Here is a 56,444-nt window from a genome sequence, read left to right on the forward strand (position 1 = left end):
CCTTTCAGCTCGGCGTGCCGGTGGAATTCATGCCGCACGTAGCGCCGCATTTCCGCGGCCTCACCGTCACCAGCAACCTGTACCTCAGCCGTCAGCTGAAGCGCGAGGAAGTGCTGCAGCGCTTTCATGCTGCCTACGCGGGCGAGAGGCTGGTCACCGTCCTGGATGATGCGCCGTGGGTCAGCCGCATCGCCCACCAGCACCACGCCGAGATCGGCGGCTTCGCGATGTCTACCGACGGCAAGCGGGTAGTCGTGGTGGCCACGCTGGACAACCTGCTGAAAGGCGCCGCCACGCAAGCCATGCAGAACATCAACCGCGCGATCGGCGTGGATGAATACACCGCCATCCCGCTGCTACAGGACACTTCACGATGACTCAGCCGTTGTGGCAAAAATCCGGCGTCCGGATCGACGCGAAGATCATGAAGTTCCTCGCCGGCGACGACGTGTTGCTCGATCGCGAGTTCTTCCCGCACGACATCACCGCCAGCAAGGCGCACGTGGAAGGCTTGGCCAATATCGGCGTGGTCAGCGCCGACGAGGCCGCGGCCTTGAGGCGCGAGCTGGATGCGCTGGCGGTGGATTTCGCCAGTGGCGCGTTCGTGCTGGACGAGCGTTTCGAGGACGGCCACTCGGCGATCGAGGCACGCCTCACCGAGCGCCTGGGCGACGCCGGTCGCCGCGTGCATACCGGCCGCAGCCGCAACGACCAGATCCTGGTCGCCACGCGGCTGTGGCTGAAGGACAAGCTGGCCGCGCTGGAAGCGCATTGCCGCGCGATCGCCGAAGTCTGCCTCGATCGTGCCGCGCAGCCGGCCGTGCCGCTGCCGGGTTACACCCACCTGCAGCGCGCGGTGGTGTCCTCCACGGCGATGTGGTTTGCTGGCTTCGCCGAAGGCTTCATCGACAATGCCCTGCGTGCGCGGCAGACGCTGGGGCTGATCGACGCCAACCCGCTCGGCACTGCAGCCGGTTACGGCGTGAACCTGAGGCTCGACCGCGAGCACACCACGCAGGCGCTGGGATTCGCCCGCATGCAGGTCAGCCCGATCTACGCCCAGCTGTCGCGGGGCAAGTTCGAGATGGCGGTGCTGGAGGCGATCGGCGGCGCGCTGCTCGACCTGCGCCGGCTGGCCTGGGACCTGTCGCTGTTCACCACCGCCGAGTTTGACTTCGTCAAGCTGCCGTCCGAGTACACCACCGGCAGCTCGATCATGCCGAACAAGCGCAACCCCGACGTGATCGAGCTGCTGCGCGCCAGCTACGCCAGCGTGGCCGCCGCGCGCACCGAGATCGAGCAACTGCTGTCGCTGCCCTCCGGCTACCAGCGCGACCTGCAGTTCTCCAAGGGTTCGATCTTCCACGGCGTGCGCCACGGCCTGATGGCGCTGGAACTGGTGCCTGACTTGCTGGCGCGATTCGCCTGGAACGAAGCGGCCATGCGCGCGGCGATCGAACCGGCGATGTACGCCACCGACGTGGCGATCGAGCAGGCCGCCGCCGGCGTGCCGTTCCGCGACGCGTATCGCGCCGCGGCGGAGTCGGCTGTATCAGCCGGCGAAGGACGTACACCGGAAAGCAGCCTGGCGCAGCGCGTGTCACCTGGTGCGGCCGCCGATCTTCGGCTGGACGAACTGGCCGCGCGACTCGCCGCGATTGCGCGCGTGGCAGACTGAGGCGACACTCGATCCATGTCACGTCAGCACCCATCCAACAACTTCGACGCGGTGCGGTTGGTGGCTGCATCCACGGTGCTCTGTGCGCATCAGGCCGCATTGAGCGGGCGTCCGGAACCTCAGCCGTTTGGACTGCTGACGCTGGGCACCATGGGCGTCCTCGTGTTTTTCGCGGTCAGTGGCTACCTGGTGGCGCAAAGCTGGGACCGGGACCCGCATGTCCTGCGTTTCGCCGCCAAGCGTTTCCTGAGGGTATGGCCGGGGTTGGCCGTGGTCACGGTCGTCGCGGCACTGGTGCTGGGACCTTTGGTCACGCAGACCCCTCTGGGTGACTATTTTCGCTCACCGGTCACCTGGGACTATTTTTCCCAGCTGTATTTTGGCATTCGCCTGTTCTTGCCTGGAGTATTCGAGCACGCATTGTTTCCGGGGGTGAATGGCTCGCTGTGGACCATTCCGATCGAAGTGCGCTGGTACGGCATTCTCATGCTGGCCGGACTGTGCGGTCTGCTGCGCCCCCGTTTTCGCTACCTGCTGCTGTTGCTGATCATCGGATATGCGGCTTACATCTTCTTGGTCTTCGACGTCCAGCACAATCCCCAGGCACGGTTCCTTCGGCCGGATTTTGGCTGCGAGTACGGCAGTTACTTCTGCTACGGCGTGCTGCTCTACCACTTCCGCGACATTTGGCGCAAACGCGGCCTGTGGATGACTGGCGCGCTCGTGGTGGCTGCCGCCGGAGCGGTGGCGCTGGACCACGGCTATACCGCGCTGTTCCTGCTTTTGCCCTGGCTGGTCATCCGCCTTGGCACATTTTCCACCCCGGTGATACGCCGTTTCGGCCGTTTTGGAGACTTCTCCTACGGCATCTACATCTACGCGTACATGCTGCAGCAGCTGACCTTGTCGCTGATGGGCATCCATCACCCGTACTGGTTGGGTCTGCTGGTGTCGGCCGTCTGTGTCATGGTTTGCGCGGTGCTTTCATGGCACTTCGTCGAACGGCCGGCACTGGATCTCAAGCGCTATCTGCCCGGTGCGCTGCGCCCGGCAGGTGAAGAGACCAAGCCGGATGCAACGCTATCGTTGCAGGGCATCCCGGGTACAGGTGCTTCGGTTATTGCATTGCCTGCCTCCGGCGATCGCGCGCCATGAAGACGTCGGGGGAAATCACCAGTCAGTCTCTGCCGCCATGGCGCCGCGCCGTGCTGAAGGTGGGCAGCAACCTGCTTGCCGCCGATGGTGGCGGCCTCACGCCGCGCTACGCCGAAGCGCTGGCGGGTTTCATCGCGGCCAGCCATGCCGATGGCCGTGAAGTGGTGCTGGTGTCTTCCGGTGCGGTGGCGGCGGGACGGGCGTTGTTGCGGCAGCATGCGAGCGACAGTGGCGGGTTGGTCGCGCGGCAGGCGCTGGCGGCGCTGGGGCAGGCGCCGATGATCGCGCTGTGGCAGTCGTTGTCCGCGCGGCCGGTGGCGCAGGTGCTGCTGACCCACGACGACCTGCGCAACCGCCGTCGTTACCTCAACGCACGCGCCACGCTGCGCGAGCTGCTGCAGCTTGGCGTGCTGCCAGTGATCAACGAGAACGATACCGTGTCGGTGGACGAGCTGAAGCTTGGCGACAACGACAACCTCGCCGCGATCGTGGCGGCGCTGGTCGACGCCGACCTGTTGCTGATCGCCTCCGACGTCGATGCGCTGTACAGCGCCGACCCGCGCCGCGACCCGGCCGCCACGCCGATCACGCATGTGGCCGCGCTGACGCCGCAGATCCTGGCGATGGCCGGCGACAGCGGCAGCGTGGCCGGCACCGGCGGCATGCGCACGAAACTGGAAGCCGCGACCAAGGCTGCGGCCGCTGGCATTGCCACCGTGCTGTTCAGCGGTCGCGAGGCGGCCACCGTGCAGGCGCTGCGCGACGGCCAGTTGCGCGGCACCCTGATCGCCGCGTCGTCGAGCCGGATGCAGGCACGCAAATACTGGTTGCGCCATGCCCCGGCGGCCAGCGGACGGGTTCGCGTCGACGCGGGCGCGGCGCGCGCACTGGCCGGCGGTCGCGTCTCGCTGTTGCCCGGCGGCGTGCTGGACGCGCAGGGCGAGTTCCATCGCGGCGACCTGGTCGAGATCGCCGATGCCGACGGCCGCGCGATCGCACGCGGCATCAGCCAGTACGGCGCCGCCGAGGTGCGTCGACTGGCCGGCCGGCACAGCCGCGAGATCGACGGGGTGCTCGGCTACAGCTACGGCGACGAAGTGGTGCATCGCGACGACCTCATCACCATGGACAGCCCGGTCGCGCCGGGCCAGGAGATCAGCGCATGAGCACGATCAGGGAGCAGGCGCTGGCCTGTCGCGATGCCGCCCAGGTCGTCGCCGCGCTGGACAGCGACGCGAAGCGGGCCCTGCTGCGCGACATGGCAGGCGCACTGGAAGCACGTTCGGCCGACGTGCTGCGGGCCAATGCGCGCGACATGCAGGCGGCCGCCGACAAGGGCGTGCAGGGTGCGATGCTCGACCGCCTGCGGCTGGACGAGGCGCGGGTGGCCGGCATCGCCAACGCATTGCGCGAGGTGGCCGAGCTGCCCGATCCGGTCGGCGTGACGACCCGCCGCGAGACGCGGCCGAACGGCCTGTCGATCGAGCGCGTGCGCATCCCCCTCGGCGTGATCGCGATGATCTACGAGGCGCGCCCCAACGTCACCGCCGACGCCGCTGCGCTGTGCCTGATGGCGGGCAACGCGGTGATCCTGCGCGGTGGTTCCGAGGCGATCCATTCCAACACCGCGATCGCCGCCGCGTTGAAGTCCGCCCTGGAAGCGCACGGCGTGCCTGCTGCCGCGCTGACCCTGGTCGAGGACCTGCGCCGCGAGACGATGGTGGAATTGCTGCAGCTGGTCGACGTCGTCGACCTCGCGATCCCGCGCGGCGGCGAAGGCCTGATCCGCTTCGTGGCCGAGCACGCGCGCGTGCCGGTGATCAAGCACTACAAGGGCGTCTGCCATCTGTACGTGGATCGCGCCGCCGATCCCGAGCTCGCCTTGAACCTGCTGATCGACGGCAAGACCTCACGTCCCGGCGTGTGCAATGCGCTGGAAACCCTGCTGGTTCATCGTGCTGTCGCCGCCAGCCTCCTGCCGCGCGCGGCGCAGGCCTTGCGCCAACGTGGCGTCGAACTGCGCGGCGACGAAGCCAGTCGCGCCCTGGTACCCGACATCCAGCCCGCGACCGACGACGACTACGCCGCCGAATTCCTGGACCTGATCCTGGCGGTGCGCGTGGTCGACGATCTCGATGCAGCGATCGCCCACATCCGCCGTTACGGTTCGGACCACACCGAAGTCATCGCCACCGCCGACGAAGCGGCTGCTTTACGTTTCGTGCAGGCGATTCGTTCCGCCGTGGTGATGGTCAACGCCTCCTCGCGTTTCAGCGATGGTGGCGAGCTGGGCCTCGGCGCCGAGATCGGCATTTCCACCACTCGCCTGCACGCCTATGGCCCGATGGGCGCCGAGGCGCTCACGGTGGAGCGCTTCGTGGTGCGCGGGGAAGGGCAGGTGAGGCATCCGCAGAGCCGGATCTGAACGGGGGCGCTCAGCCTTCCAGATGTCCCTGCTTGCCCAGATCGCCGGGTTCGTCGTCGAGCATGCCGCGCGCGAGGTCGAAGGCCCGTGCGATGAAATTGCCTTCCGCTTCCCAGTAGTTCGCATCGCGCACCCGCACGCGCAGGACCATCAGGTTCGGATCGTCTCTCCCTTCCGGGAAGAAGACCTTCTGCACCGGTGACCACAATTCGCCGATGGTGTCCTCGTCGCGATCCATGCGCGCCCGCCCCCGCACCGAAACGTAGCGCGCTTCGCCCGGATGCGCATACGCGAGGTTCACTTCCGCGTCGTCGGTAAGTTCCTCGACCTTGTGGCTGTTGGCGGCGGTGAAGAAGATGATCTCGCCGTTGGCATCGATCTTCAGCGTCTGCAGCGGACGGCTGACCAGCGAGCCGTCCGCTGCATGCGTGGTCATCATCGCCACCTCGATGTCATCGATCATCTCGCCCAGCTTGTACAGGTCGCTGTCACGCGGTGCTTCGTTCTTCATGAGGTTTCCTGCCGGTTGAAAACCGCATCATCAACGGGCAGGGCTCAATATCCGATGAAATCGACGTGCAGCCGGTGGCAACTGGGTGATGCGCCGCGAGTCGGAGTCAGCCGGTTCGATGCCACTGGCCGACCGCCTCCGCAAACGCCAGGCAATCCGCGAACCGGTTGTACAGCGGCGCGGGAGAGATGCGGATGACGTCGGGTTCGCGCCAGTCGCCGATGATGCCGTTGGCCATCAGGTGTTCGAACAGGGCGCGGCCCTGTTCGCGGCCGGCGATGACGCGGATGGAGAGCTGGGCGCCGCGGCGGTCGGGTTCGGCGGGAGTCACCACTTGCAGCACGTCGGCGAGCCGGGTCTGTACCAGCCACTCGAGGTAGCCGGTGAGCTGCAGGGATTTTTCGCGCAGTGCCGCGATGCCGGCGCGGCGGAAAATTTCCAGCGATACGCGCAGCGGGGCCAACGCGAGGATCGGCGGGTTGGAGAGCTGCCAGCCGTCGGCGCCGATGGTGGGCTGGAACTCGGGGCCCATCTGGAAACGGGTGGTCTTGTCGTGGCCCCACCAGCCGGCGAAGCGCGGCAGCACGGCGGTGGCGTGGCGTTCGTGCACGAAGGCGCCGCCGACGGCGCCGGGGCCGCTGTTGAGGTATTTGTAGCTGCACCAGATCGCGAAGTCGGCGCCGCTGTCGTGCAATTGCAGCGGCAGATTGCCGACGGCGTGGGCGAGGTCGAAGCCGACGGTGCAGCCGTGGCGGTGGCCGAGTTCAGTGATGGCCTTGAGGTCGAACGCCTGGCCGGTGCGGTACTGCACGCCGGGCAGCATCACCAGCGCGATGCGCGAGCCGTGTTCGGCCAGTGCGCGTTCGATCGCGGCGAGCGAGGTGGTGCCGTTGGCTTCGTCCGGCTGCAGCTCGATCAGCGCGGTGGCCGGATCGAAGCCGTGGAAACGGATCTGCGACTCCACCGCGTAACGGTCGGTGGGAAACGCGCCGCCCTCGATCAGGATCGCCGGACGCTCGGCAGTGGGGCGGTAGAAGCTGACCATCATCAGGTGCAGGTTCACGCCCAGGGTGTTCATCGCCACCACTTCGACGGGTAGCGCGCCGACCACGGCGGCGAGGTCGTCGCGCACGAACTCGTGGTAGTCCATCCACGGCAGGCGGCCCTTGAAGTGGCCTTCGACGCCCAGCTCGCCCCAGTAGTCCAGTTCCGCGTTGACTGCTTCGCGCACCGCGCGTGGCTGCAGGCCCAGCGAGTTGCCGCAGAAGTACACGCTGTCTGACGGCCGGCTGTCGCGACCTTCGTGCGGCGGGATCAGGAATTCGTCGCGGAACGCGCGCAACGGATCGGCGGCGTCGCGGGCATTGGCCCAGTCGTGGGTGGCTTCGAACGTGACGGACATCGGGATTTCTCTTGGAGTCGGAGCCTCCGGCTGCTTTCAGGGGAGGTCGGGTGAGGCGAGGAGCCAGAGCGACCCCACCCCAACCCTCCCCTGCGTTGCAGGGGAGGGAGCGGTACGAGTTACTTCAATTGCGCGGCGAGCGCGGCGCAGCCCTTGTCGAACTCGGCTTTCCAGGCGGCACCGGCCTGGGTTTCGCTGGGGCGCATGCAGCGCAGCTGGATGGCGTGGCCGTTCTTGAACCAGTAGTGCTCGGTGTAGCTGAAGGCGGTGCCGTTTTCCTGCGCGGTGTAGATGTTGCTGTTGGGGCCGGGCGGCGTGTCGGCGACCTTGTAGCCGGGCAGCGCCATCGCCTTGGCGGTGGCTTCGCTGCGGTACTGGTTGAAGCTGTTGACGTCGGCGACCTGCTTCACCGTGACGGTGACGCGGGCGAGGCTGTTCCTGCCGGTGGGCGAGGGGTCGGGCACCTGGAACACGTGGGCTTCGGGGTCGCCCTGGGTTTCCATGATGCCCAGCCAGCTGTCGGGCGTGCTGAAGGTGACGGTGCCGTCGGCCATGCTGACGTCGGTGGCGTGCACGCCCGTGGCGAGCAGGGTGGCTGCGAACGCGATGGCGAGGGTGGTGCTGCGCAAGAGGTTCATGCGGATGCCTTCGAAAGGGAATCGGGAGCGAAGCGATGGAGAGGCAGGCCCAGCCATTCCAGCGCGGTGCCGTGGAACAGCCGCGCGCGGTCGGTGTCGTCCAGGCCCAGCGCCTCGATGCCGCTGCCGGGTTCCTGCTCCCCCAGCGGGAAAGGATAGTCGGTGCCCAGCATTACCTGGTGGACACCGGTCACATCCAGCAGGTAGCGCAGCGCCTGGTCGTCATGCACGCAGGAGTCGAAATAGAAGCGCTTGAGGTATTCGCGGGGGTTGCGCGGGTTGTCGGTGGCGACCAGGTCCGGGCGCATCTTGAAGCCGTGCTCGATGCGGCCGATGGTCGAGGGGAAACTGCCGCCGCCGTGGGCCAGCATCACGCGCAGTTTGGGCAGGCGTTCCAGCACGCCGCCGAAGGCCAGGCAGCAGGCGGCGCGCGATTGCTCGGCCGGCATGCCGACCAGCCACGGCATCCAGTATTTCGGCATGCTGGCCATGCCCATCATGTCCCACGGGTGCACCAGGATCGCCGCGCCGAGGTCGGCGGCGGCCTCGAAGAAGGGAAACAGCTCGGGCGCGTCCAGGTTCCAGTCGCCACAGTGCGAGCCGATCTGCACGCCCTGCAGGCCCAGCTCGTCGATGCAGCGCTCCAGCTCGCGGATGGCCAGGTCCGGCGCCTGCAGCGGCACCGTGCCGATGCCGGCGTAATGGCGCGGGTAGTCGCGGCACAACCCGGCCATGTGGTTGTTCAGATGGCGATGCAGTTCCAGTGCCTGGTGGCCCGGTGCCCAGTACGAAAACAGCACCGGCACGGTGGAGATCACCTGCACGTCGACGCCGAAGCGGGCGTAGTCGTCGATGCGCGTCTGCGGATCGAACGCCGAATCCCACACTTCGCGGAAGAAGCGGCTGTCCTTGTAGATGCGGTGTCGCCCGTCGGTATGGGTCATCACCGGAAAGCGGTCGTCGCCGTACTTGGCGGCCAGGTTCGGCCAGTCGCGGGGCAGGATGTGCGCGTGGGTATCGATCTTGAGCATCCGCGCAGTGTAAAACCTCCGCGCCGCGGCGTCGCGCCGCAGTGCGGAGGCGTGCGGCGGGATGGTTTACGGGGCCGGCGCGCCGTCGGAGCGGCTGCGGTTCATCACGTGGGCCAGGGTGTTGATGTTGTCCACCAGACGGTCGCTGATCCGCGCCAGCAGGTCGGCGGCGACGCGGTCGTCGCTTTCCCGCACCGAGGCGACCAGGGCGCGCTGCATGGCGCGCAGGTCGGGCAGGGCGTCGGCCATGCGCTGTTCGCGCAGCGCGCTGGCCAGGGCTTGCAGATTGGCGGCCGCCTGTTCGACGAAGCGGCCCAGGGCAGTCTGGTCGGGCAGCGCGGAGAGATCGTCGAGGGTGGCCTCCAGCGTCATCGCGGTGCGCGCCAGCCGGTTGCCGTTGGCGAACAGGGCGCGTGCCAGCGCCAGCAGTTCCGGCGGCGTGGCCGGTTCAGTGCGCATGCGGTCGATCGAGGCCTGCGCGTTGGTGCGGGCGGTGCGCGCCGCGGTGCGCGTGTCGCGATGGGCGGCGCTCTGCGCGGGTTGCGCCAGCGCGTGCAGGTAGCTGGCGTAGGCATCCAGCATCACCGCCAGCGCAGCACGGGCGCGACCGCGCTCCCAGGTCGGCCACGCCACGTAGGCGAGCAAGGCCATGCCGCAACCCAGGGCGGTGTTGATCACCCGGTCCGACACCGCCAGTCCGGGATTGACGCCCTCGAACGACAGCAGGATCACCACGGTGCCGGTCAGCGTCGCCACCGCGATGCCGTAGTGGGCGCCGGCGAGATAGCGGAAGGCCATGCACAGCACCGCCATCAGGGCCAGGTGCGCCCAGGGTTCGTCGGGCGTGATGTGCAGCAGTACCGTGGTCAGCACCAGGCCCAGCACGGTGCCGAGCACGCGCAGCAGGCCGAAATTGAAGGTGGCGGCGAAGTCGGGCCGCAGCACGATCGCCGCGGTCATCGGCAGCCAGTAGCCGTGCGGCAACTGCAGCAGACGCGAGACCCACAAGGCGACGCTGAGGCAGACCGCCATCCGCACGGCATGCCGGAACGCCACCGAGCGCGGGGTGAGGCTGGCGCGCAAGGTGGCCAGGGCCGAGCTGCTGCGCAAGGCCTTCGGCAGGCGGGTTTCCGCCGCGCTGGCACGCAGCTCGCCGCGGCTGCCGGCCCAGTCGGCGTTGCGCACGGCGGCGGCCAGCTGGCCGGCCAGCGCGTGGATGTGCGCGGCCAGTCCGTGCAGCGTGCCACCGCCATCGAGCAGCGCCTGCTCGCTGGCGCGCAAGGTCTGCAGTGCACGACCGGCCTGCTCGGGCGACTCGCCCTGTTCCAGCGCGGTGGCAATGGCCGCCAGCACCCGCGCGGCGTCGTCGCGGAACAGGCCGTGGATTGCCGGGTCCGCGTGCAGCTCGCTCATCGCGGTGAGTTCCAGCCGGATCCGCTCGGCCAGTTCCAGCAACACGCCGAAGGCCTCCATCGCGCGGCCATGGGCGCGGTGGCGACCCAGCAGGGTCTGCTGCAGCGTGGTCATCGCCTCGGTCAGCGCCGGCACCTCGGCGTCGTCGTGGTTCTGTTGCCGGGCCAGCGCGGCCAGACCGCTGTAGACATTGGCCAGTGCCAGACGCTCCGGCCAGTAGCGCTGCAGCGGCCACGCGGCCAGCGAAAACGAGGTCAGCAGCAGGCCACCGGCGAAGATCAGCGCGGCGCCGCCAAAGGCGTGTCCCAGCGAGCTCGGCGTGGAGGCGGTGATCACCAGCAGGATCATGCTGGTCATGCCGACCCGCGCGGTGTCGGTGCCGAACACCACCAGCAGCCCGCCAAAGAAACCGCAGGCGGCCGTGGCGATCAGCATGGGCAGCAGCTGCCCGCCGATCAGGAAGCCGACCAGCGCGGCGAGCCCGGCTGCCAGCGACGCCAGCAGCAGCTGGCGCATGCGCTGGCGATATGGCCCCGGCTGGTCGGAGAACATCGTGTCCAGCGCACCGGCGGCCACGCCCAGGCCGATCTGCGGATAGCCGGTGGCCATGCCCACGGCCAGTGGCAGCACCACCGCCGCGGTATTGCGCACCACCACCCGCCACGGCACGTCCGGCCGCTTGATGACGGTGAGGCTTTCGATCGCGTGGGCGCGTAGCGAATAACCGCTGGGGGGCATGGATATCGGGTCGCGGTGACGTGGGAACGTTGATTCTGCACTACGCGGGCGCAGGTCGTGGCGCGCAGCCGCTCAGGGCCTGTGAAGAAAACCACGTCCTGTGGTTTTCTTCTATCGCGCGTCCGGTACATGCCCGGACGTGCTCACGCGGATCAGTCACTGGCGTGCCCGATCCGCGGTCGGCCGTGCCTGGCCGACCTGAGAGGTTGAAAAACTCACAACCTCTCAGTCGTCCGCCCCGGCGTCCGCCGGCATGCCGTCTTCGTCGAAAGCGCCCAGCCGCTCGCTGATGCGTGGATCGTTGCGGTAGCGTTTGCGCAGTGTCTTGAGGTCGCGCGGCAATGCGTTGCAGCGCAACTCGTCCATCCGGCGATTGACCGCGACATCGCGCGCGGAGCCGTCACCGCCGAATTCGCCTGCGAAATGCAGGCAGTTTTCGCTGCGTGCGATGAACTTCGTCACCGGTCGGGGCCAGTCCGCGTCGCCCGCCCGGGCGGGCAACGCGGAAGCCGCCTGGATGACCAGCGCGGCGAACAGCAGGGCCAACCTGCTGCCTCGCCCGCGCCGGTTCGCCTGCATCAGCGGCCTCAGGCGCGCCCGGCGAACTCGCCGGTGAGCGTGTTCACCCATACCTTCTCGTCGTTGCTGATGTACTCGGGCACCTGCACCTCGATGCCGGTGTTGAGCTTCGCCGGCTTGTTGCGCTTGGTGGCGCTGGAGCCCTTCATTTCCGGAGCCGTGTCGACCACGGTCAGCACGATGCTGGTGGGCACCTGCAGGCCGACCGGCGCGTCGTCGATCAGCTGCACGTAATAGCCTTCGGTGTCCTCGACGACGTAGCCGGCGTTGTCGCCGACCAGTTCGGGCGAGAGCAGGTACTGGGTGTAATCCTCCGCGTCCATGAAGACGAACGCGTCGCCATCCATGTAGGAGAAGTTCGCCGCGCGGCGAACCAGGTCCATCTCGCGCAACTCGTCATCGGCGCGCAGGCTGAGGTCGAACTTGCGTGCGCCGGGGATCGAATACAGGGTGAAGCGGAAGGTGACGTTGCCGCCACGCGCGCTGGGCGAGCTGCGCTCGATGTCACGCACCTGGTAGACGGTGCCGTCATGCTCGACCACGTTGCCTTTCTTGACGTCGGAAGCTTTCATAAATTCACAAGGGCGTTGAAGTGAGGTCAGGGAGGGAGACAGGGCGAAAGGAGGGTCGCGCTGACAATGATGTTTCAGATGGACTGGGCAATTTGCCCAGAGCTCGTGAAGATGATCCCTCCTGTTTTCTTCACGACTATTCGTTTTCAACCTAGAATAAGTTGGTACTCTTCCTTTGCAGCAATCTTGAGTGACTGCAAGATCCCTTGCAAATCCTGGATTTTCTCGTCGTATTTCAACTGTTGATCTTCGTCAGTGGACATGGCCGAGAGCTTCTCGAGTCGACTTTCGTAGTGCTTGAGCGCTTCCCAGAGCAAATGATATTCGCTGACGATGGGATGGAATCCTTTAGCCGACATTCGAAATACTCCCGGAGGCGAGCAACTGAACGCGAGTTCTGTCCAGTCCAAGCTCTTCGAGTGCCCCCAGATACTTTTTCAGCGGCATATTATTTGCGGGGGCGATCATGTAATGGCCTTCATGGCCGGGGCGTTTATCTTTGACCAACTTGAGCTCGGAAGGAATTTGTGCTCCTTTCTTGATGCGCCATATCTTCTTGCCAGGCTTCCTCATGATCGGCGTCAAATGATCAAATGCTGAAAAACCATTGCCATTGGCTTGAACGGTCTCGATGCCATCCTGTTTGATGATAACTATATCGGTGCGTGCCCGATCTTCCGTAAACGCCGGCCATGTACCGTTTCCCATTCGGTAAAGGTCTTTTGTGAATTCGGCTACATCCAAAATGTAGATGTCTTCTGGACTGATCATTTCGCTTCTCCTTGTCGCAGTGACTTGCTGCCTGACCGGGTCGATATCTTACTTCGCTGCCAAGCGCACTGCGCCGTCCAGCCGGATCGTCTCGCCGTTGATGTAGCGATTGCCCAGGATGAAGGCGACGGTGCTGGCGTATTCGTTGGGCTGGCCCAGGCGCGGGGGGAACGGGATCGAGGCGGACAGCGACTGCTGCACGGACTCGGGCATGCCGTCGACCATCGGCGTCCAGAAGATGCCCGGGGCGATCGTCGCCACGCGGATGCCGAAGCGGGCCAGTTCGCGCGCCATCGGCAGGGTCATGCCGACCACGCCGCCTTTCGATGCCGAGTAGGCGGCCTGGCCGATCTGGCCTTCGTAGGCGGCGACGGAAGCGGTGTTGATGATCACGCCGCGCTCGCCGTCTTCGCCCGCTTCGTTGTTCTGCATCAGCGCGGCGCCGGCCTTGGCCACGTTGAAGCTGCCGACCAGGTTCACCATCACCGTGCCGGAGAAGGTGGCCAGCGGCATCGCGCCTTCCTTGCCCAGCACGCGGCCGGCGCCCAGGATGCCGGCGCAGTTGATCACCACGTTGAGGCCGCCCATCGCGTGATGCGCGGCGGCCACGTTGGTGGCCACGCCGTCCTCGGAGGTGACGTCGGTGCGGAAGAAGCGGGCGGTGGCTCCCAGTTCCTTCGCCGCGGCGTGGCCCTTGTCCTCGTTGACGTCGAACAGCGCCACCTGGCCGCCATGGGCCACCAAATGCTGCGCTACCGCGTTGCCGAGGCCGGAAGCCCCGCCGGTGATGATTGCCTTGACCTGATCGAGCTGCATGGGAAATCCTTGCTACCGGTGCCGAAAAACCACCATGGTAGCCGACCGGCGCCTGCGACTGCAGGCTGAACATCAAAGCCTGTCGCGACAGGGGATTCACGCGGCGTTGGGGTGATTCCGGCCATGTTGGCGTCGAACCGCCAGGCAGGTCTTTCCGTAGTCGTCACGACGGTTCCTTCCAACCAACGCAAGGGCGCAACCATGAACATGAAAAAGCTGCTGAGTCTTTCTGTGGCATGTGGCGTGGGGCTGATGCTGGCCAGCGGCTCCGTGCTGGCACAGGATCACGGCCGGGGTCACGGCCATGGCCACGATCGCGACCGACATGGCTACAACGACCATCGCGGCCATGATCACGGTCATTACTCGAACTGGCGCGACCGCGGCCGCCACGAAGGCTGGTACCGACGCGGTGGCTACCTGCCGGTGGAATACCGCACCCGTTACGTGGTGACCGACTGGCGTCACGACCGTCTGCGTCCGCCGCCCCGCGGCTACCACTGGGTGCGCAGCGACAACGGTGACTTCCTGCTGGTGGCGATCGCCACCGGAGCGATCGTCGACCTGCTGCTCAACCAGTAAGCGCCGGTCCGGCGATGACGGATGAAGGCGTGCCCGCCACGGCGGGCACGCCTTTTTCATCGCGTTGGCCGTAGGGCGGGCACCGCCCGCCGCTCTTCCTCACGACGTCGACGTGCCAGAGCCGGCGGGCAGTGCCCGCCCTACGCGCTTTGGCCCCGGTCTTCCAGCAGCGAATGCAATGGCGCCGGCGGAAGCCGGGGAAACGGCGTGACGGCGATGGGCGGATTCGCCGCAGGCTGCAGTTCCTTCTGCCACACGCCCACGTCCCACCATTGCCCCAGCTTGTAACCGCACTGGCGCCACACGCCGGCGGCAGTGAAACCCATCGCCTCGTGCATCGCCACGCTGACCGTGCCGGGCAGGGTGATCACGCCCACGGCCTGGGTGATGCCCTGCAGGCGCATCACGTCCAGCAGCACGCCGTAGAGCTTGCGGGCGATGCCGCGGCGATGCGCGTCGGCGCGCACGTAGATCGAGGTTTCGGCCATCCAGTCGTAGGCGGCGCGTTCGCGGAAGCGCCCGGCATAGGCATAGGCCAGGACCTCGCCGGCCTCCTCCCACACCAGCCACGGGTAGTGCTGCAGGCGCGTGCGCAGGCGTTCGCGCATCGCGTCCACGCCGGGCAGTGCGGTCTCGAAGGTGGCCACGCCGTCGCTGACCGACGGCGCGTAGATGGCATGGATGGCGGCGGCGTCGTCGTCGCGGGCGGTGCGGATCATCGGGCGGCCTTCAGCATTTCTCGTACTTCCAGTTGCGCTTCCTGCCTTCGGCCAGCCACTCCAGGGTGGTGGCGAGGCGTTTCTGGCGGGTGGCTTCGGTCTTCGCCTCGGTGATCCAGTCGACGTACTCGCGCTGCGCGCCGGGGCCGAAGCCTTCCCAGGTCTTGCGCGCGGCGGCGTGCTGCTTCCGGGCGAGCGCCGCGGCCAGTTCGTCCGGCGGGGTCGGTGCGGGTTTCGCAGCGGCCTTCGGACGGGCCTTCTTCACGCCCGCTTCGTTCAAGGCCATCGCCTTTTTCAGGTACGTGGCCAGTTGCTTGTCTGCCGGCAGATCCTTCGGCGTCGCGAGCTTGCCGAACTGCCCCATGCCGTCCTCGTCGCTGCCACCGGTCACTTCCTTCGACAGCCAGAAACCGAAGCTGCAGTGCTGCTTGAACGCGGCCATCATGCACATCGGCGCGGCCTTGTAGCTGAAGAACGGCATGCTCCACTTGATGCCTTCCTCCACCTCGGGGCAGGCGGCGTGCACGCGTTTGCGCAGGTGCTCGAGAATCGGTCGGGCGAACTCGGCGGATTTCGCGATATAGGCATCGATGCGCGGATCGTGGTTCGACATGGCCCACCTCACAGGTCGCGGATGAAGAAGCGGTCGCAACTGAAATGCCCGGTGCCGCCCATCGGCGCGCACAGCGCGGTGAAGCCGCTGCGCTTGTACAGAGCCTGCGCCGCGTCCATCCCGGTCAGCGTCTCCAGGTAGCAGCGGCGAAAGCCGTGCGTGCGGGCCGCGTCGAGGCAGCGCTCCATCATCGCCGTGCCGGCGCCGATGCCGCGCGCGGCGGGCAGGAAGTACATCTTGCGCAGTTCGCACACATCCGGCTCGGCGTTCTGCAGGGGCGCCACGCCGCCACCGCCGATCACCGTGCCGTCGCGCTCGACCACGAAGTAGCTGCTGCGCGGTTGGGCGTAGGACTCGTGCATCGTGTCGACTTCGGCGTCGTGGATCGCGAAGCCGGGGCCGTCGGCGCCGAACTCGGGCATCACGGCGCGGATGATCGCGGCCATCGCCGCGTTGTCGGTTGGTGCGATGGGGCGGATCAGGAATGCGTCAGTCATGGGGTCGCTGCGGGAGTCAGATAGGGGAGGCCGGCCTTCATCACGAAGACCGGGTGTTGCAGCGCATCGATCTGCGTGCTCGGATCACCGCTGAACGCCGCGAGATCGGCAGCCAGGCCGGGCGCGATGCGACCGAAACGCTGCGACTGGCGCAGGATCTTCGCCGCCACGTCGGTGGCCGCGTGCAATGCCTGCGCGGGGGTCATGCCGTCGGCCACCATCGCCGCCGGTTCGCGCCAGTTCTCGCCGTGGCGGAACACGCCCACGTCGCTGCCGTTGCCGATCGTGACGCCCAGCTTCAGGGCGCTGCGGAAGGCTTGTTCGGCTTCGCGCATGCGCTCGGTCGGCTCACTCTTGCCCGGCACGTAGTTCTGGAAATATTCGGCGGTGGACTCGACCGCGGTGAGCGTGGGCTCGTAGGCGGTGCCATGTTGCTTCATCAGCTTGAAGGTGGCCTCGCTGGCGCCGTAGCCGTGTTCCACGCTGTCCACGCCGGCCTCCACCGCCATCCGTACGCCGGCATCGCTGGCGGCGTGCACGGCCACCGGGCGGCCGATCTGGTGCGCGGTATCGATCAGCGCCCTCAACTCGGCCGGGGTGAAGGTGGGTGCGGTGGCACCATCGGGGCCGACGCGGTAGTCGCCGTAGATCTTGATCCAGTCGGCGCCGCGCGCGGCCTGTTCGCGCACCGCCGCCATCGCCTGGTCGACGCCGCTGATTTCCTGCGCGCCGCCGACCAGGGTGAGGTCGGGACGGAAACCCCGCGGGCCCGGGCCGTAGCTGGCGGTGGCGACGATCGCGCGGGTGGCCACGAACAATCGCGGGCCGGGGATCAGGCCTTCCTCGATCGCGCGCTTCACCGAGACATCGGCAAAGCCGGCTCCTTCGGTGCCCAGGTCGCGCAGCGTGGTGAAGCCGGCGAGCAAGGTGTCGCGCGCGTGTTTTGCCGCCAGCAGCGTGCGGTAGTCCTGCGGCTCGGTCAGCACCTGGTCGTTCCACAGCGTCTCGTTGTACGGATGCAGGAACAGGTGCGAGTGCAGGTCGATCAGGCCCGGTGTGAGCGTGGCGCCGGGCAGCTCGACGCGGCGTGCATCGGCGGGCGCGTGGAGGGAGGCGGCCGGACCGACTGCGGCGATCGTGCCGTCGTGCACCAGCACGGCCCAGCCTGCGTGCACGACATCGCCGTCGGCGGTCCAGACACGTTCGGGCAGCAGCAACCAGTCGCCCTTAGGCGTGGCGGCACCGGCGGACAGGCTGCAGGACAGGATCAGCACTGCCGCCGCCGTCCGCCACCAGGTCATCAGGCTTGTGCGCATCGCTTCATCTCGTCGACCGAAAGCCGATGATAGTGATCGCGATCGGGATTTCGCGAGTGGCTCAGGCCACGGCCGTCCGCGCGCGGGTGACCCGGCTGGCGGTGTCCTTGTGCAGTTGCGCGGCGAGCCAGGCGCCGGTGGCGACCAGCAGGTCGAGGTCGATGCCGGTCTCGATGCCCATGCCGTGCAGCATGTAGACCACGTCCTCGCTGGCCACGTTGCCGGTGGCGCCCTTCGCGTACGGACAGCCGCCGGTGCCGGAAACGGCGCTGTCGACCACTCGCACGCCTTCTTCCAGGCAGGCCAGGATGTTCGCCAGCGCCTGGCCGTAGGTGTCGTGGAAATGCACGGCCAGCGCCGCCATCGGCACCTCCTGCGCCACCGCGTGCAGCATCGCGCGTGCCTTGGCCGGCGTGCCCACGCCGATGGTGTCGCCCAGCGAGATTTCATGGCAGCCCAGCTCGTGCAGGCGCCGCGCCACGCGCACCACGTCGCTGAGCGGCACCTCGCCCTGGTACGGACAGCCGAGCACGGTGGAGACGTAGCCGCGTACCTGCACGCCGTCGGCCCGGGCCTGTTCCATCACCGGGATGAAGCGTTCGATGGATTCGTCGATCGAGGCGTTGATGTTCTTGCGGTTGAACGCTTCCGATGCGGCGGTGAACACGGCGATCTCGGTGGCGCCGACTTCGCGCGCCCGCGCGTAGCCCTGCAGGTTCGGCACCAGCACCGGGTAGCTCACGCCTGGCAGCTTGCGGATGCGGGTGAACACCTCGGCGGCGTCGGCCAGTTGCGGCACCCATTTCGGGCTGACGAAACTGGTCGCCTCGATGGACTTGAGGCCAGTGGCGGAGAGCCGGTCGATCAGCGCGACCTTCACCTCGGCCGGCAGCAGGGTCTTCTCGTTCTGCAGGCCGTCGCGGGCGCCGACTTCGACGATGCGGACGTGGTTGGAGGTGTTCATGAAAAAGCTCCGGAGGACATCATTTCCCTTCTCCCCTCGGCGACTATAAGGAGTCCCCTTGTGGGTGAGAAGGTGCCCCCGAAGGGGCGGATGAGGGTGCGAGGCCGGTGCGGGCATTTCGCTCCGGCCGAACCCTCACCCCAACCCCTCTCCCGAGGGGAGAGGGGCTTTAAAGCTCAGTCGGCAAAGCGGACCAGCACGGCGTCGGCTTCGACAAACTCGCCCTGCGTGGCGTTGATGCTTTCGATGGTGCCGGCGCGCGGTGCCTTCAAGGCCAGTTCCATCTTCATCGCTTCCATCACCAGCAGTTCCTGGCCCTGCTCGACCGTGTCGCCGGCGTTGGCTTTCACCAGCACGATGCGGCCCGGCATCGGGGCGATGATCTGGTTGCCGCCGGCGGCGTCGGTCGCTTCCCAGGCGAAGGCGGCGGCCCGGCTGAAGCGGTAGCGCTGGCCGTGGGCGTCATGCAGCAGCACGTGGGCGGCATCGACACGCAGAGGCACACGCTGTGACTCGCCGGCGAAGCGGGCGCTGAGACCATCGTCGAGCAGACGCGCGCCACGCACTTCGCAGGCGGCTGCGCCGCGGCGCAGCTGGTAGTTGCCGGCGTGGCCGTGGGCGTCGATGTCGTAGCGCTGTTCGCGCCAGGTCAGCGCCACGATGCGCTTGCCGGCGTGGCCGATGCGCCAGGCGTCGGCACGGGCCCAGGGCGAATGCGGGTCGGTCGCGTTGCCCCTGATGCTGGCTTCGTCGTGGAGCAGGACAGCGGTGGCGGCGGCGAACAGCACGGTGTCGCCCGGCACCACGTCGCCGACCAGGAACTCTTCAAGGTGGCGATCGAGATATCCGGTATCGATGTTGCCTTCGACCACGACGGGATGGCGCACCAGCCGCTCGAGGAAGCCGATGTTGGATTTCGGGCCGATGATCTCGCTGGCGGCCAGCGCTTCGCGCATGCGCTGCAGGGCCTTCGGGCGGTCCTCATCCCACACGATCAGCTTGGCGATCATCGGGTCGTAGAAGATCGTCACCGTGTCGCCCTCGATCACGCCGCCGTCGAGGCGCACGTGCTGCGAAGGACTCGGCAGGCGCAGCGTCTGCAACTTGCCGGAGCCGGGCAGGAAATTCTGGTCAGGGTCTTCGGCGTACAGGCGTACTTCGATCGCGTGGCCCCGCGAAACCACGTCTTGCTGGGCCAGCGGCAGCGGTTCGCCATCGGCGATGCGCAACTGCCACTCGACCAGGTCCACGCTGTGGGTCAGCTCGGTGACCGGGTGCTCGACCTGCAGCCGCGTGTTCATTTCCATGAAGTGGAAATCGCCCGCGGGGCCGACGATGAATTCCACCGTGCCGGCGCCCACGTAGTTAACCGCGCGGGCGGCGGCCACCGCGGCGGCGCCCATGTCGGCGCGCTTTTCCGGGGTGAGGAAGGGCGAGGGCGTTTCCTCCAGCACCTTCTGGTAGCGGCGTTGCGCGGAACATTCGCGCTCACCGAGGTGGATGATGTTGCCGTGGCGGTCGCCGAAGATCTGGAACTCGATGTGGCGCGGGTGTTCCACATAACGCTCCAGCAGCATCGAGGCGTCGCCGAAGGCGGCCTGCGCCACGCGTTGGGCGGTGGCCAGCGCCTCGGGGAATTCGGCGTCCGAGCGCACGATCTGCATGCCCTTGCCGCCGCCGCCTGCCGAGGGCTTGATGATCAGCGGATAGCCGACCTGGTGCGCCTGTTCGGCGAGGAAGACGTTGTCCTGCTGGTCGCCGCTGTAGCCGGGTACCAGCGGCACGTCGTGCCTCGCCATCAGCTGCTTGGCGGCGGCTTTCGACCCCATCGCCTCGATGCTTTCGGGGTCCGGACCGATGAACACGATGCCGGCGTCCCTGCAGGCGCGCGAGAAGGCGGTGTTCTCCGACAGGAAGCCGTAGCCGGGATGGATCGCCTGGGCGCCGCTGTTCTTCGCCGCATCGAGAATGGCGTCGATGCGCAGGTAGGAATCGGCCGGCAGCGGACCGCCGATCGGCCACGCCTCGTCGGCCAGCCGCACATGCTGCGCGTCCTGGTCCGCCTCCGAATACACCGCGATGGTGTGGATGCCGAGGCGGCGGCAGGTGCGGATCACGCGGCAGGCGATCTCACCGCGGTTGGCTATCAGTACACGTTCGAACATGCGAGTCCCTGGAAGCGTTCGTGTCGATGCAAAGCGTCTAAAACTAGCAGATCGCGGCGCGCTTACGGTTGCGCCACCCATGCCGGCGCGCGCTTGTCGAGGAAGGCGCCCAGCCCGTGCTGGCCTTCGGGAGAGACGCGCAGGCGGGCGATCAGTGCGGCGTTTTCGGTATCGATGCGTTCGGCTTCGGCCGGATCGGCGCCGCCGATGCGCAAGGCCAGCTGCTTGGCCTCGCGCTGGGCCAGCGGACCGGCCTTGGCCAGGAAATGCAGCTGGCGCTCGATCGCCTCGTCCAGTTCGCTGCCGGTCGACACCGCATGCAGCAGGCCGATCCGGTGCGCCTCGGCGGCGTCGAAGACCTCGCCGCTGACGAACAGCCGGCGTGCCTCGCGCAGGCCGATCGCGGCGATCACGTAGGGCGAGATCACTGCCGGCACCAGGCCCAGCTTCACTTCGGACAGCGCGAACTTGGCGGTGTCCACGCCGATCGCGATGTCGCAGCAGGCGACCAGGCCCACGCCACCGCCATACGCGGCGCCGTTGACCCGCGCGATGGTCGGCTTGGACAGGAACTGCAGGTTGCGCATCAGCCGCGCCAGGCGCAGCGAATCCTCGCGGTTTTCCTGTTCGCTGGCGCCGGCCATGCCGCGCATCCAGTTCAGGTCGGCGCCGGCGGAGAAACAGCTGCCGCTGCCGGTGAGCACCACCGCGCGCACGGCCGGATCGGCGTCGGCCCGGGCCAGCGCCTCGGTCAGCGCGGCGATCAGCGCGTCGTCGAACGCGTTGTGGATCTGCGGGCGGTTCAGCGTGAGCCAGGCGACCGCGCCGCGGCGTTCGCTGAGGATGGAATCGGTCATCAGGTCGTCCCCGCAAATAACGCGATGATAAACGTTGTCGCAGGGGTGGCCCGGGGTGCTGCAGCCGTATCGACAAAAGGACTACAATGCGAATTGTTCTTATTTGAGATTTTCGCCCGTGCGTCTGTCCGAATTGCCCAAGGGTGCCCCCGCCGTGGTCGACCGCGTGCACGATGCGCATGCGGCCGATCCGATCGCGCAGCGCTTGCGCGACCTGGGCTTTGTCGATGGCGAGCCGGTGCGCGTGGTGGCGGTGGGGCCGATGGGTGGCGATCCGGTGCTGATCCAGATCGGCTTCACCCGCTTCGCGCTGCGCAAGGCCGAGGCCAGCCGGGTCAGCGTGCGCAGCGAGGCGGCGGCATGAGCGCGTCGACCCTGCGCATTGCCCTGGTCGGCAATCCCAACTGCGGCAAGACGGCCCTGTTCAACCTGCTCACCGGCGGCCGGCAGAAGGTGGCGAACTATGCCGGCGTCACCGTGGAGCGCAAGGAAGGCCGCTTTACCGCGCCGTCCGGCCGGGTGCTGCAGATCCTGGATCTGCCGGGCACCTACAGCCTGGACGCGAACAGCCCGGACGAGATGATCACCCGCGACGTCTGCGCGGGCAATTATCCGGGCGAGGCGGTGCCGGACCTGATCGTCTGCGTGGCCGACGCCACCAACCTGCGCCTGCACCTGCGCTTCGTGCTGGAGGTGAAGCGCCTCGGCCGCCCGGTGGTGCTGGCGCTGAACATGATGGACACCGCACGCCAGCGCGGCATCGTGATCGACGTGCCCGAATTGCAGCGTCGGCTCGGCCTGCCCGTGGTCGAAACGGTCGCGGTGAAGCGCGGCGGCGCGCAGGCGCTGATCGAGCGGGTCGATGGCGAGGTTCCCGCGGCCGCGCCGGTGCAGCCCGATGACGCGGCCAGCCGCGCCGACCTGCACGCGCAGGTGCGCGAGCTGCTGGCGGCCACGCTGACGATGCCGCGCGCCACTGCCGCGATCGACGACACGCTGGACCGCTGGGCGCTGCATCCGGTGTTCGGCCTGGCGATTCTTGCGGTGGTGATGTTCCTGGTGTTCCAGGCGGTGTACTCGATCGGCAAGCCGATGACCGACGCGATCGCCGACGGCTTCGACTGGATGGGCGGACACGCCGCCACGCTGATGCCGGCGGGGCCGCTGCAGAGTCTGGTCACCGATGGCCTGTTCGGCGGCCTGGGCACGGTGCTGGGTTTCCTGCCGGAAATCCTGGTGCTGTTCCTGTTCATCATCGTGCTGGAGGAGTCGGGCTACCTGCCGCGCGCCGCGTTCCTGCTGGATCGGCTGATGCTGTCGGTGGGGCTGACCGGACGCTCGTTCATCCCGCTGCTGTCCAGCTTCGCCTGCGCGATCCCCGGCATCATGGGTACGCGCAGCATCACCGATCCGCGCGACCGGCTCACCACCATCCTGATCGCGCCGCTGATGACCTGTTCGGCGCGGCTGCCGGTGTATGCGCTGCTGATCGGCGCGTTCATCCCGATCCGCTACGTGTTCGGCGTGTTCAACCTGCAAGGCGTGGTGCTGTTCACCTTGTATCTGGCGGGCATTCTCGGCGCGATGCTGGTGGGCTGGGTGATGAAGCACATCCGCCGCGACAAGAGCGAGCACGCGCTGATGATGGAGCTGCCCTCGTACCGCGTGCCGAAGCTGCGCGACGTGGCGATCGGCCTGTACGAGCGCGGCATGATCTTCCTGAAGCGGCTGACCGGCGTGATCCTGGGCCTGACCGTGCTGATGTGGTTCCTGTCGACCTTCCCCGGTGCGCCGGAAGGCGCGACCCGGCCGGCTATCGAATACAGCTTCGCGGGTTACATCGGGCGCGGCCTGCAGTACATCTTTGCGCCGATCGGCTTCAACTGGCAGATCAGCCTGGCGCTGATCCCGGCGTTCGCTGCCCGCGAGACGGCGGTGGCCGCGCTGGCCACGGTCTACCTGGTCGGCGGCGAAGCGGCCGGCGGGCTGGGTCATGCGCTGGCCGGGCAGATCTCGCTGGCCAGCGCGCTGTCGCTGCTGGTGTGGTTCGCGTATGCGCCGCAGTGCATGTCCACGCTGGCGATCATCAAGCGCGAAACCGATTCCTGGCGCAACGTGGCGATCTCGTTCGGCTACATGTTCGTGATGGCCTATACCGCGTCGTTCATCGTCTACCAGGTGGCGAGGGCGCTCGCATGAGGACGCGTCCATGAGTGCCGGTCTGCTGCTGCAGTACGTGGTGATCGGCCTGGCCGTGCTGGCCAGTGTGTGGATCGTGCTGCGCAAGCTGGCCCGGAAAACCACCAATCGCTGGATGGCTGCCGCGTCGATCCACCTCAGCCAGCCCGGTCGTGGCGCCCTGGTGCGGGCGTTCGGCCGCCGCCTGCAGCCGAAGGAAGCCACCGGCGACTGCAGCGATGGTTGCAGCACCTGCGGCGCCTGCGGGCCGAAGCCGCCGGCTGCGGCGCGTCCCGGCGAGCCGATGCCGCTGGAGTTTCGTCCGCGGCGCTGATTTGGCGGGCATTGCCAGCCGGTTCTTGCTGGTGAATGTTTCCGTGTGGAGAAGATCAAGAGCGACCCCACCCCAACCCTCCCCTGCAAGCAGGGGAGGGGGGGCAAAATCGGAGCATGAAAAAAGCCGGCTTGCGCCGGCTTCTCGTACAACTCGAATCGCGCCCCGGCTTACGCCAGTTCGCGGATCTTCGCGTTGAGGCGGCTCTTGTGGCGGGCGGCCTTGTTCTTGTGGATCAGGCCGCGGGCGGCGTAGCGATCCATCACCGGCTGGGCGGCGGTGAAGGCGGCAACGGCGGCTGCCTTGTCCTTGGCCTCGATGGCCTTGACGACCTTCTTCAGGGCGGTGCGGACCATGGAACGTGCGCTGATGTTGCGCAGGCGGCGCTGTTCGGACTGGCGCGCGCGCTTCTTCGCGGACTTGATGTTGGCCAAGGTAGAACTCCGGAATGCAGGGTTGAGGTTGGAAAAAGACGCCAATTATGCGGGCGATTCGCCGATGCGTCAATCATTTACGCCGCCGGAATGGGCCGGCGGGGGCGTGTCGCCATCGAGGTGTCGCCATTCTGCCATATCCGGGCTGTCATCCGGCCCGCACGGGCTGTCAGACTGTGCGCCCTGCGCGATCGGCGCCCCAGGCAGAAACCAGGCACTCATGAAGTCACCCAGCATGCTCCGCGGACTGCTCTCGTTCAGCAGCATGACGATGATTTCGCGGGTATTGGGCCTGGTGCGCGACATCTCGATGAGCCACGTGTTCGGCGCCACGGTCGCCACCGATGCGTTCGTGGTGGCGTTCCGCATCCCCAACTTCATGCGCCGGCTGTTCGCCGAAGGGTCGTTCTCCACCGCCTTCGTGCCGGTCTTCACCGAGGTGAAGGAAACCGGCAGTCACGATGACCTGAAGCGACTGATGGCGACCGTGGCCGGCACCCTGGGCGGCGTGCTGCTGATGGTGACGGCGCTGGGGCTGATCTTCGCGCCGCAGCTGGCCACCGCCTTCATCCCCGGCGCGCTGGACCAGCCGCACAAGTTCGACCTGACCACCGAACTGGTGCGCTGGATGTTCCCGTTCCTGCTGTTCGTGTCGCTGACCGCGCTGGCCGGCGGTGCGCTGAACAGCTTCCATCGCTTCGCGATGCCGGCGCTGGCGCCGGTCATCCTCAATGTCTGCATGATCGTGGCGGCGCTGTGGATCGCGCCGCACCTGCATGTGCCGATCCTGGCGATGGGCTGGGCGGTGCTGCTGGCCGGCGTGCTGCAGTTGCTGTTCCTGCTGCCGGCCCTGCGCAAGCTGGACCTGCTGGTGCTGCCTCGCTGGGGCTGGCGCCATCCGCAGGTCAGGAAAATCATGCGGCTGATGGTGCCCACGCTGTTCGGCTCGTCGGTGGCCCAGATCAACCTGCTGCTGGACACCATCGTGGTGTCGCTGCTGGTGACCGGATCGCAGACCTGGCTGTGGCAGTCGACACGCTTCCTCGAACTGCCGCTGGGCGTGTTCGGCGTGGCGCTGGGCACGGTGATCCTGCCGTCGCTGTCGCGTCACCACGTGGGCACCGATCGGGCCGGATTTTCGAAGGCGCTGGACTGGGGGCTGCGCATCACGCTGCTGATCGCGGTGCCGGCGGCGATCGCGCTGGCGCTGCTGGCCGAACCGCTGGTGGCCACGCTGTTCCAGAACGGCCAGTACACCGCCTTCGACACCCGCATGACCGCCGCCGCCGTGCTGGCGCTCAGCTGCGGTCTGCCGGCCTATGCGCTGGTCAAGGTGGTGCTGCCGGCGTTCTATGCGCGCCAGGACACCCGCACGCCGGTGAAGGCGGGCGTGGCCTCGCTGGTGATCAACATGATCTTCAACGGCTTGCTGATCGCGTTGTTCTTCGAGCTGTGGGCGCCGGCATCGGTGAAGCAGGGCAGCTGGCTGGACGGCATCGCCCAGGTGCCCGGCCTGCACGTGGGCCTGGCGCTGGCCAGTGCGCTGGCCAGCTACGTGAACTTCATGCTGCTGTGGCGCTGGCTCAAGCGCGCCGGCGTGTACCAGCGACAGCCCGGCTGGGCGCGGCACTGGCTGCGGCTGGGCTCGTCCTGTCTGGCGATGGCCGCGGTGCTGCTGCTGGGACGCTGGCTGTGGCCGGAATGGGTTAACGGCGTCGCGGTGGCCACCCGGCTGTGGCGCCTGGCCGTGCTGGTGGTCGCGGGGGCGGGCACTTATGTCGCGGTGCTGTTTGCCGGCGGCTTCCGCCTGCGCGATCTGCGCGGGGCGTGAACCGCGCCCGCGCGATTATCGGCAGGCGTCCGGCCGTTATACTCGGGCGATGACGAAACTTTCCAGGGATGTCGCGGGCCCTTGCCTGACGCCGCGCGGCAGCGTGATGGCGGTCGGTGCATTCGATGGCCTGCACCGTGGCCACCAGGCCTTGCTGGCGCAGGTGCGCGAACGTGCGCAGGCGCTTGGCTGCAACCCCGTGGTGGTCAGCTTCGAGCCGCTGCCCCGGGCGTTCTTCTCGCCCGAACCGGTGCCGCGACTGTCCAGCGTGCGCGAAAAACTTCGCGGCTTTGCCGCCGCTGGCATGGAGCAGGCCCTGCTGCTGCGCTTCAACCGGGCGCTGACCGCGATGTCGGCCGAGGATTTCGTGCGGCGGGTGCTGGTCGAGCGCCTGGCTGCGCGCGAGGTCTGGGTGGGTGGCGACTTCCGCTTTGGCCACAAGCGCGGCGGCGACGTGGCCTTGCTGGAGCGCATGGGCGCCGAACTGGGCTTCAGCGCCTGCACCATGCCGGTGATCCAGCTGGAGGGCGAACGGGTTTCCGCCAGCCGCGTGCGCGCCCTGCTGGCCGCGGGCGATTTCGCCGGCGCCGAGCCACTGCTGGGTCGTCCGTTCGTGATCGACGGCAAGGTCGAATACGGCAACCAGCTCGGCCGCACGCTGGGCTATCCCACCGCCAACATCCACCTGCAACAGCGGGTCAGCCCGATCCAGGGCATCTTCGCGGTGCGCGTGGGCCTGGGCGAGAGCGAGTGCAGCTGGCCCGGTGTGGCCAGCCTCGGCGTGCGCCCCACGGTGAACCAGGTCAGCCAGCCGCTGCTGGAAGTGCATCTGTTCGATTTCGACGGCGACCTGTACGGCCAGCGCATGGCGGTGGAGTTCGTCGCCAAGCTGCGCGACGAGCAGAAGTTCGACGGGCTGGAGACGCTGAAGGCACAGATGGCGCTGGACTCGCGCCAAGCGCGCGAGCTGCTGGGCATGAACCCGCGCCTGGTCGGTCCGTGAGGCGGCTTCCGGCAGGCGCCGGTATCGTTTAACTTTGAACTCTTTGTCCGCGCTGGCGGACGGCAACGCTTCCATTACGGCACCCAGGCAATGACCCACGACTACAAGAGCACCATCAACCTGCCGCAGACGGACTTTCCGATGCGCGGCGATTTGCCGAAGCGCGAGCCGGGCTGGCTGGCCGAGTGGGAGCGGGTGGGGCGCTACGCGCAGATCCAGCAGAAGACCGCGCACCGCGACAGCGTGTTCGTGCTGCATGACGGCCCGCCGTACGCGAACGGCCCGATCCACATCGGCCATGCGGTGAACAAGATCCTCAAGGACATCGTGGTCAAGTCCAAGCTGCTGGCCGGTCAGCGCGCACCCTACGTGCCGGGCTGGGACTGCCACGGCCTGCCGATCGAGATCGCCGTGGAGAAGAAGTTCGGCAAGCCGGGCGACAAGCTCGACGCGGCGGCGTTCCGGCAGAAGTGCCGCGAGTACGCCGCCGAGCAGGTCGACACCCAGCGCAACGACTTCAAGCGCCTGGGCGTGCTGGGCGACTGGGATCACCCGTACCGCTCGATGGATTTTCGTTTCGAGGCCGACATGCTGCGTGCGCTGGCGCGGATCGTTTCCAACGGCCACGTGCTGCGCGGCGCCAAGCCGGTGTACTGGTGCTTCGACTGCGCCTCGGCGCTGGCCGAGGCGGAGATCGAATACGCCGACAAGGTCTCGCCCGCTGTCGACGTGGCCTATGACGCGCTGGACGCGAAGGCGCTGGCGAAGAAGTTCGGCGTGGAGGCCGGCGACGCCATCGTGGCCATCCCGATCTGGACCACCACACCGTGGACGCTGCCGGAAAGCCAGGCGGTGTCGCTGGGTGCAGATCTCGAATACGCGCTGATCGAAGGCCCTGCGCGCGACGGCAAACGCGTACTGCTGGTCGTCGCCAGTGCCTTGGTCGACAAGGTGGCCGCCCGCTATTCCCTTCTCCCTCCGGGAGAAGGTGTCCGCGGGACGGATGAGGGTGCTCAGGTCCTCGGCCATGCCACAGGTTCTGCCCTGGAAGGCCTGAAACTCCGCCACCCGTTCTATCCGCGCGAAGTGCCTGTGATCCTCGGTGAACACGTGTCGGCGGACGACGGCACCGGCGCGGTGCACACTTCGCCCGACCACGGCGTGGAGGATTTCGTGGTGGCCCGCGAGTACGGCATCGGCCTGCTCAACTACATCGAGCCGCGCGGCACCTATCGCGCCGACACGCCGCAAGCGGACAGCCTCGCGCTGGGCGGCATGCACATCTGGAAGGCCAACGAGGCGCTGGTCGAGCTGCTGCGCCAGCGCGGCGTGCTGCTGGCGTTCTCGAAGATCGAGCACAGTTACCCGCACTGCTGGCGGCACAAGACGCCGGTGATCTACCGCACCACGCCGCAGTGGTTCATCTCGATGGAGCAGCAGGACCTGCGCGAGACGGCGCTCACCGCGATCAAGAACGTGCGCTGGGTGCCGGGCTGGGGCGAGGAACGCATCGCCGGCATGGTCGCCGGGCGGCCGGACTGGTGCATCTCGCGCCAGCGCACCTGGGGCGTGCCGATCGCGCTGTTCGTGCACAAGGCCACGCAGGAGCCGCATCCGCATTCGGTCGAACTGCTGGAGCAGGTCGCGCAGAAGGTGGAGCAGGGCGGCATCGATGCCTGGTTCACGCTGGATGCGGCCGAGCTGCTTGGCGATGACGCGAAGGATTACGAGAAAGTCACCGACGTGCTCGATGTCTGGTTCGACTCCGGCGTCACCCACTACACCGTGATCGACCAGCGCCCCGAACTGCAGCAGGGCGCCGCCACGCATTACAAGGTGATGTACCTGGAAGGCTCCGACCAGCATCGCGGCTGGTTCCAGTCGTCGCTGCTGACCTCGGCGGCGATCCACGGCCGCGCGCCGTACAACGAGGTGCTCACCCACGGCTTCGCGGTGGACGCCAACGGTCGCAAGATGTCCAAGTCGCTGGGCAACGTGGTGGCACCGCAGAAGGTGATGGACACGCTGGGCGCCGACGTGTTGCGCCTGTGGGTGGCCTCGGCCGACTACCGCAACGAGATGACCGTCTCCGACGAGATCCTGAAGCGCGTCTCCGACAGCTACCGGCGCATTCGCAACACCGCGCGTTTCCTGCTCGGCAACCTCGACGGTTTCGATCCGGCCGTCCATTTGCTGCCGGTGGAAGACAGCGTCCTGCTCGACCAGTGGGCCGTGCAGCAGGCGTACGACGTGCAGCAGGCGGTGATCGCTGCCTACGAGCGCAACGATTATCCCGATGTGATCGCGCGCATCCAGAACTTCTGCACCAACGAACTGGGCGCGCTGTACCTGGACATCACCAAGGACCGGCTCTACACGATGCCGGCCGACAGCCGCGGCCGCCGCAGCGCGCAAAGCGCGATGTACCGCATCGCCGAGGCGCTGGTGCGCTGGCTGGCACCGGTGCTGAGCTTCACCGCCGAGGAAATCTGGCAGCAGCTGCCCGGTGAGCGCAGCGACAGCGTGCTGTTCGAGACCTGGTACGACGGCCTCAGTGCGGCGCAGAGTTCACCAGAACAGCGGCGCTGGTGGGCCGACCTGCTGGCCATTCGCGACTCCGCCTCGCGCGTGCTCGAGGGCATGCGTAAGGCCGAGCAGATCGGCGCGGCGCTGGAGGCGAAGCTGGTGGTCCACGCCGACGCGGCGCTTTCCACCCGCTACGCCGAGGCCGCCGACGAGCTGCGCTTCTTCTTCATCACCTCCGACTTCACCCTGGCCCCGCTCGCCCCGCGTGCGGACGACGCGGTGAAGGTGGAGCTGGATGGCGCCGAAGCCTGGGTTTTCGCTAGTGTCAGCGGCGCGGCGAAATGCGTGCGCTGCTGGCACCGCCGCGACGACGTGGGCAGCCACGCCGCGCATCCGGAACTGTGCGACCGCTGCATCAGCAACATCGAAGGGCCGGGTGAGGATCGCCGCTGGTTCTGATTTGCGCTGTGCCTCCCTCCCCTGCGCAGCAGGGGAGGGCCGGGCTGGGGGCGCTCTTGATCTGAATCTCGCAAGATCAAGAGCACCCCTCCCAACCTCCCCCTGCGTTGCAGGGGGAGGAGCCATTCCCAAGCGAGTTTCCGTAGATGATCAGCAAACCCAATGCCCTCCCTTGGCTCTGGCTGTCCGCCGCGGTCATCGGACTGGATCAATTGAGCAAATGGTGGGCGCTGCATGCGCTGCAGCCGATGGGCGTGCCGCACCCGGTGATTCCCGGTTTCCTCAACTGGACGCTGGCCTTCAACAAGGGCGCCGCCTTCAGCTTCCTGGCCAGCAGCGCGGGCTGGCAGCGCTGGTTCTTCGTGGTGCTGGCGCTGGTGATCAGCGCGGTGCTGGTGACCTGGCTGGCGCGCACGCCACGGCGCGACTGGCGCACCAGCCTGCCGCTGGCGCTGATCGTGGGCGGTGCGATCGGCAACCTGATCGACCGGCTGCACGCCGCGCAGGTCACCGACTTCATCCACGTCTACTTCCGCCAGTGGGATTACCCGGTGTTCAACCTGGCCGATTGCGGCATCACGGTGGGCGCGGTGATGCTGGTCGCGTTCGGCCTGTTCGCCGGCAAGCCGGCGGACGGCGTGCGATAATTCGCCGCTGCAGCCTTTCGCATCTGCGAAGCGCACTCCTCCATCTCCCCATGCTTCGCAGAGGGAGGGACAAGGTCACGAGTTCCCATGGATATCCTGCTTGCCAACCCCCGCGGCTTCTGCGCCGGCGTCGATCGCGCCATAGCCATCGTCGAGCGCGCGCTGGAATCGTACGGCGCGCCGATCTATGTGCGGCATGAAGTGGTGCACAACCGCTACGTGGTCGACAAGCTGCGCGCCGATGGCGCGGTGTTCGTCGAGGAGCTGCATGAAGTGCCCGATGGCGCCACGGTGATCTTCAGCGCGCACGGCGTGTCGCAGGCGGTGCGCGAGGAGGCCGATCAGCGGCATCTGAAAGTGTTCGACGCCACCTGTCCGCTGGTCACCAAGGTGCACATGGAAGTGGCGCGGCTGGGCCGCATCGGTCGCAGCGTGGTGCTGATCGGCCACGCCGGGCATCCGGAAGTGGAGGGGACGATGGGTCAGTGGAACCCCGCCAACAGTGGCGAGATCCTGCTGGTCGAGTCGCTGGAAGACGTCGCCACGCTGGCGCCGGCGTTCCCGCAGCTGTTGTCCTATGTCACCCAGACCACGCTGTCGGTGGACGACACCAAGGCGATCATCGACGCCCTGCGGCAGAAGTTTCCCGACATCGAAGGGCCGCGCAAGGACGACATCTGCTATGCCACGCAGAACCGCCAGGACGCCGTGCGCCGGCTGGCCGACGCGGTCGACCTGATGCTGGTGGTCGGCTCGGTCAACAGCTCCAACTCCAACCGCTTGCGCGAGCTGGCCGAGAAGCAGGGCGTGCGTTCGTTCCTGATCGACGGCGCCGAACACATCGAGCGCAGCTGGCTGGATGGCGTGGGCCGCATCGGCCTCACCGCCGGCGCCTCCGCGCCGGAAAAGCTGGTGCGCGACGTGATCGCCCGCCTGCAGTCGTGGGGCGCCGGCGCGGTGCGCGAACTGGATGGCGAGCCGGAAAACATCACCTTCGCCCTGCCCAAGGAGTTGCGCGTGGTCGGCGACAACAGCTCCAGCCTCTGACCCGCAGCGCGTGCGGCCCCACGGGGCGCTTACCGCCCGCCGCTTGCGCCACCCTGCCGCGACAACGTAAAATCCGCGGCTCTTTGCCGGAATAGCTCAGTTGGTAGAGCGGCGCATTCGTAATGCGTAGGTCGCAGGTTCGACTCCTGTTTCCGGCACCAGAACTTCAAGGGCCCGCGCAAGCGGGCCTTTGCTTTTCCGGAGCGCGCCCCGTCGCCCGTGATCCCCGTCACCCTTTCCGGCGTGCCAGTGGCCGCTTGTCGGCCAATCCCTACCGCTGGTCGGCTGGGGGCTGGCTGGCGCGGGCGGCATGGGTACAGTGCGCTCAGGGGTATCAGGGAGAATTCCATGCAAGTCTTGTCGTGTCAGCGAGCCGTCTCGCTGGTCGCATCGCCCAGGCGGACGCGCGCGCAGCGCGGCTTCACGCTGGTCGAGCTGATGATCACGCTCACCATCGCCGTGGTGCTGCTGATGATCGCGGTGCCGAGCTTCAAGAACCTTACGGCTTCCAACAGGCTCACGACGGCCGCCAACGATGTTGTCCATGCGATCAGCGTGGCGCGCATGGAGGCGATCAAGCGCAACTCCACCACGCAGTTTTGCAGCGACGCGTCCAGCGCGAACTCGAGCACTGACCTGGGCAAGGCATGTGGTACCGAGACTGGCGCGGTTTGGGCGATGAATAGCGCCGGGGTTACCCAAGTGCTGGCGGGTGCCCCGGGCCTGGTCGCACCGCTGGAGCTGAAGGGAAACGCGACGGCCCTGACGTTCAATGCGCAAGGACTGGCCCACAAACCCGGCGTCAGCACCCTCTATGAAGGCACCGTGGTGGATATCTGCACCAGCCAGATGAAGGGAAACAAGGACAATCATCGGGTGATCACGATGACGGCCGGTTCGATTCTCGCCACCACCACGACCTCGGGAACTTGCCCCTAGTGATGAACATGACGACAAATCTCATGCCCAACCGTCCGGCGGGGAAGTCCGCGGCCGGCAAGCGCTCCCTGCAATCCGGTGTCGGCCTGATCGAGGTGCTGGTCGCCGTGCTGGTGCTGTCCATCGCCTTCCTCGGCATCGCCGCCCTGCAGGCGATGTCGCTGTCCACCAACAACAGCGCCATGGCGCGCTCCATGGCGACGATCTCCAGCTATTCGATCCTCGACGCCATGCGGGCGGACATGGCGGCAGCTCAAGGTGGCAGCTACAACCGCACCGGTACGTCAGCGGTAAAGGCCAACGCCTGTCCCGCAGGGACGGGTTCGCTGGCCAACTACCAGATCAGCCAGTGGTGCGGTCAGCTGGGCAAGGCATTGGGTACGGCTGACACGACCAAGGGCGACATCAGTTGCACTGCGGTGGACAAGAGCGCGAACTGCACCGTCACCATCAGTTTCGACGACAGCCGCGCCGGAGTCGGTGGCAGCAACGTGCAGCAAGTCATCACCAGGGCCATGCTATGAGCCGCAACCCCATGTTCAAACGCGACAATGGCCGGTCCCTTCGATCGTCACAGGGTTTCACCCTGATCGAACTGATGGTGGCCATGCTGCTGGGTCTGATCGTGATCGGCGGCGTGGTCAGCGTGTTCATCGCCAACCAGCGCACCTATCGCACCAACCAGGCGCTCGGTGACGTGCAGGATGGTTCGCGCACGGCGTTCGAGATGATGGCGCGCGACATCCGCGATGCCGGGCTTACCGGCTGCACCAACAACGGCCGCGTCTCCAATGTCCTGAATAACCGGACCACCGCCTGGTGGGCCAACTGGAGCAACACGCTGGTGGGTTATGACCACACCCAGACGGACGCGGCGGTCGCCATCGGCACCGCGGAAAAGGCCCGGCTCGCGGGCACCGATTCGCTCATGCTGCTGGGCGCGTCCAACACCGGCTACACGGTGAAGCTCAACAGCGAGCCGGCTGGCACGTTCACGCTTAACGAATCCAGCCCGGATCTGCAGGCCGGCGACCTGATCATGGTGTGCGATCCCGACCACGCCGTTGTCTTCCAGTTGAACAGTTTCGCCAGCGCCACGATTACCCATGACACTAGCGGCAGCCCTGGCAACTGCTCCAAGGATTTCAGCTACCCCACTGTCTGCAGCGGCACCAGCAGCTACGTGTTCACGCCCAACGCGCAAGTCGCCAAGCTCAACGCGGTTGACTGGTATGTCGGCGTGAATCCGTTGGGCGGAAGCTCGCTGTACCGGGTCGGCCTGGAGAACGTTGGCGGCGTGCCCACGCCAAAACCCCAGGAGATGGTGCGTGACGTGACCGCGATGACGTTGGCCTATCACCAGTCGGGCAACGCCACTTTCGTCCCTGCCTCCACCGCTGGCATCAACTGGGCCCTGGTTGATGCCGTACGGGTAACGCTCACCCTGGAAAGCGTCGACAAGAAGTCCGGTACCGACGCCAAGCCGATCTCGCGAACCTTCACCGCCACCACCACCGTACGCAACCGAGTGCTCTGACATGATCGCTGTCCGATTCTCCAGCCCGTCTCTTCCGGTCCACCGCCAGCGGGGCGTGGCCCTGGTGGTGGCGCTGTTGCTGCTGATCGTGATCACCCTGGTCGGACTGGCCGCCGTGCGCGGCACGATCATGCAGCAGCGCATGGCCTCCAACCAGTTCGATCGGCAGATCGCCTTCCAGAGTGCGGAAGCCGCGATGCGCGCCGCGCAGGCGCTGGTCGCCACCAATCCGAGCGACATTGCGCGCAACTGCCAGGCCGGTGGCGTGTATTGCCAGGGCAATCCATTCGATGATCCGAACCTGGATCAGACCAAGATCATCACCGTCCAGTCGGGCAGCGCCGCCGGTCAGTTCGCTGCTGGTAGCCTGGCGGTCAGCAAGCCGCAGTACGTTATCGAGAACATGGGCAACTGGTACGACCCCAGTACCAGCACCGGGTACGGGCAGAGTGCCAATGCGCACAACTATGGTGCCCAGGGTACGTCCACCACCTCGGTTTACTACCGTGTCACCGCGCGCAGTGGCAATCCGGCTGAAGTCGGTGACCGTGCCGTGGTGACCTTGCAGTCCATGATCAAGCAGGGATGACCTGCCGTTTCACCTTGACCCGGCGCATGGGCCTTTCCATGACGCATCCTTCGAGAGCGCTACCGTCATGAACACATCCTTCCGTCCCCGCAGCAAGTCCGCCGGCTTTTTCAGCCGCCTGCTGTACACCGGCCTGTCGATCTGGATGCTGGGCGCCGTCTATACGCCGGCGCTGGCGGCGGTCAAGGTGGATCAGTCGCCGCTGATCATCCAGCGTTCGCTTCCGCCGAACGTGGTGTTGATGCTGGATGACTCGGGGTCGATGGACTGGGATTACATGCCCGACTGGGGCTATTTGACCAGTACCACGGATGATGCCCTGCGCAATGCCAGCATCAACGGCGTTTATTACAACCCGAACACAAATTATTCGCCACCGCCCAAGGCTGATGGCACCAGCTACCCTGCATCACCTAGTCTTACCGGTGCCTACAAGGACGGGTTTCGTGATACCAGCACAACGGATATCACCAAATTCAATGGTGGTAACACCACCTACGCGCGAAAGTTTCCGTATTACACGATGTTTACCATTGCGACGGTCACCACTTACACGGCGACCATGAAGTGCGCATCCGGCGACGCGCTCCAAAGCGGCGGATCCAACGATGGTAAATGCAAACACGATAATGGTTTTTGGTCCAATCCACGTTACACATATCTGACTCCCAACGTGCCAACCTGCACCAGCGGCGACGTGTTAAGCGGTTCGACTTGCACAAATACCAGCTACAACAACAAGTATTACTTCACTTACACTACTGGTTCGGGCAACACGCAAAATTATGTTGGCAGCACGGGTGACTGTGCTGTCTTGCCTGCGGCCAGCAAGGCCGTCTGCGACGATTCCACGACCGCGCAGCAGAATGTGGCCAATTGGTTCTCGTATTACCGCACCCGCATGCTGATGGCCAAAAGCGGTCTGATGAATTCGTTCTCGACCCTGGATACCACGTTTCGTGTCGGTTTTGGCTCCATCAATGGCAACAACAACTCCAACCTGCCTTCCGACACGGTGACATTCAACAGCAAGACGATTGCCCGTGTGGCGCCGTTCGGCGACGATTATTCCGCGACGCAGAAGACAAATTTCTGGAACTGGTTGAAGGGGGAATATCCCAACGATGGCACACCATTGCCTTCGACTCTCGATGCCGTTGGCCAGTATTACCAGACGGATCAGCCGTGGAAGGGAATGGAGTCTGACCCTGATTACACGACAGCTGCTGCAAGCAAGCAGCTGGCCTGCCGGCAGTCCTACACCATCCTGACCACCGACGGCTTCTGGAACGGCAGCCTGCCGCCCAGCATCGGCGACTACGATGGCACTGCGGGAACCACGGTGACCGGCCCGAACAGCCAGTCTTACACCTATGCGCCCGCGGCGCCGTACTCCGATGGCATTCTGTCGACTTCCACAGACACGAAGCCTCCCACCTGCAGCAAGAATTACTCATTGACCGCGCCGGACACGGGTCATTCCACCTACTACTGTTACCGCTCCAGCAAATACAGCGAGCAGGCACCCAGTTGCAGCAGCGGCTATACGCTGAGCGCGGACCGCGGCACCTGCAGCAAGACCACCACCACCGGCACCAGTTGGAGCAATACCCTCGCCGACTATGCGATGAAGTACTGGAACACCGATCTTCGTTCCGACATGGACAACGAAGTGCCGACGAATGCAGAGGATCCTGCGTTCTGGCAACACATGTCCACCTTCACCCTTGGTCTGGGCTTCTCGCCTCTGTACTCCGACCAGAAGACGGCCATTCCGATGGACCAGGTGTTCGCCTGGGCCAACGGTGATGCCAACAAGGCGATCACCAATTTCAGCTGGCCAAAGCCTTCCGCCGATTCGCTCAACAATATCGCTGACCTCGCCCACGCCGCGGTCAATGGTCACGGTGGTTTCTACTCGGCGAACAGTCCGGATGCCTTCGCCAACGGCCTGAAGGAAGCGCTCAAGCGCGCGGCCGAGCGCGTCGGTACGGGCGCCAGCCTGGCGGCGAACTCCACGCAGCTGCAGACCGGCACGGTGGCTTACCAGGCGAACTACTGGACGGCCAAATGGAAGGGCGATTTGAAGGCGCTGGCGGTGGATTCCGCCACTGGCGCCATCGCGACCAGCGCGTCGTGGAACGCATCGACTGCCATGCCGACGTCGGCAAACCGGAACATCAAGACCTATAATCCGACGGCCGCGGCGGGCAGCCAGTTCGTCGACTTCAAGGTGTCGGGCAGTACGCTTCCCTCGCTGTCGACCGCGCAGCACACGGCGCTGAGCAGTATTGCGGGAACGGCGACCAACGAAGCCGACCTGATCAGTTACCTGCGCGGCGACTCTTCCAAGGAACAGACCAACAAGGGCAGCTACCGCAACCGCGACATCGCCATCGGCGACATCGTGAACTCGCAGCCGGTGTACGCGGGTGCGCCCAATCCCAACCAGTTCTACACCGAGGCGTTCACGGGCTCCTCGACGTTCTCCCAGTTCGCCAGCGACAAGGCGAGTCGCGCCGGTACTGTCTACGTGGCGTCCAATGACGGCATGCTGCACGGGTTCGATGCCGCCACCGGCGCGGAAAATTTCGCCTACCTGCCAGGCGCGGTGATCACGTCCGGCGTGAGCGCCCTGGCCAGCGTGGAGTACGGCGGCACGGTGGATCACGGCTTCTTCAACGATGGCGAATTGACCATCAGCGATGCCTACATTGGCAGTCCGGTCGGCTGGAAGACCGTGCTGGTGGGCACCACCGGTCGTGGCGTGGCGAAGACGGTGTATGCACTGGACATCACCGACCCGGCCAGCGTGAAGTTCCTGTGGGAGCGCTCGGGTGGTGATGGAATCATCGACAGCGGCACCACGAGTAACAGTGGCTATATCGGCCAGATGACCGGCAAGCCGGTGATTGCACAGACTGCCGATGGCACCTGGTCGGTGTTGATCGGCAATGGCTACAACAGTGCGGCCGGTGAGTCAGCGCTGCTGCAGTTCGACCTTGCCACTGGCACCTTGCACGTGCACAAGACCGGCGACAGCAGCGGGCTGGCTGCGCCAGCGGTTTGGATGGATCCGTCGGGCAATGGTGTCAGCACGGCGGCCTACGCGGGTGATGCCAACGGCAACGTGTGGTCGTTCGCGATCAACACCAGCGCGGGAACATCCACCACGGCCACGCCTGACAGTAACGGCGTGAAAGTGTTCAAGGCTGTCGACGACAGCGGCAATGCCCAGCCGATCACGGCAGGCATGCTCGCTGGCAAGGACCCGGCCACGGGCAACACGTGGGTATTCTTCGGCACCGGCCAATATCTGACGACCACCGACCTGGCCAACCTGAAAACACAGAGCTGGTACGGCCTGATCGTGCAGTCGGGAACCAGCGGGCTGGCGGTGACCGACGCCTCGACGCGCAGCGCCAACCTGGTGAAGCGTTCCATCACCGCCGAAGTGGGCAATGGCCGCACTGTGACCACTTTGGCGCAGGCGGCCGCAGCCAGTGCCGCGATCACCGGCAAGTCCGGCTGGTACATCGACCTGTTGTCACCCACGGGTACGGCTGGCGCGGCCGTGCAGCAGGGCGAGCGGATGGTCACGCCCAACCAGTTCCAGGGCAACCTGTTGTTGGGTACCACACGTATCCCGCAGGCTACCGATCCCTGCAACCCGTCGGGCAAGGGCTGGATCATGGCGCTGGACCCGTTCACCGGCACCAACCCTTCGGCGAACTTCTTCGACCGCAATGGCGATGGCAAGGTGGATTCGTCCGACTCGGTGGGCGGTACGCCGGCCGCGGGCATTGGTTTCAGTTCGCTGCCGAACAATCCGATCTTCGTCGGCAGCACCATGCTGACCAGTTTCGACAACGGCTCGACCAGCAGCATCAAGACCTCGAGCTCGACCGGACAAATCCAGCGCGTCTCCTGGCGAGAGCTGATCGCCCAGTAAAGGACTGAATGATGAAATCGCTCTCGAATCAAGGCAGTTGTTTCTCGAACCTCGGGTCGCCGGCGACCCGGGGCCAGGGTGGATCGCGTCGCATTGGCGGCTTCACCCTGATGGAGCTGATGATCACGGTGGTGATCATCGCGATCCTCGCGGCGATCGCGTGGCCGATCTACAGCAAGTACATGGTCAAGACCCGGCGGGTGGCTGCGGAGGGTTGCCTGTCGGAGTACGCGAACTACATGGAGCGGTATTACACCACCCATCTGCGCTACAACAACGATGGTGCTACGCCCCCGGTTGCCAACACCAAAGATCTGGCCAACCTGAGTTGTGCCGGCAATTCGCAGACCGGCCGTTTCTATACCTACGACCTGCCGGCGGCATCACTGACTGTGTCTGCTTACGTACTGACGGCTACGCCGCAGGGCGTGCAGGCCACCGGCGACACGAAATGCGGCAAGCTGTCGCTGGATCAGACCGGTGCGCGCGGTGCCGACGGCACCGACCCGGGCTCATGCTGGTGACGAGGAACGCGACGCGCGCATGACGGCGCGTTGCACGGTTCGGTAGCGATTCGACCACCGGCCTTCCGCTGCAACAGCGGAGGGCCGGTTTCTTTTTGGGCGGTCGCCAGCCGCTTTCTCCGGGCTGCCAAGTCGGACACGAACCATCATTCGCGTCGCGTGCGGGGCGGCGGACGGTGGCGCGCCCTGCGGAGTGTCGTGAGTTTGCGTGAATCCGGCATTGTTCGCCCTGTGAGCGCGGGGGTGTGTTGCGCTGTCGCCTTGGCAATGCTTTGATCGGCGGTCATGAGCCAGACTGATACCCATCGCGCGATCGATACCGTATGGCGAAGCGAATCCGCGCGGTTGATCGCGGGGCTGACCCGCATGTTGCGCGACGTGGGGCTGGCCGAGGAGCTGGCGCAGGATGCGCTGGTGGCGGCGCTGGAGCAGTGGCCGCGCGTGGGCGTGCCGGAGAATCCCGGCGCGTGGTTGATGACCACGGCCAAGCGGCGCGCGATCGACCGTCTTCGCCGCAGCAAGCTGCTCGAACGCAAGCATGCGCAGCTGGTGCATGAACTGGAGCACGAACAGGAGCATGCGCAGGCCGCGGTGGAGGCGGCGCTGGATGATCCGTTCGGCGACGATCTGCTGCGGCTGATCTTCGTCGCCTGCCATCCGCTGCTGTCGATGGAGGCGCGCGTGGCGCTGACCCTGCGCCTGCTCGGTGGCCTCAGCACCGAGGAGATTGCGCGCGCCTTCCTGATTCCCGAGCCCACCATCGCGCAGCGCATCGTGCGGGCCAAGCGCAGCCTGGCCAAGGCCGAGGTGGCCTACGAGGTGCCACGGGGCGACGAACTGCACGAACGCCTTTCCGCCGTGCTCGGGGTGATCTACCTGATCTTCAATGAGGGCTATTCGGCCACCACCGGCGATGACTGGATGCGACCCGCCTTGTGTGAGGACGCGTTGCGGCTGGGGCGCGTGCTGACCGGCCTGATGCCGCGCGAAGCCGAGGTGTACGGGCTGCTCGCGCTGATGGAAATCCAGGCGTCGCGCTCCGCCGCGCGGGTGGATGCGCAGGGCGAACCGATCCTGCTGCTCGAACAGGATCGCCGCCTGTGGGATCACCTGCAGATCCGCCGCGGACTGGCTGCGCTGGAGCAGGCCGGCAGGCTGGGCGGGGCCGATGGCCCGTACGCACTGCAGGCGGCGATTGCCGCCTGTCATGCGCGCGCCCCGACCAGCGAGGAGACGGACTGGGATGGCATCGCCGGCCTGTACGCGACGCTGGCCGAAGTGGCGCCGTCGCCCGTCGTCGAGCTCAACCGGGCGGTGGCGGTGGGCATGGCGGCGGGCGCCGCCGCCGGGTTGGCGCTGGCGGATGGGCTGGTCGACGAGCCGAGCCTGCAGAAGTACCACCTGTTGCAGGCCGTGCGGGGCGATCTGCTCGAACGACTCGGCCGTCGCGAGGCGGCGCGGGAAGCGTTCGAGCAGGCGGCCGCGCTGACCATGAACCGGCGCGAACGCGAGCTGATGCTTGGCCGCGCCCGCCGGTGTGCGGACGAGCCGCCGCCGTGAGCCGGCGGCATCGCCCTTGTTCCCAGCCCACTGCACGTCATGATGGATTCCTGCCTGCGGGCGTGCTGAAGTAGGCCGCAAGGGGAAGCATCGTCCACGCGTACCGGACACTGGCGAACGGATGAACAACCAGGAACAGGCCCGCGCCGAACTCAGGGAACGCTTCTACCGGAGCGTGGCCGAGACCCTCGCGCTGCTGCATGCCCAGCCCGATCGCGATCGCGAAGGGGTCATGCAGACCATCGCCGGCATCCTGGCCTCGACCATGGATCTGCCGCTGGTCTGGATCGGCCGGCGCGAGCCGGTCGGCGATGCCGTCCAGGTGCTGGCAGCGGCCGGCCCGGCGGCGGCTTACGCGACGGCGCTCAAGCTTAGCGCGGATGCCTCCATGCCGGGTGGTCGTGGCCCGGTAGGCATCGTGCTGCGGCAGGAACAGGCCCGCACCACGCCGATCGATGCACCGGAATTCCAGCCGTGGCGCGAGGCGGCACAACCCTGGGGCTTCGGCTCCTGCATCGCGGCTGCATCGAGGACACGCGACCAGGGCCAGCTGGTGCTGGTGGCCTATTCCGCCGATGGTGGCCCGAGCCTGAGCGGTGAACTGCTCGACTGGGAGCAACGGCTGGTCGATGAGCTGGCCCGTTTCTGGGACCACCACCTGCTGCTGCAGCGCAGCCTGCGGATGAGCCGCTACCGCGACGCGCAGCGCACGATCCAGCGCGCGCTGCTGGAGCAGCCCGACCCCGAAGCGGTCTACCGCACGCTGGCGCAGGCGCTGGCCGGAATCGCCGGTGCCGCCGCGGTCGACGTGTTCGCCGCCGACGGTGACGACGGCCTGTTGCGCCGGGTGGCTCTGGTCGGACCGCTTGCCGAGGCCATGCTGGCCTTGCCGTTGCCACCGCTGCGCACGGACGCCGGCGCGGTGCCGGCACCCACGCTGGCCTTCATGCAGGGCACGCCGGTGATCCGGCGGCTGGGCGTGGCTCCAGCCGAAGGCGACGTCTACGAGGGACTGTCGGCGCGCGCCGGGGCGCTGGGTTGCTGGCCGCTGTTTTCCGCACCGAACGATACGACGGCAAATCGGGCGCCGGTCGGCGTATTTGCCGTGGCCACCGTCGAGCCGGATGCGTTCGACGACGAGATGTGCCGTCTGCTGGACGAAATAGCCGAAGCCGCCGGGCTGGCCTTGAAGCAGCATGCCCAGCGCGATGCGCTGCTGCAGGAGCAGCAGCGGCAGACTTACCTGGCGCTGCATGACGACCTCACCGGGCTGCCCAACCGGCGCGCGCTGGATCAGTACCTCGACAAGGTGCTGGCGCAGGCCCGCCGGCAGTCCCGCCAGGTCGCCGTGGGCCTGCTCGACCTGGATGACCTGAAACCGATCAATGATCTTCGCGGCCACGCGGTGGGCGATCGCATCCTGGTCGAGGTCGCCAACCGGTTCCAGCAGGTGCTGCGCGCCAGCGATTATGCAGCGCGCCTGGGCGGCGACGAATTCGTGCTGGTGTTCGGTGATCTGGAGGACGAGTCCGAGCTGGACGAATTGCTCGGACGCGTCGACGCGGCGCTGCGCCGGGCGATACGGATCGACGATGCGGTATTTTCGGTCGGCGCCAGCCTGGGCATCGCGATGTATTCCAGCCAGACGATCGCCACCGGCGAACAACTGCTGCGGCGCGCCGACCAGGCGATGTACCAGGTCAAGGCGCGCAAGCGCAGCCGTTCGCGCTGGTGGGGCATGGCCTTGCCCGAAGGCCAGCGGGATCACACGGTCGAGCTGGATGTAGTCGCCTCGCCTTATGGCGATCACGCCGGCATTCTGCTGCAGGCCTGCCGGGAAACCTGGGAACGCCAGTTGCCGGCGGTGGTGGAGCAGTTCCACGCCGGATTGGGCCTGCACGAAGGCATCGCCAGGCTGCTCGACGTGTTGCCGGCGGCCGACCTGGAAATCTTGAAGATACGTGTCCTGCAGCACCTGCAATTCCTGTTGCGCCCGGACCTGGACATGGACACCCACCGAACGCGGGCCAGCCGGACCGGTCTGTTCCACGCCGGTTGCGGGCTGGAAGAGGTGTGGCTGCTGGAGGCGATCGAACAGTTGCGCGACATCCTGGCGGTGCAGCTGGGCGGCAGCGGACCGAACGATCGCCGCGCCCTGGCCATCCTGTTGCAGCGCCTTGGCATGGAGCGCCAGTGGCAGCTGGAGAGCATGCGCGAGCTGCAGCGTCGCCGGGTGGCCCTGCTGGCCCGGGTCAATGCGCTGGCGTGGTCGGCCGAAAACTATCTCGAGCTGATCCAGGGCGTGGTCGATGCGCTGGTGTCGCATCGGGAAATCGCCGCCTGCGCAGTGGGCCGCCCCGACACATCGGGTGAACTGACCTACGAGGCGGTGGCCGGCGTGGCGTTTGCCGAATACCTGCACGCGCTGGGCACCGGCAAGGCCATGCCGATCCGGGTGCAGGCCGGCAGCCAGGACGGCGAGGGGCCCAGCGGCCGGGCCTGGCGCAGTGCGACCATCCAGCGCTGCACGCATTACGGCAGCGATCCATCGATGCTCGGATGGCGCGACATCGCGCTGAGCCTGGGGGTGGTTTCCAACGTGGCGATTCCGCTGTCGCCGGTGCCGGCGACGCCGGCCGTACTGCTTACCCTGTACAGCCCGTATGCCGGCGGTTTCCAGGGCGAGGACCAGCAAGCCTTCGTGGGCCAGATCAAGAGCGTGCTCGACCTCGCGCTGGCGCGCCTGGCGCCGCCGAGGCAGGGCACCGAGCTGTTGCCGTTCTTCGTGCGCGAGCGCTGGCGCGCGCGGGTCGCGACCGACGCATTGCAGATGCACTACCAGCCGCTGATCCGCCTGGCCGATGGCTCGATCAGCGAGTTCGAGGCGCTGGCGCGCCTGCGCGACGACAGCGGCGAACTGCTGTCGCCGGCGCGCTTTCTTCCCGCGCTGGGCGCCGACGATCTGCTGGCGCTGTTCGGCCAGGGCGTGCGGCAGGCGCTGGCCTGCCGCGAAGCCCTGCTGCAGGCCGGCCACCCGCTGGACATGTCGGTGAATGTACCCGCGGCCGCGCTGGAGGATGTGCGCTACGCCGGGGTGCTGTCCGGCCTGCTGTCCGGCAGCAGCTGTCCGCCGCCTTCATTGCTGCTGGAAATACTCGAGTCGCCGATCGGCACCGAACATGACGTGGTACTGCACGGCCCCGGCATGCAATCGCTGCGGGCGCTGGGCATACGCCTGGTCGAGGACGACCTGGGCGCCGGCTACAGTTCGCTGATCCGTCTGCGCCAGTGGCCGTTCGACCGCATCAAGATCGACCAGGCCATCGTGCTGCAGGCGCGGCAGGACCCGCTGGGCACCTTGCGCTTCATCCGTCAGCTGATCCGCATCGGGCACGACCTGCAACTGGAGGTGGTGGTGGAGGGGCTGGAGTCCGCCGACCTGTTCGAGGCCGCCGCGATCCTGGGCGCGGATTTCGGCCAGGGTTATGCGCTGGCCCGCCCGATGCCGGCCGATGCGCTGGCGAACTGGCTGGTCGGCCATCGGCATCCGCCGCGCCGGGGCGGGCCGCGAACCGGGCTCGGCGCACTGGCCGGCGAGTTGCGCTGGGAAGAACAGTTCGTGGCGCTGCCGCCGGAGCCGGCGTTCTGGGCAAGGCATGCCGAGGGGGACTGCGATCCGGGCGAGTACCTGCACGGTGCGAACCTGGGCACGGCGCTGAATGCGAGTCATCAGGCGATGCACGAGGCGGCCCTGGCCGGTCCGCTGGACCCGGTCTATCGTCGCCGGCGCGAGACCTTCCTCGCGTTGCTGGTCGAACACGTGCTGGAGCGGGAAGGCGGTTGAGCGGCCTTGCGCCGGCGCGCGTCAGTCCGCGCGCTTGCCGCGGACGCGTTTCCTGCTGCCGCTGGCGCGCGCGCTCTGCGGTGCTCCGAACGCACCGGCTTCCTTCATCTGCTCCATCCACGACAAGGCGTCGAGGTAGGCCAGGAAATGCTGGAGATAACCGGGCGAGAGTTCGCGCATGAGGGTGAGCGAACGGTGCACCAGGCTGCCGGAATTGAGCGGGCCGGCGTTGGCCGGCACCTGCTCGAGCGATTGCCGCAACTGGCTGCGGGCGCGCACGTGCGTCCACAGGCTCCTGAATTCGCCCAGTGATTCGAGCACGGGCAGGGCGGCCGGCGCGGGCGCTTTTCCGGTGACGGCGGAGTCGGCACGAACCGCGGCGATTTCCTCGACCAGCCGGCCCAGCGCGCCAGCCGCGGAGGGCCGGGCTGGTGTCGTGGCGTCATCGAGTGCGCCGGTCGAACGCTCGACTTCGTTCGCATAGGCCTCGACCAGACGGGCCAGCCGTTCGTCCAGCATGCGGCGCGCAGTGCCCTGCCGATGTGCCGCGTGCCGCTCCAGCGCGTCGATGAGCTGGAAGCGGACGGGGTCCAGCCGATCGGCCTGCCGCTCGCGCCACGCGTCGAGCATCGCCCGGGTTCGCGAGCAGGACTCAGTCACGGGGCGGGGCCGGCTGCTTCGGGATCGGCGACATCTCAACGCGCCGGTTGCGCGCCCGTCCGTCCTCGTCGACATTCGGACTCACCGGCTGCTGTGCGCCGAACGCGGCGGCAAACACGGCAGAGGCCGGCAGGCCATCGGCGATCAGGGCGCGCGTCACGGTCAGGGCGCGCTGAGCGGACAGCTCCCAGTTGTCGGCGAACTGGCGGTTGCCGTCGCTGATCGGGCGGTCGTCGGTGAAGCCGCTGACCATCAGGATTTCATGGCGCGAAGCGAGATACGCGGCCAGCGGCGCGGCCAGGCTCTTCAGCAGGTCGCGCCCCGCGGGTTGCAACTGGTCGGAGTTCAGCGCGAACAGCACGCTGCCGCGGATGCCGATGCGTCCGTTGACCAGGGTGACCCGACCGGCGGCCAGCGGCACGGCCAGCGCCTGCTCCAGCGTGATGCGGCGCTGCGCCTCGATCTGGCGCTGACGCACTTCCTCCTGAAGCTTGCTGGACAGCTGCAGCTGCATGCCGATCACGCCCACCAGGATCAGCACGAACACGCCGAGCAACACCGACATCAGGTCGCCGAAGGCGGCCCAGATCGGCGCGCCCGTGTCCTCGATGCCATCGGTCTCCCCGCTCATGCAGTTTCGGCCCCGGTGCTGGCGGCGAGCTGCTGCATCTCGCCGATGATCTGCTTCTGCGACAGCATGCTGAGGTCGATGACTTCCCTGGCTTGCGCCACGTAGTAGGCCAGTTGTTCGTCACTGCGTTCCAGCGACTTGTCCAGCGCCGCCTGGATGCCAAGCAGGCGATCCATCAACATGTCGTTGGCCATGCCGAAGCTGTGCACCGCCCCGGTGAGCACTTCGCCCAGGCTGGCCACTTCGGTCGCGCTGCTGCTGACCTGGACGGCTACTGCGCCGAGCTTGCCGGTTTCGTTTTCCACGTGCTCGGTGAAGCGGCTGCTGACCCGTTCCAGCAGATCCGCCGAGGTGGCCACCAGTGCATCGACGGCTGTGCGCTGCTCGGTGGAGGCGTGGTTCACGGCGTCGAGCAAGGTGTCCAGCGTGGCCAGCAGGCGGCTGCGTTCCTCCAGCATGGCGTTGTCGCGGACCATGCTGTCGGACAGTTTCTGGCGCAGCTCGGCAACCACTTCGGCTGCGGCGCGAGGCGCCTCGGAGGCCGCCTGCACCAGCCGGGAAATCTCGGCGATGGTGTCGCTGGCGTGGGCGCGGGTCTGCGCCGAGATGTCCTGCGCGGTGCTGGCCAGGGTGTCGCAGATCTGCTGCTGGCGGCTGGCGGTCTGCTCGCCTGCAAGCTCCCATTGCCGGCCCAGGGTGGCGGTCATCGCTGCGAGCTGCTCGGCCCACTGTGCCAGGCGTGCGCTGTCCCGTTGTTCCAGGGCCGTCTGCAGGTCGGCGTGCGACTGCTGCACGACGCGCACCAGCGACGTCGCGTGCTCCTCGAAGCTCGCTGCCGCCCCGCTCATGGCCTGCTGGTTCCGTGCGATCAGGTTCTCGTTGGTGGCCTGCTGCGCCGACAGCGCCGTGTTCCACGCTGCGGCCGTGCTGTCCGCGGTGGCGTCCAGTCGCGCAGAAACGCTTTCGACCAAGCGGGCCGAGCGGTGTTCGAAGGTGTCGGCGAAGCGCTCCAGCGTGCGGTGCAGCTCCTCGTTCAGCGCATCGTTCGACTGGCGCTGCGCGTCCAGCGCATCGCGCCAGCGTTCCGCCAGCGCATGGGTGCTGGCGGCCAGCCCGCTCGACACGCCGTCCAGCTGCTGCTGCACGGCCCGGTTCACGCTGTCATGCAGCGTGGCGGTTTCGCGCGCCAGGCCCGCCATCGTGGCTTCCATCGCGGGCTGCAGCGCGGCGCCGACGGCCCTCGCGTTCGCCGCCACGCTGTCCTGCATGGCGGCCTCGATGGCAAGGGCCAGGCGTGTGTGGGTCGCCTCGGCGGCGGCGTTGAAGCTTTGCTGGCTGGCCAGCTGGCGCTCGCTGGCGGCAAGTCCCTGTTGCTCGATGGCCGTCATCATCGCCTGCAGGCGATCGACCAGCGCCGGCATCAGTTCGGTCTGTTGCTGCAGCAACTGGAACGAGGCTTCGCGCTGGTGGCTCTGCGAATGGACGCGCAGGGTCGTGGCGATCTTCGTGTCCAGCGCTTGCACTGCCTGCAGGCGCTCGTGCCGGCACAGCGCGGAAAGCAGGCCCAGCATCGCCGAACTCGCCACGCCCGCGATCGAGGTGCCGAACGCGAAAGCCAGGCCCTTGACCGGTGCGGCCAGCGACTCGCGGATGGCCTGCAGGTCGGTGGCGCTTTCCAGCGCCATGCCGGTGCCGCGCAGTGTCGCCATCATGCCCAGCAAGGTGCCGAGCATGCCCAGCAGCACCAGCAGGCCGACCAGGTACGGGGTCAGCACCGGCACTGGCAAGGCCACGCGTCCGCCTTCGATGCGCAGGCGCGTCGCGTTGCGCAGGCCCGGGTGCAGCTCCGCGAGCCAGTCGGTCAAGCGCTCCGGCGTGGCGGACAGCCCGCTGACCGCGCGCGTCAGGGTCGAGGTGGCCTGCCGATAGCGAAGCAGTTCCAGTGCGCCGGCCAGGTAACACGCGGCAACCAGCGCCGCGACCGCGGCGCCTGCCGGATTGCTGCCAAGGTAGCCGGCGCCGATCCAGCAGACGACGGCGAGGCCCGCGCCGAACACGGCGAGATGGAGAAAATTTCTGAACATGACTTCCCGGTTAGCAGGTGCGAAGGGCTGCAAGCAGGCCTTCGACGGGTTGAAAACGAACATCCAGTTCGGCGAGCAGCACGCTCTGCCGGTCCCGGCGGAAGACCTCCAGCCAGGCGTCGGGTGACGTCGATGCGACCCTCGCCGATGCAGCCTGGTGCAGGCGCTCGAAGTGTTGCCCGAGCAGGTCGGGCACGTGGGCCAGCAGCGACTGCTCGCGCGGGCTCAGCGCCGCTTCCATGGCGGCGTCCACGGCAGCCAGTCGCGTCATTGCGACCGACTTCCCGGCCAGCGTGTCGCGCAGGCGGCTGCGCAGTTCACCGGTGGCGGCCTGCATCGACCGCTGCAGGGACAGGTGGCGCTGACGGAACATCGGATAGTCGACGGCTTCCGGCGCATCGGCTTGCCCGGCCTGGCCACCGGCGCGCCGCGACGGGCTGGTCGGCTTGGGGTCGCCGACGATGGCGCCGGCCAGCGAGCGGCGTATCCGGGCGCATTCGTCCTCCTCGCTGCCGCAGTCGTGCGTGGCGGGTTCGGCCGGGGCAGGCTTGCCGTCGAGTGCGGTGGACAGGGCAATCGCGTGGCTCCAGTCCAGCCACCGGCCCAGATGGTCGGCGAGCGAAGGCGGGAAGGGCGGTACGTCGGCGTCCACCAGGCTCGCCAGCAGGCGAATGAACGTCGGGCCATGGACCGGGGGCCGTTGAGGAGCTTGCACCATGCGTTTCGCTTGAGAAAACCGCCAGTTTACATGCTGCCGGGGCCGCGGCTGTCGCCGTGATCCGTGCCGCGGCATGGTCACTTCGCGGTCTCCCGCGCAAACGAGAGAAACCTCCCTGGGGATCGCTTCGGATCCATCGGGAGGCGGTGGGCGATGCAGGGATCGTTGTGCGACACCTGCCGCATGAACTGCCCGTCGCTGCACGCACGCTGTGCTTTGGTGGCCCAGTCGAGGTGCCTAAACGACGAAACCGGCCACGGGGGCCGGTTTCCTGTAACGATGGTGGGCGATGCAAGGATCGAACTTGCGACACCTGCCGTGTGAAGGCAGTGCTCTACCGCTGAGCTAATCGCCCGCCGAGAACGCGCAATTTTAGGGATAGTCGCGGGGCGGGTCAATGCCTTTTGCAGCGGCGGCCGTCGCGACGGTCACGGAGCGCTGTGGCGGCCTTGCTAGACTTGCGCCCCTGTCTTCCGCCCAGGCGCGCCGCCGTGCTTCTTTCCAGCCCTCATTTCGATCACATCCTCCATGCGCTGCAGCAGTTCGAGCTGACGCCGTGGAAGATGGTCGGTTTCGCCGGAACCCTGCTGTTCACCAGCCGCTGGTTCGTGCAGCTCTACTACACGCGCAAGTACAAGCGCGTGGTGATGCCGCTGGCGTTCTGGTGGCTGTCGGTATGCGGCAGCGTGCTGCTGCTGGCGTACTTCACCCTGGGCAAGAACGACTCGGTGGGCATCATCTCGAATTTCTTCCCGGTTTTCGTCTCGGTCTACAACCTCATCGTGCATCTGCGCCACCGCAGGCACAGCCTGACCGACGACGCGACCGCGTGAGTCACTCCGGGTCGTAGTCGAGGTTGGAGGCGAGCCAGCGCTCGGCCTCGGCCAGGCTCCAGCCCTTGCGCTTCGCATAGTCCTCGACCTGATCCCTGCCGAGCCGGCCGACCACGAAATACTGGCTGTCCGGGTGCGAGTAGTACCAGCCGGACACGGCGGCGGCCGGATACATCGAGAAGCCCTCGGTCAGTTCGATGCCGGTGTTCCTGGTGACGTCGAGCAGCTCGAACAGCGTGGTTTTCTCGGTGTGGTCGGGGCAGGCCGGGTAGCCGGGTGCGGGGCGGATGCCCCGGTATTTCTCGGCGATCAGCGCGTCGTTGTCGAGCGCTTCGTCGGGCACGAACCCCCAGAATTCCCGGCGCACGCGCTCGTGCATGTGTTCGGCGAATGCTTCGGCGAGCCGATCGGCCAGGGCCTTGAGGATGATCGAGGAATAGTCGTCGTAGTCGGCCAGGAAACGGTTGAGGTGCTCCTCGATGCCGATGCCGGCGGTCACGGCAAAGCCGCCGATCCAGTCGGGTTTGCCGAAGTCCTTCGGCGCGATGAAATCGGCGAGACAGAGGTTGGGGCGCTCGGGCGGCTTGTCCGCCTGCTGGCGCAGGCTGCGCAGCATGGCCAACGGCTGTGTACGGGCAGCGTCGGTGTAGACCTCGACGTCGTCGCCGACGTTGGCGGCGGGCCACAGGCCGATCACCGCGCGGGCGGTCAACCACTTCTCGGCGATGATCCTGTCCAGCATGGCCTGGGCGTCACGGAACAGCTCGCTGGCCTGCTTGCCGACGACTTCGTCGGTGAGGATGGCCGGATAGTGGCCGGCCAGTTCCCAGGCCTGGAAGAACGGGGTCCAGTCGATGTACTGGCGGATCATCGACAGGTCGTAGTCGTCGAACACGGTGATGCCGGGGCTGGCCGGCTGCGGCGGGTCGTAGTGGGCCCAGTCGCAACGAAAGCGCTGCGCGCGGGCCTGTTCCAGCGACACCAGCTTCTTGCCGGGACCGCGGTTGCGATGGCGTTCGCGCACGTCGGCGTAGTCGGCGCGCACCTTCGCCAGGAAGTCGTCGACCAGTTCCTTGCTGACCAGCGATTGCGCCACGCCCACCGCGCGCGAGGCGTCCTTCACCCAGATGGTGCCCGCCTTGTAGTGTGGCTCGATCTTCAGCGCGGTGTGCGCGCGCGAGGTGGTGGCGCCGCCGATCAGCAGGGGGATGTGGAAGTCCCGGCGCTGCATCTCGCGGGCGACCTGGCTCATCTCCTCCAGCGAGGGCGTGATCAGGCCGGACAGGCCGATCATGTCGGCGTTCTCGGCGATCGCGGTTTCGAGGATCTTCTGCGCAGGCACCATCACGCCGAGGTCGATCACCTCGAAGTTGTTGCAGCGGAGCACCACGCCGACGATGTTCTTGCCGATGTCGTGCACGTCGCCCTTGACCGTGGCCATCACGATCTTGCCGTTGTTCTTGCCGGTGTCGCCGGTGCGCTCCTTCTCGGCCTCGATGTAGGGCAACAGATAGGCCACGGCCTTCTTCATCACGCGGGCGGATTTCACCACCTGGGGCAGGAACATCTTGCCGGCGCCGAACAGGTCGCCGACCACGTTCATGCCGTCCATCAGTGGGCCCTCGATCACGTCGAGCGGGCGCGTGGACAGCTGGCGCGCCTCCTCGGTGTCCTCGACCACGTACTGGTCGATGCCGTGCACCAGTGCGTGGCTGAGCCGGGCGCGCACGTCGTGCTCGCGCCAGGCCAGCGTCTCGACCTCGGCGGCGCCGCGCTTGCCCTTGTAGTTGTCGGCGATCTCCAGCAGGCGCTCGGTGGCGTCCTCGCGGCGGTTCAGCACCACGTCCTCGACGCGCTCGCGCAGCGGCGGGTCGATGTCGTCCATGATGGTCAGTGCGCCGGCATTGACGATGCCCATGTCCATGCCGGCGCGGATCGCGTGGTACAGGAACACCGAATGGATCGCCTCGCGCACGATGTTGTTGCCGCGGAACGAGAACGACACGTTGGAGACGCCGCCGGACACGTGGCAGTCGGGAAAGCGCTTCTTCAGTTCGCGGGTGGCCTCGATGAAGTCCACCGCGTAGTTGTTGTGTTCCTCGATGCCGGTGGCGATGGCGAAGATGTTGGGGTCGAAGATGATGTCTTCGGGCGGAAAGTCGAGTTCCCTGGTGAGCAGCTCATGGGCGCGCGAACAGATCTCCACCTTGCGCTCGATGGTGTCGGCCTGGCCCTGTTCGTCGAACGCCATCACCACCGCGGCGGCGCCGTACTGGCGCACCTTGCGCGCCTGTTCGAGGAACGCCGCCTCGCCTTCCTTCATCGAGATCGAGTTGACGATGCCCTTGCCCTGCAGGCAGCGCAGGCCGGCCTCGATCACCGTCCACTTCGACGAGTCGATCATGAACGGCACGCGGGCGATGTCCGGTTCGGACGAGATCAGGTTGACGAAACGGGTCATCGCCGCCTCGGAATCGATCAGGCCCTCGTCCATGTTGATGTCGATCACCTGGGCGCCGTTGGCGACCTGCTGGCGGGCGACTTCGACGGCCTCGTCGTAGCGGTCTTCCTTGATCAGCTTCTTGAACTGCGCCGAGCCGGTGACGTTGGTGCGCTCGCCCACGTTGATGAACAGCAGGTCGGGGGTGACAACCAGTGGTTCGAGGCCGGACAGGCGGGTGTGGCGGGGAGTGCTCATGGGGTTGCTGTTGCCTTGTTGCTCTTTTGCTCGTCATTCCCGCGAAAGCGGGAATCCATCTTGATCGCCTCAACAGCAACATGGATTCCCGCTTTCGCGGGAATGACGCCGGGATATAAATGGAATGTCAGTCGGTGCGTGCTCATGCCGCTTCCGCGTCACGCGCAGGCAATGCCCGCGGCGCGTAATCGCGCACCGCTTCGGCGATCGCCCTGATATGCGCCGGCGTGGTGCCGCAACAACCGCCGACCAGGTTCAGCAGGCCGTCGCGGGCGAAGCCGCCGATCACGCCGGCCATGTGTTCGGGCGTCTCGTCGTACTCGCCGAACGCATTGGGCAGGCCGGCATTCGGGTGCGTGCTGACGCAGCTTTCGGCGAGGTTGGCCAGGGTCTGCACGTGCGGGCGCAGGTCTTCGGCGCCCAGTGCGCAGTTGAAGCCCACCGATAGCGGGCGGGCGTGGCGCACCGAGTAGTAGAACGCTTCGGCGGTCTGGCCCGAGAGCGTGCGGCCGGAGCGGTCGGTGATGGTGCCGGAGATCATCACCGGCACGCGGGCACCGCGCTGGTGGAACAGTTCGGCGAGGGCGAACAGCGCGGCTTTCGCGTTCAGCGTGTCGAAGATCGTCTCGACCATGATCACGTCGGCGCCGCCGTCGATCAGGCCATGGGCGGACTCGGTGTAGTTCGTCGCCAGTTCCTCGAAGGTGACGTTGCGGAAGCCGGGGTCGTTGACGTCGGGGGACAGCGAGGCGGTGCGGCTGGTGGGGCCGAGCACGCCGATCACGAAGCGCGGCTTGTCGGGGGTTTTCGCGCTCATCGCATCGCAGGCGGCGCGGGCCAGCCTGGCGCCTTCGAGATTCAATTCGTGCGCCAGGTGCTGCAGGTGATAGTCGGCCTGGCTGATCCGGGTGGAGTTGAAGGTATTGGTTTCGATCAGGTCGGCGCCGGCTTCGAGATACGCGTCGTGCACGCCGCGGATGATGTCCGGCCGGGTCAGCGTGAGCAGGTCGTTGTTGCCCTTGAGGTCGCAGCTGCCGGCGTGGTCGTGCGCGTGGCCATCGTGTCCGTGTTCGAAGCGTTCGCCGCGGAAGCCGCTTTCGTCCAGCTCGTGGGCCTGCAGCATGGTGCCCATGCCGCCGTCGAGGATCAGGATGCGCTGGCGCAGTGCATGCTCCAGCAAGGCGACGCGTTCGGGGTGGAGCCAGGGGAGGGTGCTCATCGAACTTCCTTGCAGGTTCAGGCGGGCTTGCGCGCGAGCAGGCTGATCACTTCGAAATACGGCGCCTTGCGCTCGCGGCTGAGCCGATTGCAGCTCAGGACGTCGAGCCTGGCGGCCCGGGCGTAGCCGTCCAGCTGGTCGCTGCTGAAGCCGAGGTTGCGGTGGTCGAACGGTTCGACCGCCTTGCCGTGGTCGTGCTTGCCCAGGGTGACGGCGAGCAGGCGGCCGCCCGGGCGCAGCAGGCGCGCAGCCTCGGCCACCGCCCTGGCCGGGTGTTCGGCATAGGTCAGCGCGTGCAGCATCAGCACCAGGTCGAAGCGCTGGTCGCCCAGCTCCAGCGCGTGCATGTCGCCCTGGATCACGCGCACGTTGGTGAAGGCCTGCAATCGCTTCGCGGCGGCCTCGACCACCCGCTCGCTGGAATCCACGCAGACGATGGAGTGCGCGTGGGGCGCCAGCAATTCCGCGGTGATGCCGTCGCCGGAGGCGATGTCCAGCACGTCACCGGTGCCCAGCAACTGCAGCAACGAACGGGCGAGGGTTTCCCAGGTGCGGCCGGGCGAGTAATGGCGCTCCATGTCGCCGGCCACGGTGTCGGCCCAGCCTTCCTCGCGGGCGCGGTTGGCCAGCACGCCGGGCAGGCGGGCGGCATCTTCGCGCAGCAGGGCGTCGTCGATGCTGGCGCGCAGCGAGGCGAGCAGGTCATGCTGCGCCTCGTCGCCTTCGTTGTTGGCGCGATAATAGGCGGAGACGCCGGCGCGACGATCGCGCACCAGCCCGGCCTCCTTCAGCTTGGCCAGATGGGTCGACACGCGCGGCTGGGCCAGGTGCAGCACGGCCGCCAGTTCGGCCACCGTGAGTTCCTCGTTTTCAAGCAAGGCGAGCAGGCGGACCCGGGTGGGGTCGGCAAGCAGGCGCAGCACGCTTGAAGCGGTTGCCAGATCCATAATCATCCCTGTATCGCGATACAAAGATGTGTAGGCTAGGCCCCGTTGAGGCAAGCGTCAAGCGCCGACACGCTGGGTGGTTGCCGCGTCGCGCGCCCCGCCACCGGCCATCCCGGCTAAAATGTCCGGCTTTCCCCGTTGCCGGAGCTTTCCCATGGATTTCAGCTTTACCGAAGACCAGTTGTCGATCCAGTCGATCGCCCGTGACTTTGCGCAGAAGCGCATCGCACCGGTGGCCGCCGAGCTCGACGCGAAGGGCGAGTTCCCGCTGGAGAACATCCGCGAGATGGGCCAGCTCGGCCTGATGGGCATCGAGGTGCCCGCGGAGTACGGCGGCGCCGGCATGGACCCGGTGGCCTACGTGCTGGCGATGATCGAGATCGCCGCGGCCGACGCCGCCACCTCGACCATCATGTCGGTGAACAATTCGCTGTTCTGCAACGGCATCCTCAAGCACGGCAACGAGGAGCAGAAGCAGAAGTACGTGCGGGCGATCGCCACCGGCGAGGCGATCGGCGCCTATGCGCTGACCGAGCCGCAGTCCGGCTCCGACGCTTCGGCGATGCACACGCGTGCCACGAAGAACGCCAACGGCGACTGGGTGATCAACGGCAAGAAGAGCTGGATCACCTCCGGCCCGGTGGCGCGCTACATCGTGCTGTTCGCGATCAGCACGCCCGGCATCGGCGCCAAGGGCGTGTCGGCCTTCATCGTCGACACGCAGCTGCCCGGCTTCCACGCCGGCAAGACCGAACCCAAGCTGGGCATCCGCGCCTCGGCCACCTGCGAGATCGAGTTCACCGATTACGTGCTGCCGAAGGAGAACTTGCTCGGCGAGGAAGGCAAGGGCTTCTCGATCGCGATGGGCGTGCTCGATGCCGGCCGCATCGGCATTGCCTCGCAGGCGGTGGGCATCTGCCGCGCGGCGTATGAGGCCACCTTGCAGTGGTCGCGCGACCGCAAGGCGTTCGGCGCGCCGATCGGCACGTTCCAGATGACCCAGTCCAAGATCGCCGACATGAAGTGCAAGCTCGACGCGGCGACCCTGCTGACCCTGCGCGCGGCCTGGACCAAGGGCGAGGCGGAAAAGAATGGCGGACGCTTCGGCACCGAGGCCGCGGTGGCCAAGCTGGTCGCCTCCGAGGCGGCGATGTGGATCAGCCACCAGGCGGTGCAGATCCATGGCGGCATGGGTTACTCGAAGGAGATGCCGCTGGAACGCTACTTCCGCGATGCAAAGATCACCGAGATCTACGAAGGCACCAGCGAGATCCAGCGGATGGTGATCGCGCGGGCGGAGACCGGCTTGCGCTGAAGCCGGTCAGGAGCGGGAGGTCGGGAGTCGGGAAGAGCGGTGCCACCCGATGCGGTCCGGCTGATCGACGTTCCTCGCTTCTGATAGAAACAGAAACGCCCCGGCTGATACCGGGGCGTTTCTGTTTGGAGCGTGTGGGGCGAGGGGTTATTGCTCGCCGTTTCCGGTCATCAGTGTCCGCGACGGGGATCCGAATCGAACGATTGCATGCCATTGCCGCTGCGCACGGCGGCTGGGGTGTCGCCGTCCAGCTTGTCGCCGAGCAGGCGCCGCACCACCACGTAGAACACCGGGATCAGCAAGACGCCGAGGAAGGTGGCGAACAGCATGCCGCCGATCACGCCGGTGCCGATCGCATGGCGGGCATTGGCGCCGGCGCCGCTGGAGATGAATAGCGGGAACACGCCCAGGATGAAGGCCAGCGAGGTCATCAGGATCGGCCGCAGGCGCAGGCGGGCCGCGTCGACGGTGGCCTCGCGCAGGGTGCGTCCGG

The 56,444-nt window shown here is 66.9% G+C and carries 51 protein-coding genes and 2 tRNA genes (2 of these 53 cut by a window edge); 25 read left to right on the forward strand and 28 right to left on the reverse strand.

All coding sequences use genetic code 11. The annotated features are described in order from the left end of the window. The 5 genes in view from argC to UU7_RS01780 are tightly spaced (at most 15 nt apart) and all read left to right on the forward strand, a layout consistent with a single transcriptional unit that may run on beyond the window. Positions 1-377, forward strand: partial view of an N-acetyl-gamma-glutamyl-phosphate reductase gene (gene argC / locus UU7_RS01760; RefSeq protein ID WP_007804788.1) — the end only. Its footprint begins 595 nt before the window's first position; 377 of the gene's 972 nt are visible here — the last part of the coding sequence; its start codon lies beyond the left edge, outside the window; it ends in the stop codon at positions 375-377. Next, positions 374-1,678 carry an argininosuccinate lyase gene (locus UU7_RS01765; RefSeq protein WP_007804790.1) on the forward strand — a complete coding sequence of 435 codons (1,305 nt, stop codon included), beginning with the start codon at positions 374-376 and terminating at the stop codon, positions 1,676-1,678. The genes argC and UU7_RS01765 overlap by 4 nt, the downstream gene beginning before the upstream one ends. 15 nt (positions 1,679-1,693) lie before the next feature. Beyond that, complete coding sequence (locus UU7_RS01770) at positions 1,694-2,833, forward strand: acyltransferase family protein (protein WP_007804792.1); 1,140 nt, start codon at positions 1,694-1,696, stop codon at positions 2,831-2,833. Next, positions 2,830-3,999 carry a glutamate 5-kinase gene (gene proB, locus UU7_RS01775; RefSeq protein ID WP_007804794.1) on the forward strand — a complete coding sequence of 390 codons (1,170 nt, stop codon included), beginning with the start codon at positions 2,830-2,832 and terminating at the stop codon, positions 3,997-3,999. The genes UU7_RS01770 and proB overlap by 4 nt, the downstream gene beginning before the upstream one ends. Continuing rightward, positions 3,996-5,258, forward strand: coding sequence for a glutamate-5-semialdehyde dehydrogenase (locus tag UU7_RS01780; protein ID WP_007804796.1), 1,263 nt, complete (start codon positions 3,996-3,998; stop codon positions 5,256-5,258). The genes proB and UU7_RS01780 overlap by 4 nt, the downstream gene beginning before the upstream one ends. 10 nt (positions 5,259-5,268) lie before the next feature. Here UU7_RS01780 and UU7_RS01785 read toward each other — a convergent pair whose 3' ends face one another. From UU7_RS01785 to UU7_RS01825, 10 genes are all read right to left on the reverse strand, one after another. After that, positions 5,269-5,769, reverse strand: coding sequence for a pyridoxamine 5'-phosphate oxidase family protein (locus UU7_RS01785; RefSeq protein ID WP_007804798.1), 501 nt, complete (start codon positions 5,767-5,769; stop codon positions 5,269-5,271). A 106-nt stretch (positions 5,770-5,875) separates the two neighbouring features. Beyond that, on the reverse strand, positions 5,876-7,171 hold the full coding sequence (kynU, locus tag UU7_RS01790) for a kynureninase (RefSeq protein WP_007804800.1): 1,296 nt from the start codon (positions 7,169-7,171) through the stop codon (positions 5,876-5,878). 119 nt (positions 7,172-7,290) lie between these two features. Further along, positions 7,291-7,809, reverse strand: a complete 519-nt coding sequence (locus UU7_RS01795; protein WP_007804802.1) for a hypothetical protein — start codon at positions 7,807-7,809, stop codon at positions 7,291-7,293. Continuing rightward, a complete protein-coding gene (locus UU7_RS01800; RefSeq protein ID WP_007804803.1) occupies positions 7,806-8,840 on the reverse strand; it encodes an amidohydrolase family protein in 1,035 nt (344 codons plus the stop codon). The genes UU7_RS01795 and UU7_RS01800 overlap by 4 nt, the downstream gene beginning before the upstream one ends. A gap of 66 nt (positions 8,841-8,906) precedes the next feature. Next, positions 8,907-10,991: an FUSC family protein gene (locus UU7_RS01805; RefSeq protein ID WP_007804805.1), complete on the reverse strand. Its 2,085-nt coding sequence runs from the start codon at positions 10,989-10,991 to the stop codon at positions 8,907-8,909. 225 nt (positions 10,992-11,216) lie between these two features. Further along, entirely contained in the window at positions 11,217-11,537 is a 321-nt protein-coding gene (locus UU7_RS01810; protein ID WP_050981404.1) for a hypothetical protein, read from the reverse strand. Between the two features lie 41 nt (positions 11,538-11,578). Continuing rightward, a complete protein-coding gene (gene efpL, locus UU7_RS01815; protein WP_007804811.1) occupies positions 11,579-12,142 on the reverse strand; it encodes an elongation factor P-like protein EfpL in 564 nt (187 codons plus the stop codon). 146 nt (positions 12,143-12,288) lie between these two features. Further along, entirely contained in the window at positions 12,289-12,501 is a 213-nt protein-coding gene (locus UU7_RS01820) for a hypothetical protein (RefSeq protein ID WP_007804813.1), read from the reverse strand. Then, positions 12,491-12,913 carry a Tse2 family ADP-ribosyltransferase toxin gene (locus tag UU7_RS17540; protein WP_007804815.1) on the reverse strand — a complete coding sequence of 141 codons (423 nt, stop codon included), beginning with the start codon at positions 12,911-12,913 and terminating at the stop codon, positions 12,491-12,493. Before UU7_RS17540 ends, UU7_RS01820 begins: the two co-directional genes overlap by 11 nt. A 48-nt stretch (positions 12,914-12,961) precedes the next feature. Then, the gene (locus UU7_RS01825) at positions 12,962-13,729 is read right to left on the reverse strand and encodes an SDR family NAD(P)-dependent oxidoreductase (RefSeq protein ID WP_007804817.1); all 768 of its coding nucleotides are present in this window, start codon (positions 13,727-13,729) and stop codon (positions 12,962-12,964) included. Between the two features lie 207 nt (positions 13,730-13,936). Between UU7_RS01825 and UU7_RS01830 the strand changes: the two genes are divergently transcribed. Next, positions 13,937-14,311 carry an RcnB family protein gene (locus UU7_RS01830; RefSeq protein ID WP_040672741.1) on the forward strand — a complete coding sequence of 125 codons (375 nt, stop codon included), beginning with the start codon at positions 13,937-13,939 and terminating at the stop codon, positions 14,309-14,311. A gap of 140 nt (positions 14,312-14,451) precedes the next feature. Here UU7_RS01830 and UU7_RS01835 read toward each other — a convergent pair whose 3' ends face one another. The 7 genes from UU7_RS01835 to UU7_RS01865 form a co-directional block, all read right to left on the reverse strand. Next, a complete protein-coding gene (locus tag UU7_RS01835; protein ID WP_007804821.1) occupies positions 14,452-15,030 on the reverse strand; it encodes a GNAT family N-acetyltransferase in 579 nt (192 codons plus the stop codon). A 10-nt stretch (positions 15,031-15,040) separates the two neighbouring features. Then, a complete protein-coding gene (locus tag UU7_RS01840; protein ID WP_007804823.1) occupies positions 15,041-15,643 on the reverse strand; it encodes a YdeI/OmpD-associated family protein in 603 nt (200 codons plus the stop codon). Between the two features lie 8 nt (positions 15,644-15,651). Continuing rightward, complete coding sequence (locus UU7_RS01845; protein ID WP_007804825.1) at positions 15,652-16,140, reverse strand: GNAT family N-acetyltransferase; 489 nt, start codon at positions 16,138-16,140, stop codon at positions 15,652-15,654. Further along, on the reverse strand, positions 16,137-17,456 hold the full coding sequence (locus UU7_RS01850) for a metal-dependent hydrolase family protein (RefSeq protein ID WP_007804827.1): 1,320 nt from the start codon (positions 17,454-17,456) through the stop codon (positions 16,137-16,139). The genes UU7_RS01845 and UU7_RS01850 overlap by 4 nt, the downstream gene beginning before the upstream one ends. A 61-nt stretch (positions 17,457-17,517) precedes the next feature. Further along, the gene (locus UU7_RS01855; RefSeq protein WP_007804829.1) at positions 17,518-18,420 is read right to left on the reverse strand and encodes a hydroxymethylglutaryl-CoA lyase; all 903 of its coding nucleotides are present in this window, start codon (positions 18,418-18,420) and stop codon (positions 17,518-17,520) included. A gap of 176 nt (positions 18,421-18,596) precedes the next feature. Further along, positions 18,597-20,585, reverse strand: coding sequence for an acetyl/propionyl/methylcrotonyl-CoA carboxylase subunit alpha (locus UU7_RS01860; protein ID WP_007804831.1), 1,989 nt, complete (start codon positions 20,583-20,585; stop codon positions 18,597-18,599). A gap of 62 nt (positions 20,586-20,647) precedes the next feature. After that, positions 20,648-21,442: an enoyl-CoA hydratase/isomerase family protein gene (locus tag UU7_RS01865; RefSeq protein WP_007804833.1), complete on the reverse strand. Its 795-nt coding sequence runs from the start codon at positions 21,440-21,442 to the stop codon at positions 20,648-20,650. A 118-nt stretch (positions 21,443-21,560) separates the two neighbouring features. Here UU7_RS01865 and UU7_RS01870 point away from each other — a divergent pair, with 118 nt between their 5' ends. From UU7_RS01870 to UU7_RS01880, 3 genes are read left to right on the forward strand one after another with little or no spacing between them, the layout of a single operon-like run. Continuing rightward, the gene (locus tag UU7_RS01870) at positions 21,561-21,806 is read left to right on the forward strand and encodes a FeoA family protein (protein ID WP_007804835.1); all 246 of its coding nucleotides are present in this window, start codon (positions 21,561-21,563) and stop codon (positions 21,804-21,806) included. Beyond that, on the forward strand, positions 21,803-23,641 hold the full coding sequence (feoB, locus tag UU7_RS01875; protein WP_007804837.1) for a ferrous iron transporter B: 1,839 nt from the start codon (positions 21,803-21,805) through the stop codon (positions 23,639-23,641). Before UU7_RS01870 ends, feoB begins: the two co-directional genes overlap by 4 nt. Before the next feature lie 10 nt (positions 23,642-23,651). Further along, complete coding sequence (locus UU7_RS01880; protein ID WP_007804839.1) at positions 23,652-23,954, forward strand: DUF6587 family protein; 303 nt, start codon at positions 23,652-23,654, stop codon at positions 23,952-23,954. A gap of 170 nt (positions 23,955-24,124) precedes the next feature. Here the strand turns inward: UU7_RS01880 and rpsT are convergent, their stop codons facing one another. After that, on the reverse strand, positions 24,125-24,388 hold the full coding sequence (gene rpsT, locus UU7_RS01885) for a 30S ribosomal protein S20 (RefSeq protein ID WP_007804840.1): 264 nt from the start codon (positions 24,386-24,388) through the stop codon (positions 24,125-24,127). 220 nt (positions 24,389-24,608) lie between these two features. On the opposite strand from rpsT, the gene murJ reads away from it, so the two are divergent. The 14 genes from murJ (at position 24,609) to UU7_RS01955 (ending at position 44,846) form a co-directional block, all read left to right on the forward strand. Continuing rightward, positions 24,609-26,219, forward strand: coding sequence for a murein biosynthesis integral membrane protein MurJ (gene murJ, locus UU7_RS01890; protein ID WP_040672665.1), 1,611 nt, complete (start codon positions 24,609-24,611; stop codon positions 26,217-26,219). Between the two features lie 49 nt (positions 26,220-26,268). Continuing rightward, positions 26,269-27,222 (forward strand): bifunctional riboflavin kinase/FAD synthetase, encoded by a 954-nt coding sequence (locus tag UU7_RS01895; protein WP_040672666.1) that lies wholly within the window; start codon positions 26,269-26,271, stop codon positions 27,220-27,222. A gap of 90 nt (positions 27,223-27,312) precedes the next feature. Next, positions 27,313-30,207 carry an isoleucine--tRNA ligase gene (gene ileS, locus UU7_RS01900; RefSeq protein WP_007804846.1) on the forward strand — a complete coding sequence of 965 codons (2,895 nt, stop codon included), beginning with the start codon at positions 27,313-27,315 and terminating at the stop codon, positions 30,205-30,207. Between the two features lie 146 nt (positions 30,208-30,353). Beyond that, a complete protein-coding gene (gene lspA / locus UU7_RS01905) occupies positions 30,354-30,854 on the forward strand; it encodes a signal peptidase II (protein ID WP_007804847.1) in 501 nt (166 codons plus the stop codon). A gap of 87 nt (positions 30,855-30,941) precedes the next feature. Further along, positions 30,942-31,901, forward strand: coding sequence for a 4-hydroxy-3-methylbut-2-enyl diphosphate reductase (gene ispH / locus UU7_RS01910; RefSeq protein WP_007804849.1), 960 nt, complete (start codon positions 30,942-30,944; stop codon positions 31,899-31,901). Positions 31,902-31,986: 85 nt separating this feature from the next. Further along, positions 31,987-32,062, forward strand: a tRNA-Thr gene (locus UU7_RS01915). A 187-nt stretch (positions 32,063-32,249) separates the two neighbouring features. Next, positions 32,250-32,840 (forward strand): GspH/FimT family pseudopilin, encoded by a 591-nt coding sequence (locus UU7_RS01920; RefSeq protein ID WP_007804850.1) that lies wholly within the window; start codon positions 32,250-32,252, stop codon positions 32,838-32,840. Between the two features lie 23 nt (positions 32,841-32,863). Then, positions 32,864-33,364, forward strand: coding sequence for a type IV pilus modification protein PilV (gene pilV / locus UU7_RS01925; protein WP_007804852.1), 501 nt, complete (start codon positions 32,864-32,866; stop codon positions 33,362-33,364). Positions 33,365-33,375: 11 nt separating this feature from the next. After that, entirely contained in the window at positions 33,376-34,377 is a 1,002-nt protein-coding gene (locus tag UU7_RS01930; RefSeq protein ID WP_007804854.1) for a prepilin-type N-terminal cleavage/methylation domain-containing protein, read from the forward strand. A 1-nt stretch (position 34,378) separates the two neighbouring features. Continuing rightward, positions 34,379-34,966 carry a pilus assembly PilX family protein gene (locus tag UU7_RS01935; RefSeq protein ID WP_193385043.1) on the forward strand — a complete coding sequence of 196 codons (588 nt, stop codon included), beginning with the start codon at positions 34,379-34,381 and terminating at the stop codon, positions 34,964-34,966. A 67-nt stretch (positions 34,967-35,033) separates the two neighbouring features. Beyond that, on the forward strand, positions 35,034-38,918 hold the full coding sequence (locus UU7_RS01940; RefSeq protein ID WP_007804858.1) for a pilus assembly protein: 3,885 nt from the start codon (positions 35,034-35,036) through the stop codon (positions 38,916-38,918). 11 nt (positions 38,919-38,929) lie between these two features. After that, on the forward strand, positions 38,930-39,442 hold the full coding sequence (locus UU7_RS01945) for a type IV pilin protein (protein ID WP_083845921.1): 513 nt from the start codon (positions 38,930-38,932) through the stop codon (positions 39,440-39,442). Between the two features lie 285 nt (positions 39,443-39,727). Beyond that, positions 39,728-41,002: an RNA polymerase sigma factor gene (locus UU7_RS01950; protein WP_007804862.1), complete on the forward strand. Its 1,275-nt coding sequence runs from the start codon at positions 39,728-39,730 to the stop codon at positions 41,000-41,002. A 121-nt stretch (positions 41,003-41,123) separates the two neighbouring features. After that, positions 41,124-44,846 (forward strand): diguanylate cyclase domain-containing protein, encoded by a 3,723-nt coding sequence (locus UU7_RS01955; protein WP_007804864.1) that lies wholly within the window; start codon positions 41,124-41,126, stop codon positions 44,844-44,846. Positions 44,847-44,867: 21 nt separating this feature from the next. Here UU7_RS01955 and UU7_RS01960 read toward each other — a convergent pair whose 3' ends face one another. From UU7_RS01960 to UU7_RS01980, 5 genes are all read right to left on the reverse strand, one after another. Then, entirely contained in the window at positions 44,868-45,476 is a 609-nt protein-coding gene (locus tag UU7_RS01960; RefSeq protein WP_007804866.1) for a DUF2894 domain-containing protein, read from the reverse strand. Positions 45,477-45,498: 22 nt separating this feature from the next. Then, positions 45,499-46,137, reverse strand: a complete 639-nt coding sequence (locus UU7_RS01965) for an OmpA family protein (protein ID WP_007804868.1) — start codon at positions 46,135-46,137, stop codon at positions 45,499-45,501. Beyond that, the gene (locus UU7_RS01970) at positions 46,134-48,221 is read right to left on the reverse strand and encodes a DUF802 domain-containing protein (protein ID WP_007804871.1); all 2,088 of its coding nucleotides are present in this window, start codon (positions 48,219-48,221) and stop codon (positions 46,134-46,136) included. The genes UU7_RS01965 and UU7_RS01970 overlap by 4 nt, the downstream gene beginning before the upstream one ends. 10 nt (positions 48,222-48,231) lie before the next feature. Then, complete coding sequence (locus tag UU7_RS01975; protein WP_007804873.1) at positions 48,232-48,939, reverse strand: DUF3348 domain-containing protein; 708 nt, start codon at positions 48,937-48,939, stop codon at positions 48,232-48,234. 280 nt (positions 48,940-49,219) lie between these two features. Next, a tRNA-Val gene (locus UU7_RS01980) sits at positions 49,220-49,294 on the reverse strand. Positions 49,295-49,502: 208 nt separating this feature from the next. Here UU7_RS01980 and UU7_RS01985 point away from each other — a divergent pair. Next, positions 49,503-49,772, forward strand: coding sequence for a lipid-A-disaccharide synthase N-terminal domain-containing protein (locus UU7_RS01985; protein ID WP_083845922.1), 270 nt, complete (start codon positions 49,503-49,505; stop codon positions 49,770-49,772). 1 nt (position 49,773) lies between these two features. On the opposite strand, the gene metH is transcribed toward UU7_RS01985, so the two are convergent. The 4 genes from metH to UU7_RS02000 are packed head-to-tail and all read right to left on the reverse strand — an operon-like array spanning position 49,774 to position 54,636. After that, entirely contained in the window at positions 49,774-52,470 is a 2,697-nt protein-coding gene (gene metH / locus UU7_RS01990; protein WP_007804877.1) for a methionine synthase, read from the reverse strand. Continuing rightward, the gene (locus UU7_RS18185) at positions 52,467-52,616 is read right to left on the reverse strand and encodes a hypothetical protein (RefSeq protein WP_157581804.1); all 150 of its coding nucleotides are present in this window, start codon (positions 52,614-52,616) and stop codon (positions 52,467-52,469) included. Before UU7_RS18185 ends, metH begins: the two co-directional genes overlap by 4 nt. Continuing rightward, entirely contained in the window at positions 52,613-53,689 is a 1,077-nt protein-coding gene (locus UU7_RS01995; protein ID WP_007804878.1) for a homocysteine S-methyltransferase family protein, read from the reverse strand. Before UU7_RS01995 ends, UU7_RS18185 begins: the two co-directional genes overlap by 4 nt. Positions 53,690-53,706: 17 nt before the next feature. Beyond that, on the reverse strand, positions 53,707-54,636 hold the full coding sequence (locus UU7_RS02000) for an ArsR/SmtB family transcription factor (RefSeq protein ID WP_007804880.1): 930 nt from the start codon (positions 54,634-54,636) through the stop codon (positions 53,707-53,709). A gap of 154 nt (positions 54,637-54,790) precedes the next feature. Here UU7_RS02000 and UU7_RS02005 point away from each other — a divergent pair, with 154 nt between their 5' ends. Next, a complete protein-coding gene (locus UU7_RS02005; protein WP_007804882.1) occupies positions 54,791-55,951 on the forward strand; it encodes an acyl-CoA dehydrogenase family protein in 1,161 nt (386 codons plus the stop codon). A gap of 170 nt (positions 55,952-56,121) precedes the next feature. On the opposite strand, the gene UU7_RS02010 is transcribed toward UU7_RS02005, so the two are convergent. Continuing rightward, positions 56,122-56,444, reverse strand: partial view of an efflux RND transporter permease subunit gene (locus UU7_RS02010; protein ID WP_007804884.1) — the 3' portion only. It continues 2,854 nt past the right edge of the window; the window shows 323 of its 3,177 coding nt (coding positions 2,855-3,177); its start codon lies off the right edge, out of view; the stop codon is at positions 56,122-56,124.

The organism is Rhodanobacter spathiphylli B39, from assembly GCF_000264295.1.
Lineage (GTDB): Bacteria > Pseudomonadota > Gammaproteobacteria > Xanthomonadales > Rhodanobacteraceae > Rhodanobacter > Rhodanobacter spathiphylli.

Coding starts and splice junctions, on each gene's coding strand:
- UU7_RS01835 (WP_007804821.1), bottom strand. CDS start 15,030: ATGATCCGCACCGCCCGCGACGACGACGCCGCCGCCATCCATGCCATC.
- UU7_RS02005 (WP_007804882.1), top strand. CDS start 54,791: ATGGATTTCAGCTTTACCGAAGACCAGTTGTCGATCCAGTCGATCGCC.
- UU7_RS01955 (WP_007804864.1), top strand. CDS start 41,124: ATGAACAACCAGGAACAGGCCCGCGCCGAACTCAGGGAACGCTTCTAC.
- UU7_RS01985 (WP_083845922.1), top strand. CDS start 49,503: ATGGTCGGTTTCGCCGGAACCCTGCTGTTCACCAGCCGCTGGTTCGTG.
- UU7_RS18185 (WP_157581804.1), bottom strand. CDS start 52,616: ATGAGCACGCACCGACTGACATTCCATTTATATCCCGGCGTCATTCCC.
- UU7_RS01850 (WP_007804827.1), bottom strand. CDS start 17,456: ATGCGCACAAGCCTGATGACCTGGTGGCGGACGGCGGCGGCAGTGCTG.
- lspA (WP_007804847.1), top strand. CDS start 30,354: ATGATCAGCAAACCCAATGCCCTCCCTTGGCTCTGGCTGTCCGCCGCG.
- UU7_RS01785 (WP_007804798.1), bottom strand. CDS start 5,769: ATGAAGAACGAAGCACCGCGTGACAGCGACCTGTACAAGCTGGGCGAG.
- UU7_RS01840 (WP_007804823.1), bottom strand. CDS start 15,643: ATGTCGAACCACGATCCGCGCATCGATGCCTATATCGCGAAATCCGCC.
- UU7_RS01855 (WP_007804829.1), bottom strand. CDS start 18,420: ATGAACACCTCCAACCACGTCCGCATCGTCGAAGTCGGCGCCCGCGAC.
- UU7_RS01800 (WP_007804803.1), bottom strand. CDS start 8,840: ATGCTCAAGATCGATACCCACGCGCACATCCTGCCCCGCGACTGGCCG.
- UU7_RS01880 (WP_007804839.1), top strand. CDS start 23,652: ATGAGTGCCGGTCTGCTGCTGCAGTACGTGGTGATCGGCCTGGCCGTG.
- UU7_RS01965 (WP_007804868.1), bottom strand. CDS start 46,137: ATGAGCGGGGAGACCGATGGCATCGAGGACACGGGCGCGCCGATCTGG.
- UU7_RS01830 (WP_040672741.1), top strand. CDS start 13,937: ATGAAAAAGCTGCTGAGTCTTTCTGTGGCATGTGGCGTGGGGCTGATG.
- UU7_RS01995 (WP_007804878.1), bottom strand. CDS start 53,689: ATGAGCACCCTCCCCTGGCTCCACCCCGAACGCGTCGCCTTGCTGGAG.
- UU7_RS01825 (WP_007804817.1), bottom strand. CDS start 13,729: ATGCAGCTCGATCAGGTCAAGGCAATCATCACCGGCGGGGCTTCCGGC.
- UU7_RS01920 (WP_007804850.1), top strand. CDS start 32,250: ATGCAAGTCTTGTCGTGTCAGCGAGCCGTCTCGCTGGTCGCATCGCCC.
- UU7_RS01795 (WP_007804802.1), bottom strand. CDS start 7,809: ATGAACCTCTTGCGCAGCACCACCCTCGCCATCGCGTTCGCAGCCACC.
- UU7_RS01975 (WP_007804873.1), bottom strand. CDS start 48,939: ATGGTGCAAGCTCCTCAACGGCCCCCGGTCCATGGCCCGACGTTCATT.
- UU7_RS01970 (WP_007804871.1), bottom strand. CDS start 48,221: ATGTTCAGAAATTTTCTCCATCTCGCCGTGTTCGGCGCGGGCCTCGCC.
- UU7_RS01930 (WP_007804854.1), top strand. CDS start 33,376: ATGTTCAAACGCGACAATGGCCGGTCCCTTCGATCGTCACAGGGTTTC.
- UU7_RS01820 (WP_007804813.1), bottom strand. CDS start 12,501: ATGTCGGCTAAAGGATTCCATCCCATCGTCAGCGAATATCATTTGCTC.
- UU7_RS01960 (WP_007804866.1), bottom strand. CDS start 45,476: ATGCTCGACGCGTGGCGCGAGCGGCAGGCCGATCGGCTGGACCCCGTC.
- UU7_RS01940 (WP_007804858.1), top strand. CDS start 35,034: ATGAACACATCCTTCCGTCCCCGCAGCAAGTCCGCCGGCTTTTTCAGC.
- UU7_RS01865 (WP_007804833.1), bottom strand. CDS start 21,442: ATGACCGATTCCATCCTCAGCGAACGCCGCGGCGCGGTCGCCTGGCTC.
- UU7_RS01780 (WP_007804796.1), top strand. CDS start 3,996: ATGAGCACGATCAGGGAGCAGGCGCTGGCCTGTCGCGATGCCGCCCAG.
- pilV (WP_007804852.1), top strand. CDS start 32,864: ATGCCCAACCGTCCGGCGGGGAAGTCCGCGGCCGGCAAGCGCTCCCTG.
- UU7_RS01845 (WP_007804825.1), bottom strand. CDS start 16,140: ATGACTGACGCATTCCTGATCCGCCCCATCGCACCAACCGACAACGCG.
- UU7_RS01765 (WP_007804790.1), top strand. CDS start 374: ATGACTCAGCCGTTGTGGCAAAAATCCGGCGTCCGGATCGACGCGAAG.
- UU7_RS01770 (WP_007804792.1), top strand. CDS start 1,694: ATGTCACGTCAGCACCCATCCAACAACTTCGACGCGGTGCGGTTGGTG.
- UU7_RS01805 (WP_007804805.1), bottom strand. CDS start 10,991: ATGCCCCCCAGCGGTTATTCGCTACGCGCCCACGCGATCGAAAGCCTC.
- proB (WP_007804794.1), top strand. CDS start 2,830: ATGAAGACGTCGGGGGAAATCACCAGTCAGTCTCTGCCGCCATGGCGC.
- UU7_RS01895 (WP_040672666.1), top strand. CDS start 26,269: ATGACGAAACTTTCCAGGGATGTCGCGGGCCCTTGCCTGACGCCGCGC.
- metH (WP_007804877.1), bottom strand. CDS start 52,470: ATGAGCACTCCCCGCCACACCCGCCTGTCCGGCCTCGAACCACTGGTT.
- ispH (WP_007804849.1), top strand. CDS start 30,942: ATGGATATCCTGCTTGCCAACCCCCGCGGCTTCTGCGCCGGCGTCGAT.
- UU7_RS01860 (WP_007804831.1), bottom strand. CDS start 20,585: ATGTTCGAACGTGTACTGATAGCCAACCGCGGTGAGATCGCCTGCCGC.
- kynU (WP_007804800.1), bottom strand. CDS start 7,171: ATGTCCGTCACGTTCGAAGCCACCCACGACTGGGCCAATGCCCGCGAC.
- feoB (WP_007804837.1), top strand. CDS start 21,803: ATGAGCGCGTCGACCCTGCGCATTGCCCTGGTCGGCAATCCCAACTGC.
- UU7_RS01935 (WP_193385043.1), top strand. CDS start 34,379: ATGATCGCTGTCCGATTCTCCAGCCCGTCTCTTCCGGTCCACCGCCAG.
- UU7_RS17540 (WP_007804815.1), bottom strand. CDS start 12,913: ATGATCAGTCCAGAAGACATCTACATTTTGGATGTAGCCGAATTCACA.
- ileS (WP_007804846.1), top strand. CDS start 27,313: ATGACCCACGACTACAAGAGCACCATCAACCTGCCGCAGACGGACTTT.
- murJ (WP_040672665.1), top strand. CDS start 24,609: ATGAAGTCACCCAGCATGCTCCGCGGACTGCTCTCGTTCAGCAGCATG.
- UU7_RS02000 (WP_007804880.1), bottom strand. CDS start 54,636: ATGGATCTGGCAACCGCTTCAAGCGTGCTGCGCCTGCTTGCCGACCCC.
- efpL (WP_007804811.1), bottom strand. CDS start 12,142: ATGAAAGCTTCCGACGTCAAGAAAGGCAACGTGGTCGAGCATGACGGC.
- UU7_RS01945 (WP_083845921.1), top strand. CDS start 38,930: ATGAAATCGCTCTCGAATCAAGGCAGTTGTTTCTCGAACCTCGGGTCG.
- UU7_RS01950 (WP_007804862.1), top strand. CDS start 39,728: ATGAGCCAGACTGATACCCATCGCGCGATCGATACCGTATGGCGAAGC.